The organism is Helicobacter sp. (genome assembly GCF_017502485.1).
Taxonomy (GTDB): domain Bacteria; phylum Campylobacterota; class Campylobacteria; order Campylobacterales; family Helicobacteraceae; genus Helicobacter_B.
On the sequence record NZ_JAFVUX010000011.1, the window covers coordinates 57,672 to 111,626 of the forward strand.

Here is a 53,955-nt window from a genome sequence, read left to right on the forward strand (position 1 = left end):
AATTTTGCCGTTTTTCACACACCATATTTGCCAATCTTGCCCCACTTTTACAGGTAAATAAAAGATATATCCCGTGATTTTACTAGCACTTAAATATGCCTTTTTTAGCCTTTGTATCTTTTGCATATAAGCGTCTTTTTCTATGCTTTGAGATTTACTCACATTCACACTTTTTACTTCAAAAATGTGGATTCTATCTCCCTTGTCTTTAAAGATGAAGTCTGGGTAGCTCACGCGTTTTCTCTCATCGTAATATTCATATTTTATATTTGATTTATCTATGAAGTTTTTGCCAAAAAGATAGATTTTCTCCCCATTTATCTCTATGTGTTTAGCACAAGTTTTAGCAAGATTTTTAAGGATAGCACACCACTCTTTTTCCGCTTTAGAATCAAGTCCAAACTCATCATTATCACTTCCCCATATCCAGCTCTCACTCCCTATGCTAAACTCACTCTCTTCATAGAAGCTATACACATCTTCGCGTATTTCCACGCACTTAGATTCTAAATATTCATCATAGTTTTCTACCGCGCTTTTTACTTTATTTTTAATAGAATCCAAGCTTGCACTAAAGCTATAAAAATCCCTAAACTCCCTCACATATTCTGCGTATTTTTCTCTCACTTTATCATCGCATTTTTGTATCTCTCTATAAGCTTGAAAAATGGACTTTTTAAACTCATATTCTTGCAAGGGGCTAATGCAAGATTCTATATCAATATGCTCTTTTGGCACTTCTTTATACATAGTCGCATAAAAGGGGCGAAACTCTTTTATAATCTCATTTGTTTGCTCTTTATACAAATTATCATAGATTTGCTTCTCCCCTTTTAGCCACACTTTTTTCTTGCCATTTTCTTTAGGCATTATCCCATAGATATATGCCTTGCTAAAGACTTTTTGCGTGTTAGAATCTAGTCTTTCAAACTCTTTTAGCATAGGATTTCTCCTAACTCTCCCAATCACTTGCATATCTAGGCTACTTGACTTAGAATCTCGCACTTGATAAAGCATACAAGCCCTAGGCATATCAAAGCCCTCTGTTATCACCATTTTGAAAATCACCACATCAATAAATGAGCTATTTTCCTTGACATATTTTTGCCATAGGGCTTTGTTTTTTACCTTATCTAGTCTTGTGTTTGTCTCATAGCCTTTTTCTTTCTCCACAAAGCACACCCATCTTAAGCCCATTTCTTCTACGACTTTTTTGATGATTTCTAGCTCATTTTCTGCCTTGCCTTCATTAGATATTTGCACGATAAAGCAAGGATTTATCCCTTGCTTTGCATACACTTCTCTCAATTCTTTAAACTTCTCTAGTGCTTCTGCCAAGTCTTCTTGTAAATCTCTCTCACTATCCCCACACCACTCTACAGATTTTATAAGCCCTGCTTCCACCGCTTCACTCTCTTTTATCTCTACATCAAATGTATCATTTTTTGGCGTAGCAGAAAAATGCAAGATTTGCGTGAAATACTCTTGCAATTCATTTTCTAGCTTATTTGTAGCAATATGTGCTTCATCGCGGATTAAAATAATTTTTTTACCACTTTCTTTTATGTTTTGTAGAAACTTTAGCAATGCCTTTTCTTTATAGATTCTACTGCCTTTTGTAAATTGATTAGTGGGTAAAACATACACATTCGCATTTGTATCAATATCTAGGCTATATTCTGTATTTTTGCTATTTTCCGCACCACTACTTATGTAAAAAGGCTTTAACTTTGGATAAATACACGCATTTGCTAATTCTACAAAGCTTTCATAATTTTGTGTCGCTAGCTTACCCTTTGAAAGTGTGGATACAAGAAACACAACTTTAGAGTTAAAATCTAGCATTGCATTCATAAAAGCTGCCATCATTCTTGTTTTACCACTGCCTGTGGGGGCTTTTAGCGTTATGTCCTTTTGATTTTGCTTTGCTAGATAGAGCAAGCTTTGCACCGCGTTTTCTTGCAGTTCTAAGGCAGCTTGTGTCATTTACTCCCCCTTTTTTGTAGAATCTAGCTTTTTGTCATTGCGAGATTTTGCATTAGCAAAATCGTGGCAATCCATAGAATCCATATCGCTAAAATCTACTTTTTCACTAGATTCTAAATGCTTATTATTTCGCACCCTAAACCCTGCACCCACCCATAAAGGCGTAGATTCTAAACTCTTGCAAGTGGCTTCAAAGTTCTCACACACCCACTTAATCTTTTCTTGTTTGGAGTGTGTAAAGTCCTTGCCATAGAGCTTTTCATCAATCTTATCAAAAATGTTTAAGTCTGTATCGCTTAGAGATTCTATCTCTAGCACTTCTAGCCCATCGCCATAGGGCGTATTTTTCTCAAGCCATTTGAAGTTTGTCCCACCATCATAGCAAGAGCCACTCATTATGCGTTTTAGTCGCTTTGTAGTTACATCTTTTGCTATGCCATTGGGATTTATGCTTGTTTTTTCATTGTTTGTTACTAGGATACATTTTCTATTTCCGCCATCTTCGCGGTTGAGTTCCATTACGGCGTGGGCGGTGGTGCCAGAGCCAGCAAAGAAATCTAAAATAATTTCTTGGCATTCGTCTTTTGGCGATAAATGCGGGAGCGACGAAAAAGTGCGGCGGTCATTACCCTTTAGGTAACTCCCTTGCACTTTTTCTTGCAACCCACATTTCTCATCCAAAATACTAGAATGCCATTTGCTTGTAGATTCTGCTTCTGCCTTTGTCTCTTGCTCCCCTTGCATTGTCAATCCAGAATCTAGATTCTGGATTTCTGCATTTCTCTGCAAAATCTTAGAATCATTATTGCTTGTAATTTCTGCTTTAAAATCTATGTCGGTAGAATCCACCTTTTTAGATTCTAGGCTATGCGGCGAGATTCCCCCCCCCCCCGTCGTTGTGGCGGTGGTATAAGCCCCTTTGTCATTGCGAGATTTTGCATTAGCAAAATCGTGGCAATCCATAGAATCTACTTGTAAATCCACATAATCACTAGGGTTTGTTGTAGCGTGTCTTAGAATCTCTTTTATAAAATGTATAGGTTTGGGATAGGCAAAGTTTTCTACAAATCCTATATCTTTTGCTTCCTTTGTAGCCACTTGATTCATATAAGCATTATCTACAAATTTTAGGCTATCAAAAGTCCTTTGCTCTGTTTGCAAATCTTTCAAATAGCGTTTATAAATAAAGCCCCTTTCATTGTCTTTATGCTCTTTTTTAAAGCAAATTCGCCCTTCATCAATATGCTTTTGCATAGTGCTTTGAGAAAAAAGCCAAAATCGCCCCTCTGGTGGATAATCCTCCTTGCCTGTGTAGGGATTTTTCACGGCAAAATAGCCCGTTTTCATATCGCCACTTTTGGCAGATGGGTCAGCGCTGACCCATCTGCCATTAGGGTCATTATCGGGGTTTTTATATCCGCTCAAATCTTTTTCTCCCCCTAACAAATTTATATTTGCCCTATCCTTTGCATAGCAAAGTAAAAATTCGTGTTGATAGTTTAAGCCTGTTTTTGCATCGTTTGTCGTGCTTTTTGTCTTGCGGATAAAATCCCCTACAAAATTCCCTTCCCCAAAGACTTCATCAAAAAGTCCTTTGACATAGGCTTGATTCCTATCATCTATACTACAAAATATCACGCCATCATCTTGTAAAAGCATTTTAGCAAGGCTTAGGCGTGGGTAAAGCATTGATAAAAGATTATCGCGTGTTATGGCGTTATCATAATTTGTGTGCGCAAACTCCCCTAAATCATCTTTACCATAAGGCGGGTCTATGTAGATGACTTTTACCTTTCTTTTGTAATTTATAAGTAGGTTTAAAAGGGCGGGGTAGTTGTCGCCGATAATGAGTGTATGACTCTTGCCATTTGTAGATTTAAAGCTTAGCTTCTCGTTTTTTTTAAAATACTTTATCGTCCCATCGCTCTTTTCTAATCGCACATCAAAGTGAAAGCCTGTGCGTTTTAGACTCATTCCTAAGGCAGATAGCTTTAGCACTTCTTCTTTAGATTCTGCATTTTCTATGAGTTTAGTGAGAAACTCGGCATTTTCTTTTTCTAAAATCTTATCTTCTTGCCTTTGCTTGATTTTTGCTATTTGCTCTTGTTTTAGCTCATCTAAGTTACTTTGTGGATTTTGCATCCTGCTTCCTTTAGTTTGCTAATAATTATGTCCTGTCATTATGCGCGTATCTTTGTGAAAATACCCTTAAGTCTTCTTAACTCTTTTGCTCCTTAGCAATCTCCTACAACAATATTTGCAAAATTTTGGCGTGGAGAGAAGTTATACATTCTTCAAGTGCAATAAGCTAGCATTGCACATCAAGTATTAGGGCGGTGGACTATGGTGCTATGGGTGTTTGTAGCGATGATGGTGTGTTTATATTGGCGACCTTTTTGCTTGCCTTTGTGGGTGTATAGCACTCTTGGAGCTTTGGCGTGCGTGATGATCTCTGCGCTAGATTCTAGCGATATTATGCATGTGTGGGCTATGGTGTGGGATAGCACGCTAACACTTGTGGGGCTTATTATGCTAGCTGTTATGCTAGAAAAGCTGCTGTTTTTTGAGTATGTGGCGATGCTTTGTATCCGCGTGCTAGGGACTAAGGGAGCTTGTGGCTATGTTTGCCCTCGCGCTAGATTCTATGTGTTTCTCGTGCTTTTTGGTGGAGGTCTGGGCGCGGTGTTTGCCAATGATGGGGCGATTTTGATTCTCACACCATTTATCTTGGCACTTTTTAAAGTGCGCAGAGATAGTGGGCATAATAGCGGGGCTTTCACTCCACTTGTGGTGTGCTTGCTGGCTGTGTGCTTTGTGAGTGATTTTGCTTCAAATACCTTTGTGATCTCAAACCTAACCAATATCATCACTGCGCAGTTTTTCTCCATTGATAGCAGAGACTTTACAAGAGCGATGCTCCTACCACAAGCAAGCATTCTACTAGCGTGCTTGGGGCTTTATGTGCTTGTGAGGCGGTATTTGCCACCGATTTTGCGCTTTTATGACTATGGAGAGAGAAGCCTGATGACAAAGGGTGGCTTTATATTTTGCCTTGGGGTTTTGGGGATACTGCTACTTGGTGTACTGCAGGGCAGAAGCTTTGGCGTGCCTTTGTGCGTGGTGGTGGCAGTGTGCGTGGGAGCACTGCTTCTGTATGGCAGGCTTAGGGTTCTATCTTGTCTTAAGAGCGCACCCTTTGGGATCGTGGTATTCTCTCTGGGGCTTTTTATTGTGGTCTTTAGCGTGCAGAAAGCCTATCCCTTGCAAAATCTACTCTCTAGCGTGCCTTTGGGGATCTTTAGCGTGGGAGTGATTAGCTCGCTGGGATCAAGCCTTATCAACAATCTTCCCGCGGTTATGCTTGGTAATCTTGCTTTGGCGGACTTTATGGGGCTTGGAGCTGTAGATTCTAGTGTGCTAGATTCTGCTCTGCTAGCATCTAAAGAGCTGCTTATTTACGCGCATTTACTAGGCTGTAATGTCGGCTCAAAGCTCACGCCAATTGGCTCTCTTGCTACTTTGCTCTGGCTTTTTAGCCTTAAACGATATGGAATCTACATTAGCTTTTGGCAGTATATGCTAGTGGCATTGCTTGTCGTGCCTTTTGTGCTTTGTGTGGGACTTTTGGGGCTCTATCTCTACACGCTATTGTAGGAGCTAGGAGCTTGGTATTTTTAGCTAGCATTTGCGCGTGCCTGCAAATAGATAGTGGCTTCTAAGATTCTCTATGCTAGAATCTACTTCTTACCAAAATCGTATTAAAAGCTTAGATTCTAGGGGCGTGGAAGTTGGAGTTTCTCTCATATCTCACAGAGGGCAATGTCATTGTGTTTTTGCTACTTTTGCTACGATTTAGCGCGATTTTGACATTTTTCCCATTTTTTGACTCCCAGCTTGTGCCCATCTCGGTACGAGGGGCTATGGCGTTTTTTTTAACCATTGTGTTTCTGCCCTTAGCGCACACAAATGCCAACATTACAACCCTACCTGATTTGCTGCTAGCAGCATTTATGGAGATAGCACTAGGCTTTATGGCTTCGCTTGCGCTACAAATCGTTTTTAACGCGCTTTTTATCGCAGGCGATAGCATAAGCTTTTCTATGGGTATGACTATGGCAAGTGCCTATGACCCATCAAGTGGGAATACAAAGCCTATCATCGTGCAAGTGGTTATGCTAAGTGCGCTTGTTCTAGCACTGCTACTAAACTTTCATCATCTAATCTTCCGCTTTGTAGCTTTCACGCTAGAGATTCTCCCCATAGGGCAAGTGAGTTTCTCACCAAATCTTGCAAACTACCTTGTCCGAGCTTTTGGAAATATGTTCGCATTAGGCTTTGCTATGGCATTTCCCGTACTTGGAGTGATTTTACTTACAGATATTGTCTTTGGTATGATTATGAAGACACATTCGCAGTTTAATCTCTTCTCCTTTGGATTCCCACTCAAAATCGGTATAGCCTTTGTAGTGATGATTTTGATCATACCCGGGATTTTGTATCATTTTAAAACAGATTTGTATGAAGCATTTAAGGCTTTAAATATTGTCTTTTCACATTAGTTGATAAGGAGTCCAAATGACCACGCCTAAAATAACCCTACTCCACCATACACCATTAGAAGTATGCTCGCACGCTATACGCACTTGCTGGAGTAGCTTTGATAAGAGTGATTGTGGTGGGGAGAAAGATAGAGAGCTTATCAATCGCGTGGGTAATATCTATAAGCACCAGAGTGTCCTTGAAAGCTTAGTGTATAGCTTTTTCATACAAGGAATATCTCGTGCGTGCTTACAGGAGCTAGCTAGGCATAGGATAGCTAGCTACTCAGTAAAGTCGAGTAGATATACATTAGCAGAGCTAAAGAGAGCAGATATATCCACACTAGAGCAGGCAAGCAAGTTTATCAAACTCACAGATAATGACAAGGTAAATCAAGCTAGCCACAAGGCATTACAGAATCTAAAGGAATTATTGCTAGATTCTAGCACAACAAATGATATGGCTAAATATGCTATGCCAGAGTGCTACTTGACAGAGCTTACTTGGACTATCAATGCACGAAGCTTACAAAACTTTTTAACACTACGCACAAGCAAGCACGCATTATGGGAGATACAAGAGCTAGCATTAGCGATATATGAAGCATTGCCACAAGAGCATAAGTATTTGTTTGATAAATGTGTGGAGAGTAAGTAAAGGAGAGTTAATGGCTAAGTTTTCTACCATAATCCTAGCAGCAGGCGTGGGAAGCAGAATGAAATCACACAAGCCCAAGGTACTACATAGCATTTGTGGCAAATCGATGATAGCACGCATCACCGAAGCAGCCTTACTAGTAAGTGACGATGTGCATATCGTGCTTTATCATCAAAAAGAGTTCATAGAAGCGCATTTGCGCCAATATTTTGGCGCAAAGCTTGAGTTTATAACCCTGCATACCCAAGACTGCGAGAACTTCCCGGGCACAGGCGGTGCGCTAATGGACTCTGGGCTAGCATCTAGGGGGCAGATGTTTAGGGTAAAGTATCCGCGCACCTTGGTGCTAAATGGCGATATGCCCCTAATTAGCCCAGAATCTATGCGTGCTATTGTCACTACAAATGCCCCCATTGTCCTAAGCACTATCACACTTGAGAACCCAAGTGGCTATGGACGCGTGGTGCTAGAATCCACTTCTTCACACACGCCAAAAGTGCTAAAAATCGTCGAGGAGAAAGACTGCAACGAGCAAGAGAGAGATATAACGCTTGTCAATGCTGGAATTTACGCCTTTGATACAGAGCTACTAGCTAGCACACTGCCTAAGCTTAATAATGATAATGCGCAGCGAGAATACTACCTCACAGATGTTATCGCCCTAGCTAGAGAAGATTTGGCTAAGGAATCTCAAGTGCCTCTTATAACCGCCTTCTATGGCGATGCGCGCGAGTTTATGGGAGTCAATTCTAAGAGCGAGCTAGCGCAAGCAGAAGCGATCCGCCTGCAAACCCTTAGGCAAAGAGCGATGGATCAGGGTGTGATTATGCGCTTACCAGAGAGTATCTACCTAGAAGAGTGGGTGGAGTTTGAAGGAGAGTGCGAGATAGAAAACAATGTCCGCATTTGTGGCATTAGTGCGATTAAACACTCTCATATCAAAGCAGGTAGTGTAGTAGAGCATAGTGTGATAGAGCATAGTGACATCGGTCCTATGGCGCATATCCGCCCACACTCACACATCTCCCACACGCATATTGGCAACTTTGTAGAGACAAAAAGTGTGCATTTAGATGGTGTGAAAGCGGGGCATTTAAGCTATCTTGGGGATTGTGAAATAGGATCTGGAAGCAATGTAGGTGCAGGGGTGATCACTTGCAACTATGATGGCAAACAAAAGCACCGCACCATCATTGGGCAAAATGTCTTCATCGGTAGCGATACCCAGCTAGTCGCCCCTGTGGAAATAGAGTCTAACTCAATCATCGGTGCTGGCTCCACGATTACTACAAATGTAAAAAGTGGCGCGCTGGCATTATCGCGCGCAAAACAGACGCATATCGCAGGCTTTTTTCATCGCTTTTTTGCCAAACCCCAAGACTCCACACACTAAGCCACAACTAAGTCAAAATCAGCTACCCTAGAATCTATCGGGGGGTTGTTATAAAAACCATATTGCTGGCTTGCACATTGCATTAAGGAGAACTAATGCTAAAAACTTTTCGCGCGAAAATGATTTTTGCACTGGTTGTGTTTTTTATCATAGGTGTGGTGGGGCTAATTGCCCTACTGCAAAGCAACTTCAACAAGCTTGCCACCAAGGAATCCACCCATACAGTAAATATGCTTAGTCAGTCCATTTTCTACACAATCCGCGCGGGTATGAATATCGGCTCAAGAGACGCCATTGAAGCAAGCGTGGAAGACTCCAAAAGTATCCCCGGAGTCGAAGATGTGAAGGTCTATCAAGCCCCAAGCGTGGTAGAGCTCTTTGCGATACAAGATCCACTTGTACCCACAGATGCGGTGCGCAAGGTGTTTGAGACAAAAGAGTCTGTGCTTGAACACACAAGTGATTTTGCTCTACTTTATGAACCACTAATCGCGCAAGATAGTTGCCTTATGTGCCACGCAAATGCAACTAAAGACGAGGTGCTAGGCGTTATGGAGCTAAAAATCTCACTCAAAGAGCTACACGAGGGAATCACGCAGAGTATGTATTGGGTCACTGGTATCACTGCTGTGGCTTGTCTTGTGGCTTTGGGGGGGCTTTGGGTGTTTTTTGAGCGAGAGCTAATCCGCCCACTTGGAGTCTTGCGCGCTATGGCACAGGATCTCACTAGCACCAAAGAGGGTGATCTCACCAAACGAATCGCCATAAAGCGGCAAGATGAAGTGGGGATCACTTCGTCATTTTTCAATCGCTTTATAGAGAAAATCCAAAACACCATAAAAATCGCCAAAAATGTCTCCACTGAAAATCTCCAGACTATCATCAATCTCAATGAAATCTCCCTAGAGCTCTCCAAAAACTCCGCCATACAAGTCGCCCATATTGACACCATTGATAGCTTTTCTAAAGACATTGCCAGCCAGACTCAAGGGGTCAAGGACAATATCGCTGCTATGGTAGAAAGTGTCTCAAGCACACAAAATGCTTTAGATGAATTTATCACCAACCTAGAATCTGTCGCAAGCAAAATGGAGCAATCAAACCAAGATCATCGGCAGATTTTTGAGAGTGCAAAGGTCCTTGTACAAAACGCTGACCAAACGCGCCAAACACTCTCATTTATCGCGGACATCGCGGATCAAACAAACCTACTAGCCCTTAATGCCGCCATAGAAGCTGCACGCGCTGGCGAGCACGGGCGGGGCTTTGCAGTCGTAGCAGATGAAGTGCGCAAGCTAGCAGAGCGCACGCAAAAATCGCTCAATGAGATTTCTGCGATGACAAATGCAAGCGTGCAGAGCATACAAGAAGTGGGCGAAGAGATCCAAATCACCGCACAAGAAGCCGAGCAAGTCGCCCAGCAGACAAAAGAGCTTATCAGCAATGCACATCACACAAAGGAGCTTTTACGCCAGAGTTTGCAGGCTTCTAGCGACATTGCCATAAAGAACGAAGAAGTGTTTGCCAAAACTCTTAGTCTAAGCCAGAAGATCGAGCAAATAGTCGAGCTCTCATCGCGCACAAAGGAGCTTGGCAACAAGGTAGAATCTATCGTAAAAAGCACCGAGCAAAAGACAAAAGAGCTAGATAGCGGGATCTCTGCGTTTAAGACTTAGATTCTAGTGTCAAGCTGGAAAATTGTTTAATGGCTTTAATCACTTGTTTTAGATTCTATTTCTTTGCATTTAGAATTATGCTTAAATCTATAAAGCTAGATTCTCTCAATACCTACACCTGCAATCCTTATGAATACCATAGAAATCTTATGCACTAAAAAGCGAAAAACTAGATAAAGAAAAATTGCTAATTAAAAGCTCCTTGCCCTTTTGTGCTTTATCTTGTTTAAAATTATTCATACCATACTGCACGCTAAATTCTTTACAATAAAAATCTTTATAAAGCTCCCTAATGAACTCACTATCATCATAAGTGAGCAGAAATTTATGTGCTGTGTTTTTAAGATTCTCGCAAAGCCTTTTGTGATCAAAGCTCGTGTGCAAATCACCCTTTTTACCATAAAGCTTTGATTTAATCGCACTAAAATAAGGTGGATCAAGGAATATAAACACGCCTTGCCCCTCTTTTTGCAAAAGCACTTCATAATCATCACTGCTAAAATGAAAATTTTGCAAAATTTTAGGCATTGCTTTAAGCCGCTCAATGCTGCTTTGTGTAAAGCGAGATTCATAAGCTTTCTTTGAATATCCTCCACAATCAAGCAATCCTGAAAAGCTAATGCGATTTAAAATAAAAAAATCTACTGCCCTTTGCAGTGGGTTTAAGTCCTGCTTCCTGTGGCTTAGAATCTCTGTGTGTAAAGCTCTGCCATCTCTAAAGCTTTCTTTCATTTCTTGAATCTTTTCAATAAGCTGCATAGAATCCACTTGCAAAACCTGCCAAAAGCAGTATAAATCATAGTTTAAATCATTAGCAAAAAGGCTTATATTTTCACGCGTTTGTGCGAGATAAAGCCCCACACTCCCACCACCAAAAAACGGCTCTCTAAACTCTTTAAAATCTTTAGGAAAAAAGTCTTGTAGAAACTTTATTGCCCTGCTTTTGCCTCCGGGATAGCGAAGTGGGGATTTATGATAATTTTTCATAGAGTTATCCATACTATCACTACACTTTTACTAATAAATTTTTCAAATCACTTATTTTAGATTCTATATCTTTAAATTTAGAATCTAACTCGCTCTTGCGTTTTATACTCAAATTGATAAAATCACTTTCTTTTTCAATACCTATAAACTGCCTATGTAAAAGATTTGCTGCAATACCTGTGGTGCTAGAGCCTGAAAATGGATCGCAAATTATGGAATCTTCATTACTCGCCATTAAAAGCAATCGCACTAAAAGAGCTAAGGGCTTTTGTGTGGGGTGTTTGCCAAAGGTCTTTTCCCAAGGAGCAATCGCTGGGAAGCTCCACACATCACGCATTTGTTTATCATTATTAAGCTTTTTTAGAATCTCATAGTTAAAAATATGCTTATGCTTATGACTTTTCCTAGCCCAGATGATTTGCTCGGTAGAATGCGTAAGATAGCGGCAACTAAAGTTTGGTGGGGGATTAGTTTTCTGCCAAGTAATGATATTTAAGATCTTAAAATCAAGCTTTTGCAACGCCCTGCCAAGTGAAAAAATATTATGATAAGTCCCACTTATCATAATGCTACCTGTGGGCTTTAGGGCTATTTTTGCACTTGCAATCCACTCCATATTAAACCTATCAATTTCATCAATATTTTCTCCCCTGTCCCATTCGCCTTTATTCACACTCACAATCTTGCCACTTTGGATACTTAAGCCATCGTTTGAGAGAAAATAAGGTGGATCGGCAAAAATCACATCAAAACTCTCTTTCATCTGTGGCAAAAGGGCATTACAATCGCCTTGATGAAGGCTAAATGTAGAATCTAAACTTGTAAAAGTAGGGATTAGCGTGTGAAATTTAGCGGTCATTTTGTGCCTTTTTAATAAAATCTTTTACATTATTGAGATTATACATCTCTACGGTTTTATAGGCTTCTTGCAATTTATTTTTACTGCTGTGCCAACCTTGACCATCAGTAATCCATACAAAGTTTTTATCAGCAAACTTATCAAATTTTGGGGCTAATTCTTGATATGCTCTAGCTGTTTCGTTAAGCTTACTCCCACCGCTTGTATAAAAATTGCATTCAACAAAATAGCTCATAGTTTCCCCAAAAATCACAAAGTCAAATCGCTTTTTATCATCTCCAAAGCTTCCCTGTAAATCGCTAAATTCTGCAATATTTACTTGTTCTTTAAAACTTAAATTAGCCTTTGTAAAAAGATCTTTTAAATAAGATTCCATAAAAAGCACCACCACGATTTTTTCTTGCATTGCTATCTAACCCCACCTCAATACCAAAGACAAAGTCATTTAAATCTTTAATCTTACTATTACCAAAGATAGAATCTAGCCCACTCTCACAGATAAATTCATAAATCCCCTTAGGGCTTTGCAAATACGCATTAATGGGCGTTTCACCGCCATTAGAATCTAATGTCAGCTCCCTTACATTGCGAATTGCTAAAATCAAGGGCAAAACATTAAAAGCCTTAGCATACTCATCAAAAAGCAAAGTAATCTTATCTTGCAAACTATCCTTTGGCACACCCAACAAAAGATTTAAATGATTAAGGCTAATGCTTAATTTATCTTTATGTGCTAGACACTTCTGCCAATCCACAAAAAAGCCCAAATCTCTATTTGTCGCTCTAAGAGTGCTTAGAAAAGTCTCAAATGCTAATGTATTTTTCACAATTATTCCTTATGTGTTGTGCGTTTCAACTCACTCCCCAAACACCCTTTTAAAAATAGAATCCACATTTTTTGTGTAGTAGCTAAACTCAAAGCATTCGCGGATTGCTTCTTGCCCGATAAGCCCCACGAGTTCGCTATCTGCTAAAAGATATTGTAAGTAAAGCGACTCGCCCTTGTCATTTACCGCTGCTTTGCCTTCTTGCAAATCACCCCAAACCTTCATCGCATTTCTTTGCACGATTTTATAGGCATCTTCGCGTGATACGCCTTTTTTAGGAAGTTCAAGCAAGATTCGCTGTGAAAACACAAGCCCACCGGTGAGATTGAGATTTTTCATCATATTTTTTGGATACACCACGAGCTTTTCAAGCAGTCCTTTTAAACGCATTAGCATAAAATCTGTGGTGATAAAGCTATCTGGCAAGATAAATCGCTCCACGCTACTATGGCTAATATCCCGCTCGTGCCACAACGCGACATTCTCCATTGCAGGCAGGGCATAAGCGCGTATCATTCTGCAAAGTCCTGTGATGTTTTCACTCAAAATGGGGTTTCTTTTGTGTGGCATAGCAGAGCTTCCCTTTTGCCCAGATTCAAAATACTCTTCTGCTTCATAGACTTCTGTGCGTTGCAGGTGTCGCACTTCCACGGCGATTTTCTCACAGCTACTAGCAAGCAGAGCTAAATCACTCATAAGCCTAGCATATCTATCTCTTTGTATCACTTGATTACTCACAGGGGCAGGTTTTAGCCCTAGCTCTTTGCAGACGAGTTCTTCTAGCTCCATAGGTGTATGGGCGAGATTGCCCATTGCACCGCTTAGTTGCCCCACAGAGATGACTTCTAAAGTAGATTCTAATGCCTTTAAATGCCGTCCTAGCTCATCATACCAAATCGCCAAAACTAGCCCAAAAGTGATAGGCTCTCCGTGGATCCCGTGGCTTCGCCCTACCATTAGCGTGTCTTTGTGTTCATAAGCGCGTTTTTTTATCGCCTCTCGCACTTGAGCTATATCATCTAAAATAATCTTTAAAGAATCTCGCATTTGCAGTGCTACTGCAGTATCTATGCAATCGCTAGAAGTGATCCCATAATGCACCCAGCGGCTCTCTTCGCCTAGGCTTTCTGCCACAGAAGTGGTAAAAGCGATTAAATCGTGCTTGGTAACAGACTCTATTTCATCAATCCTAGCAATGTCAAATTTCGCGTTTTTGCATATCTTTTCACAATCGCCATCAGGGATTAGCCCTAGCGTATTCCAGCCACGCACTAACGCCTTTTCTACTTCTAGCCACGCAGAATACTTTGCATTCATATCCCAAAGTTTTTTCATCTGCTCTCTTGCGTATCGTTCTACCATTTTTGCTCCTTGTTTGATTAGATTTTAGCTTTAATACCCTGCATTTTTTAGCTCTTTATACCACTCACAGCCCTCTTGAACGCCTAAATCACAGGCTTTACCAGCGAGCTCTTTTGCTTTTGCAAAGTCCTGCCTTGCTCCTTGTCCATTGTAATATCGCCCCCCAAGATTAAGACAAGCAGTTCCATTATCAAGCCCACAGCCTTTTTCATACAGCTTCCTTGCTTTGGCATATTGCTGCTTGCTAACATACAAAACCCCTGCATTGTTGCATCCAAGTCCATTGCCTAAATCACAAGCCTTTTCATAGAAATCAAGGGCTTTTATCTCATCTTTTGCCCCTCCCTCTCCATTTGCATACATAACACCAAGAATATGACAAGATTGAGCATGATTTAGCTCACAGGCTTTTGTGTAATAACTTCTTGCTTTGATTAAATCTTTTTTTACCCCAGCCTTGCCAAAGTAATACATATACCCAGCACCAGCACAGCCATATTCCTCTCCGCTCTCGCAAGCTTTCCTATACAACTCAAGAGCTTTTGCTCCATTTTGCTTCACACCTTTTCCTTCTGCATAGAGAATCCCCACATGACCACAAGCCAGCATAATCCCACCATCACAAGCTTTGGCATAAAACATAAGCGCTTGCGCGTAGCTATTTGCTTTCTTATGATAGTCCCCTAGCGCACCACAAGAGTTAGGCTCATTATAATCACAACCCTTTTTGAACCACACCTTTGCCTGTGCTATATCGCTTTGAGAATGAAACTCTAGCCCCACAAACATACATGATAAGCCCACTTTCTCATCACAAAGCTTTTGTAGCCCCTGTATATCCCCTTTATCAAAAAGTGCTCCGCACGCCTTGTTGTCTCCATCTTTGCATTGTACCCTTAAAGCTTGCAGCTCCTTTTCTCTCTGCCTTAGCGCATTATGCCGCTCTATCTCACTAGAGACGCTAGGATCTGCCACTTTAGAGATGATCTCTTCATTATCCCATAGCACCTTGCCCGTTTTTATATCACTTAAAGTGAGCAAAAATATATAATCAACCCTCACAACTTCACCTATCTTTTTGCTCCTTTGGGCAATCTTGCCACTAAGTGATAGCTCTGGGGCTTGGAGCGTGTCTTGCTCGTGGGTGGTGTATTGGTTGTAGTTTGGGTCTTTTGTGAGCTTCCTAGAGTCTTTGATAAATCTATCAGCTTTCGCGCCACTGCCAGAAATAGCATTTGTGAGCGTAAATTTACCGCTTTGTCTCATCGCTCTAGCAAGCTTCCTAGCCATAAGCTCGACATCTATATCTTCGCTTGTCTCATTGGCAATATCCGCGATTGCTAGCAGTCTTTTACCCTGAAGCGTGCGGACATACTGCGAGTCAAGGAGTGAAGCGGCATTGCTCTCTATCACTTTATCAATATCGTGTATATCAATCCCAAAGGAGACATACTCGCTAGAGTCTTGCACATAGCTCGCACTTTTCACCCCAGCCAAGCCACACACCACGCACACACAAAGCCCTAGCCAAATCCCCAGCATCCACTCTTTCATCGCTTAGTCCCTTGCAAGCCCAAATTAAACCACACATTATAATCAACCTAATCTTTAATCCCGCTCACATAATGCCACAACCACAAGCCTAGATTCTACTAGAATCTAGCGCACCTAAAACAAGCACCCTACCACACAGGGCTAAAATCTGCTACACTTTACAAAAATCTTACAACACTAAATCAAGCAAGGATAAACAATGTTTAAGCGTTTTAAATCAGAGATTTATACCTACTACAAAATGGTCATTTTAGCTCTTATTTCTATCGCGGGGATCGTGCTTATGGGGCGTAGCGAAGTCGCGCAACATCTCTTCTCTGGACTAGCGATTTTCTTGCTAGGAATGCTCTTTTTAGAAGATGGATTTAAAGGCTTTAGCGGTGGTATGCTAGAAAAAGTACTCAAAAACTTCTCCAACACCCGCCTAAAAGCAATCATTTTTGGGCTTAGTAGCACAGCTATTATGCAAAGCTCCACACTTGTAACAATCCTTACCCTCTCTTTCCTCTCCGCCTCTTTAGTGAGTCTAGCACAGGCTCTGGGTATTGTCTTTGGCGCAAACATCGGCTCTACCACAAGTGGCTGGATCATCGCTGGCATTGGGGTGAAAATGAATGTCTCCGCCCTTGGACTACCGCTCATCACACTTGGGGTTTTGCTCTTGCTAATGAAAAACAAGAATCTAAAATCCCTAGGCTATATCCTAGCTGGGATAGGATTCTTCTTCCTAGGGATTGCTTACATCAAAACAGGCTTTGAGAGCTACCAAAACTTCGACCTAAACGCGGCGGCGAAATTTGGCGGATTTTGGGCGTTTTTGATATTTTTTGGGATAGGGATTTTAATCACTTCTATTGTGCAATCAAGCTTTGCCACACTTACGATCATTATCTTAGCCCTAAGCTCTGGGAGCATTAGCTACAATGACGCCTTAGCTCTTGTGATAGGCACAAATGTCGGCGGCGTGGTAACCGCACTGATTGCTTCTATCTCTTCTAGTGTTGATGGGCGCAGGCTTGCCATTGGCAACACGCTCTTTAATGTCGTTATAGCCATTGTATGTATGGCGTTTTTACCTGTATTTAAGGAGATTGTCGAGCTTGTAAGCAGTCTCTTTGGCTTTGCGAGTGATGACTACGCGCTAAAAATCGCGCTTTTCCACACGATCTACAATGTCATCGCCGTGCTTTTGATGACACCATTTATCCCTATGTTTGAAGCATTTTTATGCAAATTTATCACCACTTCAAAAGATGATACCGACTATGCAAGATATTTAGACTTTGATCTAATCCCCTACCCAAGCACCGCCAAAGAATGCTTAGAAAAGGAGGTGATACATCTCTTTGAAAACACAATCACAATCTTAAGCGTAGTTATTGGCACAAGTAAGGAGATATTTTTCACACAAAGGCTAGATTCTACCTACTTCACCAATACAAAGCTCCGTATCGATGCTACTAAGCTAGAAAATATTTATGAAAAAGCTATTAAAAACATTTTCAGCTCTATCATTGATTTCTCCACGCACTTGCGCACCACATATAGCCAAGACCCTATACTTTGCGCAGAGATAAGCAATCTCCAAAAAGCCTCGCGCAATCTTGTTGAAGCCACAAAGAATCTAAAAATAATCCAAGCAAGCCTTATTAGAAACGCCAATGCAAGTAACGAAGCCCTGCAAGCCCAATACGCACAAATACGAGCCTTGCTAGCAAACACACTCTATGACCTAAAACATCTCCAAGATGAAAATGCCCCACAAAGCGGGCAAAAGCTCTCTGTAAATGAGCGCAAGCTCGCAAGTAACAATATCCAAGAGGGCATTAAAACAATCAAAAAAGTCTTAAAAAAGACTAATGCCCAATCCATAACCACGATCCAAGACCTAATCAAAGACCGCACAATCACTTCTGCGCAAGCCACTTCACTACTCAATGACATAGCCTTTAGTACTGAAGCATTAAAAGAAATTGTAAGCGCGGCAAACTGCATTGTCAAATACGAAAATGTCCTACTAAAAACGACCCTGAAAAAGCCTAAAGAATCACTAGAATCTACAGAGCTAGAATCTAGCTCCTAAAGCTAGGTGGCTTGTAAGCTAGCATTTAAGCATTCTAGGCTACAATCGAACTTATTTTTACGCAAAGTGTCACTATGGATTCTACTCTCTACCGCCCCAATGTCGCTGCGATTTTACTCTCCCCTAGCTACCCTGATGTGTGCGAATTTTTCTTAGCAGAGCGGATTGATATGCAAGGGGTATGGCAGTTCCCTCAAGGTGGGATTGATGAGAGCGAGAGTCCAGAGTCCGCACTTATGCGTGAGCTTGAAGAAGAAATAGGTACAAGTGAGATAGAGATTCTAGCAGAGTATCCAGAATGGGTGAGCTATGATTTCCCAAGCTCTGTTATCACCGCTATGCGTCCGTATATCGGGCAAAAGCAGCGGTATTATCTCGCTAGACTTTTGCCAACTGCTAAGATCAATCTAACAGCCCACACACCAGAGTTTTCACGCTATGAGTTTGTGAAGTATGAAGAAATTTTTAGGCGCGTTACACACTTTAAGCGCGATGTGTATCACGAAGTGCTTGCGTTTTTTCTCCCTATTATCACACAAGCACAAGGGGGCGTAGAGCTATGCTAATTGTCCAAAAATATGGTGGCACGAGTATGGGAGATTGTGAGCGAATCGAGAATGTCGCAAACCGCGTCATCGATACGCTACACTCCTACAATAATCCACAGCTAGTTGTCGTAGTAAGTGCGATGAGCGGGCAGACAGATATGCTAATTAACTTCACCAAATACTTCACATCCTTGCCTAAACTGCGCGAAGTAGATATGGCTCTAAGCGCAGGAGAGCGTGTGAGTGCAGCACTGCTTGCTATCGCACTAGAATCTAAAGGCTGCAGGGCAATCTCACTAAGTGGGCAAATGGCAGGGATTTTGACAGACTCTACCCACACAAAAGCGCGGATTGAGTCCATTGACTCTACTTACACAAGATCATTGCTAGAGCAAGGCTATATCGTGGTGGTAGCTGGATTCCAAGGGGTGGATAAAAATGGCGAGATCACTACGCTTGGGCGAGGTGGTAGTGATCTCTCTGCTGTGGCACTTGCAGGAGCTATGAAAGCGGATTTATGCGAGATTTATACTGATGTCGATGGCGTTTATACAACCGATCCGCGCATAGAGAAAAATGCTAAGAAAATCGATAAGATTAGCTACGATGAAATGCTAGAGCTTGCCTCAATGGGCGCAAAAGTCCTGCTTAACCGCTCCGTAGAGCTAGCAAAAAAGTGGGGTGTAACACTTGTAACGCGCAGTTCTTTTACCCAAAAGGAAGGCACACTTATCACAACAGAGGAGAACATTATGGAGCAGCCCATTGTAAGCGGTATCGCACTGGATAAAAACCAAGCGCGGGTAAGTATAGCTGATGTGCGCGACCGCCCGGGTATCGCCGCAGAGATTTTTGGCGCGCTAGCTAGCGGGAATATCAATGTCGATATGATTGTCCAAACCATCGGTAGAGATGGCAAAACAGATATAGACTTCACAATCCCCTTAACAGATGTGGAGCAAACTAAAGTCGTGCTACAACCCTTTGAAGTCGATGTAGAATCTATCGACTATGACTGCAATATTGCAAAAGTCTCTATTGTAGGCGTGGGTATGAAGTCCCACTCTGGCGTGGCAAGCGTGGCATTCAAAGCCTTGGCAAATGAGAATATCAACATTATGATGATTAGCACAAGTGAGATCAAAGTTTCTATGGTCATCAATCTAAAAAGCGCGGAAACTGCAGTGCGCGCCTTGCACAATGCCTATGAATTAGATAAGTAGGGGCTATGAAAAACACCGACTTCCGCTCGTGGCTACTAGAAACTATGCGCCTTGAGTATAAAAAATGGGCAAACGATAGAGAATGGTTAGAAATCGACCGCGCGCTATTTGCTGACACTATGCTCGGCGCGATTAAACATATTGTAAGAGGCGGGACACTACTACTTGCTACTGATAAGCACAGGGAGTGGTTTGGCACTTACGCTCTCTCTAGATTCTACTATGGTGGCACTCATCGCCCACTTCTCCCCATATTCTCGCTTAATCGCCTACTAGGTGCGGACTTTTCTGCCCAAAAATCTAGTATGGACAATACCTCGATAGACAATACGATCAATATGCTTGATATTGCCTATGGGGATTATATGTTTTGGTATGTTGGGCAAATCAATAACCGCATCGCTGATTTATGCAGAAGTAAGGAGTATGGGCTGTTTTGGGTAATGGAAGAGGGTATTAGGGGGGCGTTTGCTCTGCGTGCTAATGATGAATTTTTAGACTATAAGCTCATTGAGATGCTACGATTGTTTGAAAAGGCTTTATATGAGAGTATCTTTAATCGCGTAGTGATTGAGTAGTGGGATTTAAAGGCTATGATAGGGGAAATTATTTTAGTCAATGACATACAAGAAGAAGTAGAGCATATTACTAACACACTAAATCCTAGCGATGTGCGCATTTATGAAGAGACAGAAATCCAAATCAAGCACATCCACGACATCATTGCAGAAGCCCATATTGCTACTGACTCGCTAAAGACCTTAATCATCGCGGCACACTCATTCCGCACAGAAGCACAAAACGCGCTACTAAAAACCCTAGAAGAGCCACCAGAAAAGATCAAGTTTATCCTAATCTCGCGCAATAAAACCGCCCTTATTCCTACCATTCGCTCGCGTTGCTTACTGACTGATAAGCGTGTAAGAGAGCTCATTACCCCCTTTACACTCACGCTATCCACCCTTAGCCTAGAATCTATCTACACCTACACAACCACCCTAGCCAAGGATAATGAAGATAACAAGATCCACGGCAGACAGCTCGTGGGCTCTATCTTGCACTCTGTAGCTAAAGAGGGTATTAAGCTTAGTGAAATGGAGCTAGCGATGTTTGATAGTGCGCTAGCCCAGCTAGAAAACTACCGCCCTAAGCACATTGTCTGCTTAAATCTCTTGCTAATGATCTACTACAAAACACATAAGCGAGTGCCTAATGCTCTGCTCTAGGATTGAGCCAAGGTTTTTCCCCGCGGTGCTAGAATCTATTGGGTCTGATCGCACGGGGGAAAAGATTATGCGCAAAAAGGGGGAAATCCTACTCTTTCTCCTTCGTGAGCTGCGACCAGCTGAGCTACATATTTTAAAGCAAGAGTTGCTTAGCGTAGGCGGTGATCTTGCCACGCCAAGAGATGCTCTACTTTGTGAAAAGCCCTCCTACAATGCCCTACTCATTGCCACAAGATCCCAGCTTGAGCGCGTTATCACAAAATGCAAGCACCAACCTTTCGCGCTAAAATCCCTTAGTCAAACTCTACAATCCCACCTAGAATCTAAGGCTTTAGATTCTAGCACCCTAGCAAGCAGTCCCCCTACCCCAGAAATTATGCCAATTATCAACCTAACACCAGATAGCTTCTATGCACCATCGCGCCACACAAGCGCACGCGCCATAGAATCCATACAAGAGCTACTCACCCAAGGTGCTAGGCTCATTGACATTGGCGCAGCAAGCTCTCGCCCGGGATCGCCACTAATTAACGCGCTTGATGAAATCGCACGCTTACAAGAAGTGTGTGATTTCATCAAGCGCGAGAATCTAGGTGCAAAGGCGTGCTTCTCCATTGACACCTACAATGCTAAAACCGCAGCATTTGCGCTAGAATCTGGCTTTCGTATAGTCAATGATGTAAGCGCACTAGGAGATAGGGCTATGCTAGCAGTGGTGAGAGACTTTGGCGCAGATTTTATCCTAATGCACACAAAAGGTACGCCAGAGACTATGGCAAGCCTAGCAAACTACAAACATCTACTAAGTGAGATTGATACATTTTTCACGCGCAAGCTTGAGCTACTAGAATCTAGCGGAGTAGGAGAGGTGATTTTAGACATTGGCTTTGGCTTTGCTAAAGATAGTGCGCAAAATCTAGCACTAATCCAACATTTACGGCATTTTAAGCACTTTGGTAAAAGGGTGCTTGTAGGAGCTAGTCAAAAGCGCACCATTGGAGATCTACTTAATGCACCACATCCAAACGACCGCTTAAGTGGCTCGCTGAGCCTGCATTTGCTTGCCTTGCAAAATGGCGCAGATATTATCCGCGCTCATCATTATAAAGAGCATAGCGATATGCTGAAAGTTTTTCTTAGCTTTAGCTCGGCTTGCTATGTAGAGCATTTATAATCTTATCTTTAAAGGAGTTTGTGTGAAAAAATTGCTACTTTGGCTACTTGGGATTCTTGGTATGCTTGTACTGCTTGTGTATATCTTTGTCTTTAGTCCTATTGGCAATGCGATCATTAAGCCCATAGCACAAACACAGATCAACAAATACTCACCCCTACCGCTCACGCTAGATAGATTCTCACTAGGGCTCACTAGCACGCATATCGTGCTAAAAAATGGGGAAAAGCTCATCATCGATCTAAGTGGTAGATACAATCTCTTCACACTAGGGGTGGATTTTGATTTGTTAGTCGATGCTAATGATATTTCACTCCTTGGAGAAATGGCAGGCATAGAGCTAGCAGGGGCGTTTGAAGTGCGTGCTAAGGCGGTGGGGAAAGTGCTTGATGAGCTAGTAGTTAGTGCTACAAGTAATATCGCACGCTCAACAAGCGCCTTCAATGCAACACTTTATGATCTTATGCCCACAAAAATCACTGCCAAAATCTCTGCTATGCGCATTGATGAGCTACTAGCAATGCTTGGGCAAAAGCCCTATATTAGCGGAGTTTTAGGATTACAAGCTGATATTACTGGCACGCAAGATAAGAGTCCAAACTTCAATGGACAAGCCACGCTAGCCATCACACAAGGAGGCTTCTCTAAAGAGCTTATACAAAAAGACTTTGACATAGAAATCCCACGCACTAGTTGGAGTGCAAACCTTAGCGCAATCTTTGATATGGATACCATTAAGCACAATCTTGCCTTTAATGCCAATGTAGGTAGAATCATCTCAAGTGGTGATACACAGCTCTCACCCCTACTTACTAAAAGCACTTATTCTATCAATCTTAGCGATATTAGTGCTTTCACACCACTTGTTGGGATGAAGATTAGGGGGGCGTTTCGCACTAATGGCGAGGTTATAGGCGGAGCTTCACAAATGAAAATTTCTGGCAAAAGCGATATAGCAGAATCTAATACTACCTACACTGCTTTGCTAGAATCTTTCTCTCCTAAAAAGATCGCCTTTGATAGCAAGAATTTAAAGCTCGAGCAAGTGTTCTTTATGCTCCATTTGCCTAAATACGCCACTGGACTAGAAGATACCAGCGGGGAAATTTGGGATTTAGATAAAGGCATAAGCGCACAAGTCATCTCTAGTCTAAAGGGTATGGTGATAGGTGATACAATCAAGCGCGAGTTTGATCTAGCTATGCCCAATACGCCATTTTCCTATAAAAGCAATGCCCGCTTGCAAAAAGGCGTAGGAGAAGCGGACTTCACACTAGAATCTAGTCTTGCAAATCTTGTGTTAAATCCCATTGCAATCGATCTTAATAGCACCACAATCACCACGCCCTATACCATCACAATCCCCAATCTAAAAGCCTTAAAATTCCTAACGGGGATTGAGCTTTTGGGCAAGATTGAAGCCAATGGTAAAGTCAAGATCGCACAATCCATAGAAGCAGACTTCCACACACAAAGCCTAGGCGGACAGCTTGATGTCAAGCTTAATGGCGATGACTTTAGTGCCAAGCTTAATGATCTTGATACACTCTCTTTGCTAAAAATGGCACAATATCCCCAAATCTTCAGTGCTAAGGCAAATGGCAAGCTCACCTATAATCTAGCAAGGCAGAGTGGGAATTTACGCGCAACGCTATCCCAAGGACACTTTATAAAAAATGACTTAAGTAATCTCTTGCAGCAGCATGTGCAGTTTGATCTAACGGGGCTTATGTTTAATAGTGTAGGCATAGAATCTCAAATCAACAAATTGCATCTAACTTCCACATTTAGCGCAAAAAGCGGGAACTTCTCTATGCAAGGAGACAGTATCCTAACAGATCTTGAAAAAAACTCAATCAAAGCCACGCTAAAGACTGCCATCAAGCAAGATTCTATCGATGTGCATATCAATGGCACACTAAGCGCACCGCAAATAGAAGTAGATTTTAGTGAGTTTGTGCGTAAAAAAGCGGAGCAAGTGATACAAAATGAGTTTGATAAGCATAAAGATAAAGCGATAGACGCGCTTAAAGGCTTATTTCAATGAGTCAAGGCGCGCACTCTAAGCTGCGAAGCATAGAATGCAAGCGACTTGTGATCAAAATCGGTAGCTCGATTTTGACACAACCACTAGACTCTAGTAGTGAAAGCACTTGCGTGCAAGTGGAGCGTATTAATGCCCTTTGTACGCAAATTGCCACGCTAAAAGCTAGCATTAGCGAGATTGTAATCGTCTCTTCAGGTGCAGTGGCAAGTGGCTTTAGCCTACTAGGCTTTCTGCAACGACCAAAGGATATTATTGACAAGCAAGCTTGTGCGGCAGTGGGACAAGCACGCTTACTTTGGCAGTATGAGCAAGCCTTTAGTAAACATTCTTTGCACATCGCTCAAATGCTACTCACTAAAGATGACCTCTCAAATCCTAAACGCTATCTCTACGCAAGTGCTGCGCTTAGGAGACTGCTAGAGCTGGGGACTATCCCTATCATTAATGAAAACGACCCAGTGCTAGTTGATGAGCTAAAATATATCGAAACCTTTGGAGATAATGACAATCTAGCTGCGCTTGTAGCAGGAATGATTGATGCAGATTTGCTACTTATACTCTCTGATGTTGATGGGCTTTATAGCGCAAATCCAGCTACAAACCCAAATGCCAAGCGCATTAGCGAAGTGCTCGAAATAAGTGAGCAAATCACCAACTTAGCGGAGCAGGATACAAATAGCGCGGTAGGCACAGGCGGTATGGCAAGCAAGCTAAAGGCTGCCAAAAAGGCAATGCAAACGGGCTGCAATGTCGCTATCATCAAAGGAGCAAATGCAGAGAATATTGCTAAGTTTTTCAATGGTGAAGATGTCGGTACTTATTTCCATCTCCCAGCAAATGCTATCAAAAAGCGTAAATTTTATATCAGCTATGTAGCAATCCCTAAAGGCAAGCTCTATATCGACTATGGAGCGCAAAAAGCCATAAAAGATGGTAAATCACTTCTACCAAAAGGTGTGTTAGAAGTACAAGGGAGCTTTGAAGCAGGCGATGTGGTGAGCATATATACCCCACAACACCAAGAAATCGCCAGAGGCAAAGCACGCTATAGTGGCTATGAATGCGCACAAATCATCGGCAGGGATTCTAAAGATATCGCTAAGATTCTAGGACAGAGCTATGGAGACTGCCTAATCCACTGTGATGATATGGCAATCTTAGAGTAAAGGATTTCTATGGAGTATGCAAGCACACTACAAGCATTACAGCAAGCAAGCAAGATCCTTGCCCACACCAGCGCGAAAATGCGCAACCACGCGCTAGAATGCCTAGTCAATGAGCTAGAATCTAGCCGCGCTATCTTGCAAGAAGAAAATGCCAAAGATATTGCAAATGCGCGTGAAAACGGGCTATCGCCCGCGATGATTGATCGCTTGCGCATTGATGATAGCGCGATTACGAGTATGATCCAAGCGGTCAAAGAGATCAAATCCCAGCCAGAAGTGCTAGGCGAGGTGGTTAGCGGTGGGGTACGCCCTAGTGGGATTACAATCACGCAAGTTAGGATTCCGCTAGGGGTGGTGTGTATCATCTATGAATCTCGCCCAAATGTAACAATTGACACCGCTGCCTTGTGTATAAAATCTGGCAATGCCATCTTACTAAAAGGAGGCAAAGAAGCCCATCACTCAAACACTGCCCTACTTGCTTGTATCACGCGCGCGCTAGATTCTAGCGCGCTCCCTAAAGAATGCGTGCAATCACTTGGGCTTGTTACTAGGGAAGACTTGGCTAGAATCTTACAAGAGCGGACATATATCGATGTAGTGATCCCGCGTGGTGGAGCGGGGCTTATAGAGTTTGTAACCACTCATAGCAAAATCCCTGTCATCTTTCACGATAAGGGTGTATGCCACGCATATATTGATAGCTCTGCCTCTAAGCAACACGCACTTGATATATGCCTAAATGCCAAAATTTCACGACCAAGCGCGTGTAATGCTATTGAGAGCATTCTAATCCACCGTGATAGTGTAGAGAAGATTTTGCCAGATTTAGTAACCGCACTGCTAGCAAACGGCGTAGAAGTGCGCGCGCAAGCAGAAGTGCTTGACCTGCTTGGGAAGAGAGATGGACTCAACCTAGCTAGTGCAAGCGACTTTGGCGTAGAATTTGGGGATAAAATCATCGCGCTAAAGATAGTAGAATCTATGCAACAAGCCTTAGAGCATATTGATAAATATGGCTCTAAGCATAGTGAGATCATCATCACACAATGCTTAGATTCTGCTAGGAAGTTTTGCGAATATGTCGATGCAAGTGCTGTGTTTGTGAATGCTTCTAGTCGTTTTAATGATGGTGGTGAGCTTGGGCTTGGCGCGGAAATGGGAATCTCTACACAAAAGTTGCATACAAGAGGTCCTATGGGCGCAGTACATTTAACTACGACAAAATACTTAATTTATGGCAATGGTAACATTAGGATCTAGCTCATAGGATTTAGCAGATTCTAAGCCAGTGTGGCTGGGTATTTTAGGATTCTCTTTGTAAAATCACGCTACACTTTGCGGTTTTAGAAGTTATACGCATAGATCTAGGTGCAAAGGATTAAAAGTGAAGAGTGGGTACTTTGGAGAGCACGGCGGGCAATTTGTCCCAGAGATTTTTATGAATGCCATTATCGAGCTAGAGCAAGCCTATACGCGCTATAAACTAGATCCTAGCTTTACACAAGAGCTAAAAGAACTGCTAGATAACTACGCTGGGCGACCATCGCGCCTATACTATGCTAAAAAGATGAGTCAAGATCTAGGAGCTAGAATCTACCTAAAGCGCGAAGACCTAAACCACACCGGCTCACATAAAATCAACAATGTCCTAGGACAGGCACTACTTGCCAAAAAAATGGGTAAATCTCGCATAATCGCCGAAACAGGTGCGGGGCAGCACGGCGTAGCAAGTGCCACAGGTGCGGCACTTTTGGGACTTGAGTGCGAGATATTTATGGGGCAAGAAGATGCCAAAAGACAGGCACTTAATGTTTATAGGATGCGCTTGCTTGGAGCAAAGGTGCATATCGTCTCAAGTGGGACTGCCACGCTAAAAGATGCAGTTTCACAAGCTCTGCGCGAGTGGAGTATGCGCATAGAAGATACACACTACCTACTAGGCTCTGCTGTTGGACCGCACCCTTTCCCTATGATTGTGCGAGACTTCCAAAGTGTCATCTCCCTAGAATCTAGGGCACAGATCTTGCAAGCAGAGGGAAAACTACCAGATATGGTGGTAGCGTGCGTGGGTGGCGGAAGCAATGCCATAGGAAGTTTTCATCACTTTGTCAAAGATTCTAGCGTGCGACTTATAGGCTGTGAAGCAGCGGGCAAGGGCATTGATACCAAAGAAACTGCTGCCACACTTACCACAGGTAAGATGGGGATTTTCCACGGAATGAAGAGCTACTTTTGCCAAGATGAGTGCGGACAAATCGCGCCTGTGTATAGCATATCTGCGGGGCTTGATTACCCCGGGGTAGGACCAGAGCACGCGTATTTGCACGATATAAAGCGTGCAGAGTTTGTCGCAATTACTGATGATGAAGCAGTAGGGGCATTTGAGTATCTATCGAAGATGGAGGGTATTATCCCCGCTATTGAAAGCTCCCACGCCATAGCCTATGTGCGCAAAGTCGCCAAAGATTTACCAAAAGACTCGCTCATCTTACTCACACTCTCTGGTAGAGGCGATAAGGACTGCGCCGCTATGGCTAGATACAAAGGGGAGGAGATTTATGAGTAATATCGCACAAGCCTTTAGCAAAAGGAAGGCATTTATCCCATTTATCACCTGTGGCGATCCTAGCTTAGATTTTAGTGAGAGGGCGATTTATACACTTATAGAAAATGGCGCGGATATTATCGAGCTAGGTATTCCATTTTCTGATCCTGTAGCAGAGGGTGATGTGATACAAAAAGCCACCGCGCGCGCGCTAAATTCTGCCACAAGCGCGACAGATGTCTTTGCGCTTGTGGCAAGAGTGCGTGCCAAAAGCAATATACCCCTTGTATTTATGACTTATGCCAATATTGTGTTTTCTTATGGAAGCAAAGAGTTTTTCACTAAAGCTAGAGAGCTTGGGGTAGATGGCGTGATTATCCCTGATGTGCCGTATGAAGAGAGAGATGAGTTTGCACGCTTCTCTCAAGGGCTAGATCTAATCCCCCTAATCGCGCCTACAAGTGATGAACGCATAGAAATGCTAGCCCAAAGTGCGCAAGGATTTATCTACTGCGTCTCTTCGCTGGGTGTTACGGGTGTGCGCAAGCATATAATAAGTAATGAGTCCATTGTTGCACGCATTAAGCAAGCAAGCCAAACCCCTGTGGCAGTGGGGTTTGGGATCTCCACTCCTACACAAGCAAAGGATATAGCCCGCTATGCTGATGGAGTGATTATAGGTAGTGCAGTGGTTAGTATTTGCGCACTTAGCGAGAGTGAAGAAACAAGGCTACAAAAGCTTGGCGAGTATGCAAGGGAGATTCGAACTGCACTAGATGATATGAGCTAGATTCTAGCATATCGCTTTACACCAAGAAACCCCAAGCGTGGATGCAGCTCTACACTTTTTCTGTCATTGCGAGACTTCCGCAGTGGATTGCCACACGGATAAATCCGCTTGCAATGACAAAATAAGCAGGGCGTAGCTTTTAAAAAAGCCGAGTCCTATCAGCAATTTCACGCATTTTTTGGCAGTCTTTGTGTCTGTTAGATTCTATCCCCTTAGAGAGATCAATCCCATAGGGCTTAAAGCTTATGGCTTTAGAGAGATTGCTAGCATTGATCCCACCCGCTAGGAAAAAATCTCGCTTAAAACCCTGCTCCCTTGCTTGCTGTATATACTCCCAGTCAAACTGCTCCCCACTCCCACCTTTGGCATTATCTAATAGTAGCATATCTGCTAGACTTTGCTCTTGGATAAGTATCGCGCGCACACTTGTAGTGGCGATGGCTTTAAAAATCTGGGCTTTTACGCGCGATCGTAAAAAGTGGATTTTGGCTTCTCTTTGATCAAAAATCTCTTCACTCTCACTCTCGCGCAAATGGCTATCGTGTAGCTGAATCACATCAATCACACCAGACTCCACAAGCTTGATAATCTGCCCCAAATCCATATCGACAAACACTCCTACTGCTTGGATTTGTGGGTGCAAGAGTGATTTTAGGTACTTTGCTTGTTCTTTACTTACTTGGCGTGGGCTTGGCGCAAATACAAAGCCGATATAATCGGGTATAAGTGCATTAGCACATGCTATATCCTCTTCTCTCCATAACCCACACATCTTAAGCTTTGTCATAGCTAGATCATATCATCTTGGGTGGGGGGCGATTTCTCTAAAGCAAAGCACTGCAAAATCCCCTGACACGCTCTCATACCAAAGAGCATAACCAGCCACGAGACATAAATCCATATCATTAAAAACAGCACGATAGACACCGAGCCATAGAGTGTGGAATATGTGGTATTAAGCGTTACATAATAGACAAAGAGATTTTTCATAGCAAACCAAATACTCCCAGAAACAAACGAGGAGACAAGCAGTGTCTTTTTATGCAGGGGCTTATTTGCCGAAATCCTAAAAAGCACTAAAAATAGCACGCAAGTAGCAAGCCAAGAAAAAATCTGTGAATACATCAATGACTTTGAGTGCATATCAAGGAGCTGCTGCGCGCTAAGACTTAGGTAAAATACTGCCACAGAAGCAAAGGGGAAGAGTGTAATCATCGTCCAATACATCATCAAAGAGTCAAAAAACTTACGAGGTTTTGAGTTGAACATCTTTGAAGTGATAAACTCATAGTTGCGGAAAAATAGCAGTGAAGTGATAAAGGCTGAAATCACCCCAACTATGCCCATTTTGCTACCATTTTCTAAAAATGTATTCATAAAGTTCATCACTACTTCCGCGTTTGTAGGGAGAATATTTGAGAGTATAAGTCGCTCAACATCGACAATTTTGTCTTGAAAATGCGAAAACACTGGCAAAACAGAAAAGGTGATAAACAGCATAGGGATAAGCGCGAAAATCATATAAAAACTAAGCGAAGAAGCATAGTAGAACATCTCTTGTCTATAGGTCAAAAACCGATACCAAAGCGCACAGGTATGTCGCAACTTTGCAAAGAGATTACCTAGATTTTCTCTCCACTCCTTATACCATTGTCGCTCTGCTTTCATCTCTCTTCCTATCTTGCAAACTAGTCGCTTATCCTAGCAGAAATTAAGCTTAAAATGCTACAATTACCCCAAGTCCAAGCCCAAAAGGAGTCCAAAATGTTCCACGAATATCGTGATGAAATCCACACGCTAAAAATGAATAACGCCCACTTTGAAAAAATCTTTGATGAGCACAACGAGCTTGATCAAAAGATCAAAAATGCTGAAAATGGTATAGAACATCTTAGTAACATAGAAATAGAAGTCTTAAAAAAACAAAAGCTTCGCCTGAAAGATGAAGTCTATGCAATGATCCTTGAATATCGTAAAACTACCAACAAATAACTCCGTGTGCGCAATACCCCTAGAATGGGCTAGATGAATTCTCCAAAACTTACAGCCACATTTACCGATATTGCGCGCGCTTATGAAAGTAAAGACTATCCCCTTTGCCTACAATTTGCCACACAATCCCTAGCCCAAGATCCAAATAGTGCGCAAGTATGGTTTATTTGCGCGATGAGCTTATATCATCTAGGTGATATTACACGATCCATCGATTATCTCAAAAACGCCCAAAAGCTCGCACCAAATGATGAGAGTATAGCCATAAATCTAGCTGAGCTTTTGCGTAAAGCTGGCTCTCTAAAAGACGCTGCCTTAACGCTCGCGCCATTTCTCCCAAGCACCAACCCAGACATATACTTCAACCTAGCTAGAATCCTAAGCCAAGCGGACGAGAGCCAAAGTGCCATTGCCGCCTACCAAGAAGTGCTAAAGCTATCACCCAATGACACCCAAGCCGCCTACAATCTCGCCAATCTCTATGCCAAAGTAGAAGCCTACCCCCAAGCAATCGCACTGTATAAAACCTGCCAAAGCCTTGAATCTCACTTTAATCTAGCGCATACTTATGTGATGATTGATGATTTAGATTCTGCGCTGGTGCTGTATAAAAATTTAGAGCCATACTTTGCTCCAAGGCTTAAAGAAATCGGTGAGAGTGAAGAGATCTACCACGCTTATAACATCTCGCGCGCGGATTTTTACTTCAACTATGCTAATGCCCTGCGCTATGCGGGTAAAAGTAGAGAAGCGGAGCGACTCTACCAAAAGTGCTATATGATCGTCCCAAAGTTTGAATATGTCATAAACTACGCGCATTTACTGCTTAGTGTAGGGGTGTTTGAGAGAGGTTTTGGCTATTACCAAGAGCGACTAAAGCTTGCCAAGCAGGAGATGGATAATACGCGGTTTTTCCAAAGCTCAAGGCATATTGCCATCTTGCCAGAGCCAGCGGCGATTAGAGAATGTATCAAAAATGCACGCGTGCTTGTCTTCCACGAGCAAGGATTTGGCGATAGTGTGATGTTTGCACGCTTTATTGATAGCCTAGAGTGCAAAGAGAAGTATGTCTTTGTGCAAGCTCCTTTGCGCAGGCTTTTTGCCAAGCGATTTACTATCGTGGAAGAAGATTTTAATGACTTTGATTATTGTATCTCCTTGCCTAGTTTGCCCTATGTGCTGGGGATTTCTCTACTTGAAGATTTTAGACATAATGCCGTGTATTTACGCGATGTATTTGCTAGCCCGCACGCCCAAGCAAGCCATAGCACGCTTGATGAGCTTGCTCTGCTAGATTCTGCTACACAAGCAATGAAAGATTCAAGGCTAGAGAGCATTGTAGAGAACTTCACTAGCCCTACGCCAAAGGACACCACTAAAACCTTGCGCATAGGGATATTCTTCCACTCAAACCCCAACTTCGCCTATGCCAAATACAAGTCAATCCCTCTTGAGAAGTTGCTTACTTGCTTCCAAGCCTGTGCGCAAAAGGGCTTGCGATTCTCCTTGCATTGTATCCAGCCTGAATCACTAGAATCCATTGTAGAAGCCCATACTCTAAACACACTCATCAAAGAGTCCAAAGCTTCCCTAAAAGACTTACACACAAAGGCTACAAACACACAAGATTCTATCTTGCACACCTATGCTTTGCACGATTTTGATGATACTGCACGCTTGATCAAAGCTATGGATTTGGTGATAAGTGTGGATTCTGTGGTAGCGCACTTAACCATAGCACTTGGCGTGCCGTGCGCGACTTTAGCATATAAGCGGTATGATTGGCGATGGGGTGAGATAGGCAAAAGCCGCTTTAGTGGATTTTGCGGTGGGGAAGTCTTTGCGCAAAATGTCTATGGGCAATGGGATCAAGTCCTACAAGAGCTAGAATCTTACTTACTGCGTATGCGCTAGCTAAAGTCTTGCCAGCTAAGCGGCGAGCCTTTCTCTAAATCTCTACTCGCTCTTTTACCCAAAACTTCAGGGAGAAATTTTGGCGATAGTCCGCCACTTGGTCGAATAGATCGAATATTGCTAGGCGTTAGAATCTGCCCCTTTTTTATATCTTCACAGATAAAAAGCGATCGGGCAAAGGCGCGCCCACTGGAGTTGGCATTAGATTCTAGCTTGCTATCTAAATCTTTGCTACCAAGTGCTAGGCGCGCGGATTTTAGCTTGCGTGCTAGAGCTTGAAACTCCCTAGCCTCCATACTAAACTCCGCATCAACGCCTCCCAAAGACCGCCTAATGATAAAGTGCTTTTCTATCATACTAGCCCCTAGCGCGCAAGCCAAAAGTGCGCATATATCGCCTTGCGTGTGATCGCTTAGCCCATATTTCACTCCATAGCGCGCAAGTGATGGCATAGATGCGATTTGAGCAGATTCTAATGGCGCAGGATAGGAGCTTGTGCAAAGCAAAAGCGTAATGTCATCATTGCCTGCATCATAGCAAGCTTGCAAAGCTTCTAGGATCTCTTGGTGTGTAGCAATGCCTGTGGAGATGATGATGGGCTTTTTGGTGCTAGCTATAAGCTTAATCAAGGGTGTGTCTGTGATTTCAAAGCTTGCGATTTTATACATTGGACACTCTAGGCTCTCTAATAGTTCTAAAGCTTTGGCAGAAAATGGCGAGCTAAACACACCCACACCAAGCCCTCTAGCATAGTCAAAAAGCTCCTTATGCCACGCAAAAGGTGTGTAAGCCTTTTGATACAAATCATAGAGACTCTCCCCATCCCAAAGCGTGCCAGAATCTATGCGGAAATGTGACCTAGTGCTATCAATGCTTAGGCACTCTGGCGTGTAGGTTTGTAGCTTGATAAAATCTGCGCCTGCGATTTTGGCAGCTTTTATGGTATGTTTAGCAAGGCGTAGGCTTTGATTGTGATTGGCTGAAATCTCTGCCACAAGTAGCAATTTTGCTAAACTTTGGGCTTTGCTGCTAGAATCCTGCGCAGACTTATTTACAATGGTGGCATTGCTGGAATCTACTTTTGCACTCTCTGTTTGTTTTTCTTTTTCGAGGGTTCTAGGCACTGCAACGAGGCTTTGTGGGGATTTTGGAGTAGGAGTTACTTTGTCGGTAATAACTACCCTAGAATCCAAAAAATCGTGCGAATGCTCACCTAAATCTAAATCCTCTTGCCTAGAATCTGCTTTTGTGAGCATTTTGCCATATATACACACATTGACAAAATCTGTGGTAGATTCTTGGGTTTGTTGCTTTGCTAATGTAAGCGAGTTTGCAGGCATATTAGCGCGGATAAACTCACGTAATCTCCCTTGCAAAATAAAGCCACTGCGCTCATAAAATGCCCTAGCGTGCGCGTTGGATTCTAGCACTTCAAGATAGAGCGCGTGTAGTCCTATCTGCTTGCCTGCTTGCTCTAGGGCTGCTAGTATCATCTCCCCCACACTGCTAAATGTGCTATCCTTACACAGCGCACTCCGCTGCTGCTTGCTCAAAAACGGATTTGTATAAACCCCAACATACGCGTGAGCATTGTGCAAAGAAATCCTACTCAAAGAGCCCACACCTAGCACCACACTCCCACACTTAAAAAGCCAATATTTAGAGCGTGGATTGTCCTTAAGCGAGTCGATAAATTCTCTATGCGCTTCTAGGCTGATAGATTGCACATACATAAAGCTTGCCACGCGTTTATCATTGCGCATAGCAAGCACGCACTGCACATCATCTTCACAAAGTGTGCTAAAGCTAAGTCCAATAATGCCAGCAGACTGGCTAGCTAGCGGATAATAAAGCTGCATAATATCCCCTTAATCAACTCTAGCAGGTGTGACACACAGCTACACATCGCACTTCCCCTTCTAAAAACACTTCCATATCGCCAGAGTAAGCATGAGATTCTAGATCATTAATGTGCTCTAGGGTTGGGATCTCACTCCTAGTAGAATCTACCTTGGGCATTAAACTTTCTTCTTCAAGGATTCTAAGATTTGCGGTGGGGCTTTGCAAGCTTTGAGAATTTTGTGAAAAGTTAGCGACTTTGGTAGTCGTGTCTTTCACACAATTCTCGATCTTGTCAAATTGCTCACCCGAAGCTAAATCCCCTTTTGCAAAAGGCTCACACCATAACTTGAGCCGATCACCACTTGGAGGGATTAAAGTTACACTAGAATCTAATCCATACATCCTATATCCCACAAGCAAAGTTGCAGCCATACCTGTCCCGCACGCAAGCGTAATATTCTCTACCCCTCGCTCATAAGTAGCTAGATAGACCTCATCACTACTTGTAGCATACGCTAGATTAACATTAGCATTAAAGCTCTTGCGTAGCTCTTGCATAAATACCTTTGTAGTCGTACTAGATTCTGTAACAAGAGCTAAATCCTGTACAAAGCACACCAAATGTGGCACACCTGTATCGATGTAAAACCACCTTGTAGCGTCTAGCAAGCTTATAGGCAAACAGGTAGAATCTAGTGTTTGCACTGCATTACTGGGCAGCGCGCGCAGAGCAAAAAAATTGCGATATAGCCCAAGATTGCTAGAAACGACTTTGCCATTTACACTCACTTTAATTACTTGCGCTTGCATACTAGAATGCGTGATGAAGCTATGATCCCTAGGGGCTAGCCCTAGACTATAAGCATAGTGCGCTGCACAACGCGAAGCATTACCACACATATTTGCGCGCGAGCCATCAGCATTGTAGAAGTCCCATTGGTAAGCGATCCCATCACCGCTAAATGGTAGTAAGGCTACAAGCCCATCTGCCCCAATGCCACTATGCCGATCGCACACTGCACGAGCCAGGTCTGCATAGTCCCCTTGCGTAAAGAGCGTGTGGAAGAGCAAAAAGTCATTGCCATTGGCACAATATTTGTAGAGAGTCATTGTTGCCCTTTAGTGTGGATTATCTCAAAAGCCTTTTAAGCAGAATCTAAACAAGACTTACACATAATTGTAGCAAATCCTACAAACGCGTAGATAAGGAGAACTAATGAAAGAAATCGTGCAACTACAAGCTACATACAACCAAGAAGCCAACAAAAAGATGATAAGTGTACTAGAAGAACTTGATGAAAATGTGCTAACCCAAGATATGGGGCTATACTATAAATCAATCCTTGGGACAATGGTGCATTATAGTGCTGGCGATGCGAGTTTTTTCAAGGAGTATTTTTCAGTATTTTGTGCCAAAGCTCCCAGCTCTTCAAAGATTGAAGCAATGCTTGCAGAGCCTTTTGTATTCAAGTCTCAAATCATCAACGATACAAGCAATCTCTTCGCCGCTAGAGAAGTGTTAGATAGCTATATCTTAGATATTGTTGAAAACATCAATGAAAGCGACTTTAAAGCCGTTAAAACTATCCACTTTCCGTGGGGTGCTATACAAAAGCCCGTATTTCAATTTGTCCTAGCTATACTAAACCACGCGACACACCATCGCGGAATGATCGCCTGCGCGCTTGATATACTCAAGGTTGATAATGACTTTAATGGAATGCTTGGGGTTTAGATTCTAGCAGAATCTAGGGGGATTAAGCTCAACAAGCTTTGATTGTGGAGAGTAGAATCTAAGCTCTTGCTACTTGAATAGCTACTAGCCTATAAGCGAAAGCTTAGGATCCTGGTGTATCACACTCCTCACACACACCTTTTACCACGACACTTTTGACCTTACCTTTAATGGGGGGCAGCTCGAAGTCTTTAATCTCCTTGCACACATCGCAGACAAAATGCGCCTTTGCCATATCGGCTAGCTCGTAAAAAAACTTTCCTTGCATTTCGCTCTTGCTTACAATCCCACTTTGCTCAAATAGCTCCATATTGCGATAGAAAGTCGTTTTGTTTGCCTGTATTGCAAAACTTTCAAAGCTTAATGGCTGCTTGGCTTGGAGTAGAATTTCAAGCATTTCTAAGCGCAAATCTGTGATATGGATATGATGTTCTCGCAGTAGTTGCACAGCGTCCATTACTCGCCTCGTGGTTTAAGATAAGGCATTATAGCCTAGAAGTAACAAATAAAATAACACTACGCTTCTTTGCAATGTAGATTCTATAACACAACTATATTTTTAAGATGCAACTAAGTTGTTTTAAGTAAAATTATTTGCAATTATCCATAAGCAAATCATCGATAAAGGATTGTTATGCGTCTATTTCCCTTACTAGCAGCAAGCTCTCTAGCCTACACGCTCCACGCCCAAGCTACACAGGAGCAAGTCCCATCAAAGCCCACAGAGCAAAAGACTCTTGACCCCATCTATGCCCAAGCTATTAGAGAGTCTGCAAGAGATCACGAATATGCTAACACCACCACCATTGATGCAAAAAGCCTGCAATCTCGCCAAGCCACAAGCTTGCGCGATGTGTTCGCGCTAGATTCTAGTATAAGCATAGGGGGGGCTACTACCACAGCACAAAAGGTCTACATAAGGGGATTTGAAGATAGACTTTATAGTGTCAATATCGATAACGCCAGCCAATATGGCAATCTCTTCCACCATCAAGGCAATATCACTATCGATCCTACGATGATCAAAGATATTTCCGTCCAAAAAGGTACACCAGATGCCTATATGGGAGTAGGTGCGCTAGCAGGGTCGATGAGCATCCGCACAAAAGATGCGCACGACTTCTTGCGATATGGACAGAAATATGGTACGCTAGTTGAGCTTGGTGGTTATAGCAACCAAGGCTTTAAGACACATTTGGCTGGGTTTTTTGCGCTAAAAAATACCGATGCGCTTCTATCGGTAAATTGGACAAATATCCTAGGCTTTTCTGCGGGTAATGGGCAGTGGGTGCAAGGCTCTGCCAATAACAACAAGAGCCTGCTTTTTAAGCTCAATCAGCAACTAAGCAAGCGCAATACCCTAACTCTCTCCTATAATGGGTTTAATGAAACCTCCACTGCGCCTTTTGCCACCAATTTAGCAGTAAAAAATGTAACGCTTTTTACCCATACTAACTACAACCACACTGCCACTTTAGGCTTCACACGCCAAGCTGATAGTGCTAAGCCAAGCTCCACGCAAATGCGCACTAATCTCTACTTCAACCAGCGATCTCTTTATCTTAAACCCCTATCTCTACCTCAAACCAGTGGCGAATACGACGAAGTCAGGGAGAAAAACATCGCCTTTAGTAATGTCGGCTACAATCTAGCCTTAAGTAATCAATTTAGCGTGCTTGACTTAGAGTATGGGCTAAACTATCAAGGCGTATTTGTTGCTGATACCGCCGCGCCAAAAGATACCATAAACCGCGCAAGAGAGAGCGGACATATCTATGGAGGTTTTATTAAAACAAGCTATGTGCCAAACGCACATTGGGTGCTAGGTGTGCAAAGTCGCTATGATATATTCAACTATTTTGATAAAAACAACCAAACCCACCTAACACAAGGCTTCTCACCAGCTGCTAGTATCACTTACTTCCCCATAAGCACACTAAGCTTCCGTGCAAGCTATGCCTATCTCACAAGAGGGGCTATGCCCGGTGATGCCACAATTTTAGGAAATAAAGAAGTGCTTATACACAAAGCTCTGCGCAAAGAGTCTATCCAAAATATCGAGCTAAATGTAGATTATAGTGGCAGTATCTTTTGCGCGCGTATGGCTGGGTATTATTCTAGGCTTGGTGATTTTATCAATAGCTATGCGCACGATCACGATCACGACAACCATGTCCATACAGGCCACGGCCACGACCACGGAGGTTTGCGACAGAATATGCAAGCCCCGATTGAAGTCTTTGGCTATGAAGGAGGTGTGGGCGCAGATTACAAAAACTTTAGCTCCTATGCCTCTATCGCACAGAGCTTCCCAACTTATAAGGGCTATTTACTGCAAGATACTTATGAGCTAGGTGCGGTATATGGGATTATTTATAATCTCTCTTTGCAGTATGAGTTTCCGCGGTATCATCTACGCTTTGCTTGGCTTAGTCAATTTACGCAGCGCATACAATACAAAGGTTATGATATTTACAACGACCAAACAGGCTTCATCGACAAAGCCGGATATAGCGTGCATAATCTCTACATAAATTGGGAGCCTTTGGGTGAAAAGAGGCTATCACTGCGTCTAAGTGTCAATAATATTTTTAATACCTTTTACATCGCCCAAACAAGCCCATTTAAAAATGAAGCAATGGAGAGTTTAGATTCTAGAGTGCGGGGTGCTATGCCAAATCCGGGGATTGATGTGCGCTTTGAAGTAGGCTATCAGTTCTAGGAGATAAATTTTAGCTTAAAATGGATATAAAAGTAGTATCGTGGCAGAGAGGAAGGGATTCGAACCCTCGAAGGCTTGCACCTTACACGCGTTCCAGGCGTGCTCCTTCAACCACTCGGACACCTCTCTATACACTAGTCATGTAAAGAAGCACGCATTGTAGCATATTTTGCAAATCTCTACCATAAACTCTGCGTATGTGCAATCCACTTGCCTAATACTAATGTAGTGTTTGTTATAATCTGCAATCCACTATGCCATATTGCCACAAAGGTTGGGAATGTTTCCTAGTTTAGATACCATACGAGCACAGAATCTAGCCAAGCAGGGCTACACGCACATCCCAGTAGCAAAAGAACTCTACGCAGATTTCATCACACCAATCCTTGCCCTGCGTGCGCTCAAAGCTCACTCTAAAGAAGTCTTTCTCTTAGAATCTATGCAAGATCCAAATAATCGTGGGCGATATAGCTTCCTAGGCTTTGAACCAAATGCGCAAGTGCGTGCCAATAGGGGAGAGATCATACTTACTACTAAAGACTTATCCTTACGCACTCTTGCCACAAGCCCTAGCGTGCAAAATGGCGACTCCACTACCTTTAAATGCGACCCTAAAACCATCTTGCGTGCCATCCTAGCGCACTACAAATCCCCAAAGCTCCCGGATATGCCACCCTTCACCGGTGGGCTTGTGGGGTATTTTGCCTATGAGTCTATCCGCTATATGGAGAGCAGTCTTGACTTCCCCGTGCAAAACAAGCCAGAATCTAGCAATGATTGGGGGCTAGATTCTAGTGATGATTTGCATCTTATGCTTTTTTTACACACTATAGTCTTTGACCATCTACGCCAAAAGCTCCTACTCATTACTAACATCAATCTAGCAGAGCTAGAATCTAGCTTCACGCAAGCCAAGCATAAGCTAGATTCTATCGCACACATCTTGTATCAGGCAAACAACGCTAGCAAGGCATTCACACCCTTTAAGTTAGAATCCCCACTTAAACACTACTTTAGCCAAAAGCAATTTAGTCGCAAAATCCACGCCGCCAAGCACTACATCAAGCAAGGAGACATTTTCCAAGTAGTGCTATCAAACCCTATGCAAGCACGAGCTAGTGGCTCACTCTTTGATGTTTATCGCGTGTTGCGCACAAGCAACCCATCTCCTTATATGTTCTATCTCTCTAGTAATGCACTAGAAATTACCGGTGCTTCCCCTGAGACACTTGTGCGCCTAGACTCTAACACGCTTTATACTTATCCGCTTGCAGGCTCGCGCCCACGCGGAGCAAATGAACAAGAAGATGCACACTTGGAGCAAGAGCTTTTAAACGATGAAAAAGAGCTTAGCGAACACAATATGCTAGTAGATCTCTCGCGTAATGATATGGGGCGTGTGGCGCAAATTGGTAGTGTCGAAGTCGCACAATATAAGCAAATTGTCAAATACTCTCACATTATGCATCTCTCTTCTACAATCCGCGCGCGCCTTGCTAGCGATCAAGACGCCCTAAGTGCACTTGAAGCGATTTTGCCAGCTGGCACACTCTCTGGCGCACCTAAAATCCGTGCATGTGAGATTATCTATGAGCTAGAAGAAATCGCTAAAGCTGGGGATCGTGGGATTTATGGTGGAGCGATAGGCTACCTAGATTTCTCTGGCAATATGGACACTTGTATCGCTATCCGCCTTGTATATAAAAGGGATAATAAAATCTTTGTGCGCTCTGGAGCCGGGATCGTCTATGAGAGTAATGAAAATGCCGAGTGGCAAGAGCTACAAAACAAAGCACAAGCTATTATCCAAGCCCTAGAACTAGCAAATGCTGGGCTTGACAAGGGGCTAAAGTGATCCTTTTACTTGATAATTACGATAGCTTCTCTTACAATCTCTACCAACTTCTTTGCTCACAAGGCGCACACATAGAAGTCTATCGCAACGACAAAATCTCCCTGCAAGATATACAAGCAAAATCTCCGCAAGCCATCATCATCTCCCCGGGTCCCAAAGCCCCTAAAGATGCTGGGATCTGCATTGATGCCATCCGCGCCTTTGCTCCGCATATCCCAATACTTGGCGTTTGCCTAGGACATCAGGCGATTTGCGAAGCCTTTGGTGGTAAGGTTGGGAGTGCATCAAAGCTTATGCACGGCAAACAAGACACTATAGAAATTGATACCACAAGCCCGCTTTTTGCCAATCTGCCTAGATATATTGAAGTAGCGCGCTACCACTCTTTATGCGCTTTAGAGCTAGGTAGTGAGCTTATCGCTCTTGGGAAAACGCTTGACACAATGGGTGAAGCGGATTCTATGCTTATGGCTCTGGCACATAAGCACTATCCTACCTATGGCGTGCAGTTCCACCCAGAATCCATCTTAACACCCAAGGGCGCAGTGATTATCCAAAACTTCCTAGCTATCGCACAAAAGGGGATATGATGATTAAAGACTCTATAATCGCTCTAGCCAAGGGGCAAACACTAACCTACACGCAAGCAAAGCAAGCGATGGATGAGATTATGAGCCAAGAGGCTAGTGACATTCAAATCGCTGCATTTCTTACTGCGCTAGCGTTAAAGGGTGAAAGTATCGATGAGATCACCGCTTGCGCAGAATCTTTGCGCGAGCACTGTGTGCGCTTACTGCACAATATGGAAGTGTTAGAGATTGTAGGCACAGGGGGCGATGGCTCAAACTCCTTTAACATCTCTACTGCTAGTGCCATTGTAAGTGCAGCAGGTGGGGCAAAAGTCGCCAAGCACGGCAACCGCTCCGCCTCTTCACAATGTGGCTCTGCTGATGTGCTAGAAGAGCTTGGAGTAAATATTATGCTTGATAAAGAAAGAGCACAAAGGCTTCTAGAAGAAATTGGGATTTGCTTTTTGTTCGCGCAAAATTATCATATCGCTATGCGCTATGTCGCTCCTGTGCGCAAGCAGCTGGGTATTCGCACGATTTTTAATATCCTAGGACCTTTGAGCAATCCAGCTGGAGCTAGCTTGCAACTTATGGGCGTGTATGATGAGAGTTTGTGCGAGCCATTAGCTTGCGTGATGAGAAACCTTGGTGTCAAGCGCGGAATGGTCGTCTATGGGCAAGATAGCCTTGATGAAATCTCTCTAAGCGCACCCACTAGAATCTGTGAAATCAATGAGAATACTATACGATCCTACATTTTTAGTCCTGAAGAGTTTGGGCTAGAGCTCTGCGATAAAATCGCGCTGCAAGGCGGGGATAAAGGCACAAATGCACGCATTATCGAAGAAATTTTTAGCGGGCTAGATAAAGGGGCTAGATACAACGCCACTTGCCTAAATGCCGGTGCAGCACTCTGCATTGCTAACAAAGCAGAATCTATGCGAGATGGATTCTACCTAGCACGCAAGCTAATCGACAAAAAAAGCGCGCAAGAAAAACTTAGCACCTTTATCGCCCACAGCCACAAGCTCACCTAAAGAACTCCAATGCTTTTTATAGCTCCTATCTCTTTATCTTTTGTAACCTTTCAGCAAATTGTGTTTTAGTAGATTACTACCACTTTGCAGCCGCACTCTTATAGAGAATCACTACTCGGCAACCCACTCACCTTAAGGAATTTTTTATCGTGGCATTTTTAGGGAGGAGAATGTATAAGGGATGTTTGTGGAGAGGTGGGGCTACTTAGATTTTGCAAACTTGTGAGAAGATGCACACTTTGAGAGAAAATATTTTTATACGCCATGGCTTTTATAAGCTACTAGTAGCCCCAAAGAAGCAGAATCTAATCACGCTTACAAGAAACAACAAACCCAAACAGATTCTAGCTCTAGGGGTTAAGCTTGCGGGTTAGAATCTAAGCGCATATATCTGCTAGAATCTAGCTACTCTAGCGCGCGTTCCCATATCGTGCCATCACTTGTATCACTAAGCACAATTCCCATAGATTCTAACTCAGTGCGGATTGCATCAGCTTTGGCAAAATCGCGCGCCTTTTTCGCCTGCGCGCGTATAGCGATTTGCTCTTGTATATACACTTTTTGCTCTTTGGTTACACCTTGTTGAAAATACTCCACACAATCCCCCCCGCCAATACCAAGCAGCTCCCATATAAAATCAAGGCTTGCCAAAATCCTTAGCTTTAGCTCCTTGTCCTTTGGGGTAGAATCTAGGCTTGTGTTTGCGCTGTGAATCATATCTTCTAGCACGCTTAGAGCTTTTGAGATATTCAAGTCATCGCGCATACTCTCTAAAATCTCATCGCAAAACTTGCACTCTAGCGTGATATTGCTCCCCTGCATAGCCACTCTAGCTCCACTTAGCCCGCCACCAAATCCACTTACCACACGCTGCTTTAGGCGGTAAATTTTGTCGAGTCGTTTTTTTGCTAGGAGTAGATCTTCTTCATTGAAGTGCAAAATCGCGCGATAATGTATCCCAAGCAGATAATTGCGCACGACTTCGCCACTATATTGCTTGAGCGCGTCTTTGATATAAAAGCTATTACCCAAGCTTTTACTCATCTTTTGCCCATCAATATTGACAAAACCATTGTGCATCCAATACTTTGCAAGCTCCCTACCTGTGGCACAGCGACTCTGGCAGGCTTCGTTTTCGTGGTGAGGGAAAAGCAGGTCTGCACCACCACCGTGAATATCTATGGCAAATTCTTTGTCTTGGTAGGCTAGCACTTCTTCAATCATCGCCGAGCACTCTATATGCCAGCCCGGTCGCCCAAACCCTAGCACACTCTCATAGCCAAAATCTTGCGCACCTTTGTAGCTCTTCCACAACGCAAAGTCTCGCACATCGTGCTTTTGCTCATCGTTATGAATTCTAGCTTGACTCTCATTATCAGCCCCACGCCCTGAAATCTCCCCATATTTCACATCTTTTGGGACATTGAGATAAATATCGCCATTAGGGAGCTTATAGGCTATATCTTTATCCAAAAGCTTAGTGATAAGAGTTGTCATAGCAGAAAGATTTTCCGTAGCTTTTGGCATAATATCTGGGCGACGCACAAGCAGAGCATCCATATCATTAAGGTATGCTTGGATATAAGATTCTGCAACTTCTGCGACACTTACACCAGATTCTTTAGCTTTTTTGATAATTTTGTCATCAATATCGGTGAAGTTTTTTACAAACAACACATCATAGTCGCTTGCCTTAAGTGTCCTACATAGCAAATCAAAGGCAATGGAGCTTCTAGCATGTCCTAAGTGCGCATCATCATACACTGTAGGTCCGCAGACATAGATCCTAACCGTCTTGTCTTTTATTGGAACAAACTCTAGCTTTTTCTTCGCTCTTGTATCATAGATTTTCATCATTATCCTTGCTTAATGTGGAATTTGTATATAATGTAGCCATAGTGCAAGTAGCAAAATCTCGCACACAAGCATAAAGCCGAGCAATAGTGCATAATTTCGCGCACAAATTATAACCCAAAACTCCCCAAACCCAAATGCCCTAATGGTCAAAACAAATAGTACAAACCCACTAAGACTCCCAGCAAGAGCCAATCCAAATGCCCCTAAAAACTGCATAAGCACTAGTGAAAAAACAACCCCCACAAGCAAGGAGATCGCAGAGATTTTCGCTGCTAAAGCTTGCTGGGAGCGCGAGTAGAGATAGAGAGAAAAAATCCTAGCACAGCCAAAAGGCACAAGTCCCACCATATAACCTGCAAATACCATCGCACACTCTAGCGTATCGGTGCGCTCAAACTTTCCGTGCTCATAAAGTAGCCAAACAATCTGCTCCCTAAGCATAATTCCCCCAACCGCGCAAAAAAGCAACATAAAGAGCAAAAACCAAAACGCCTTTTTCATCGCTATAAAGGCTTTTTGATGCTCATTGGCTTTAATCGCCTTTGCCACCATAGGAAACAATGCCGTAGAAATCGCAATGGCAAAAATAGCTAAAGGCAACTGGAAAATGCGATTAGCATAATAGAGGTAAGAAATCGCCCCACTCGCCAAAAATGATGCCAAAATCGTGTCAATAAAGCTAGCAATTTGTGCTGTAGAGCTGCCAAGCATAGCTGGCAAAAACTGCTTGAAAAACCGCCTAAGCTCGCTTCTAATAGTGCTAGCTAGCTTTGTGGCTTTGAGTTTAGAATCCAAGGCTTGCTTATGTAAATTCTGGGCTGTGGTAGAATCTACTTTTTTACCAAACAACACCCTAGTAAGCCCAGCCACATACAACTCCTGCACCCCACAAACAAAAAGCCGCATAAACCCAAATTTATAAAGTGGGTAGATATGCAGAGCGACTTGCGCTATGCCGCCAACTAACACACCATAACTAGCGATATACACGATAGCTAGCTCATCACTCCCCCTAGCAAAAAGTAGTGCGCAAATCATCGCGATATTAAGCAGCCCTGTGTTATACGCACTCACCCAAAAATGCTGCTTATACTGCAGAAGTGTGCTAAAAAATGTAACCAAAAACACCAAAAACAAATACCAAAAGTGAATAGCTACAATCGGGCTTGCTAGCTTGATTAGCTCATCATCAAAGCCTAGAGCCAGCACTTTAGTAAATGCTCCGCTAAAAGCCACCACAAGCAGGCTAAAGCCAACAAGGATGCAAGAAAAGAGCAAGAGCACTAGCACGCTAAATGCCCCCTTTTTACTACTTGCAATGAAACTCGGCAGGAAGCTTTGTGTAAACGCTCCCTCGCCAAAAATCCTGCGAAAAAGATTAGGGAACTTAAATGCGACAAAAAATATATCGCTATACACCCCAGCTCCCAAGATATTTGCCATACTCAAATCCCGCAAAAACCCCAATACCCTAGAGCATAAAATCCCACTACTATTTGTCAAAAACGCCTTTTTAAGCACAACAATCCTTTACAAAATATAGATTCTAGCATAATCCTTGCTGCCACACTTGTGGTGCCACTTGCCAAAGTGGAGATTTAAAATATTGTAGAGCATATCAAGGACACATAGATGGCTACTCAAATAGTTGGGTTCATAACTTTAAGACTGATGAGCGAGTGAAGTTTAAAATACAATGTCTGTTTTTTATCACACAAGTGCTAAATCGCACGATACTAGCAACAATATCCAGCAGCACAAAGCCATTGCTCAAGCCAAAGAGCAGCACCAACGAGAGTTACAGGAAAAGACCGCCAAAAGACTTAGATATGAATTTGCAAATGCGCTGCCAGCACCAAATTCCCACCCCTACCTAGAATCTAAGAAAATTAGTATGAAGCATATCAATGTCAAAGTAGATAGGTTTAATAATCTCCTAATCCCTCTGCGAGATGTCAATGGCAAAATGCAAAGCTTGCAGCGGATAATGCCAAATGGAAGCAAGATATATGGAGTCATCAAAACAGAGCAAGAAAGACAAAATAACGAGGAGTTTCTAGCAAAGAAAAAGGGGCTATTTTTCACACAACGCCCATTAGAAGAGCATAGCGAGTTTTTTGTATGCGAGGGATTTGCTTCAGCTATGAGTATGAGCGAGATTCTAGGTAAGCCTAGCGTTGCGGCTATGGATTGTGGGAATTTGCTCAATGTATGTGATGAGCTAGTATCTAAGTATCCACACAAGCAAATCACCATCTGTGCGGATAATGATGTAAAGAAAGAAGCACAGGGAAAAAGAAATGCTGGAATGGAAGCGGCTATGGCGTGTCAAGAGAAATATCCACAAATCCGTATCATCTATCCGCAGTGTAAATCAAGTGAAATGGGAAGCGTAAGCGATTTTAATGATTTGGTCAATCTGCGCGGCATTGAAGCAGTGAGAGTGGAAGTGGAAAGGCAATTAGGTGAAAGAATAATAGAAAGAATCCATAAATCAAAAAGCAAAGATGATTTTGAGCGGTAATGCTTACAAGGAGATTTTACTCGTTGTTTTCTAGTGTTGCAGTATATGCCATAACACAGAATCCAAGAATAATAGAGCCAAATACAAAAGCTTAAAGATAACATAAAAAAATGTAAAACAATATGTAACAAATACTGCACAATATTGATAAATATTTCTACATATTTCTATATTGCAACATCTTTGCTATACGGAAAAATCACTTATAGATAAGGTATTTCAACCCCGATTTTGCTAGCTCATAAACACGCAAAATTTTGGGAAAACATTGGGAAAACGGAAAAGCACGACAAACATCGTGCTACAGGACATTTGTAGCCTATATTTTGCAACACAATGCATATTTTGCTTAAATTTTTCTTAGGATTCTAAGCTGCTCTAGGCTTGCCTTTTCTCTCTCATAGGCAAATTTGATTTCATTATCTGTCTTGTGAGCTAAGGCAGATTCTATAACTTCATCGCTTATGCCCTTTTGTAGTAGCTCAGCTTTATGTAGTGAGCAAATCGTGCGAAATGTAGCGCGGAATCCGTGTGCAGTTACCCTGCCTTTATATTTGCCATTTGCTAACTTTTGCAATGCGGTGTTGAGTCTATCTCGGCTTAAGTGCCTAAGTGAATTAAACGCTGGGAATACAAATACACTCTGCAATTTAGCTGTGTCTTGCTTTTGGCGTTGTAAAATCACTAGTGCGTAGCTACTTAGTGCTATGGTGTGACTTGCTTGTGTTTTCATCTCTTTGGCTGGGATTATCCACAAAGCAGAATCTAGATCAATATGACTCCATTTAGCCATTGCGGTGTTTATGTAGGGTGAATTTAACTCCTATATTCATCAAAGCTGGTCTGCTCTTTTATTAGATTCTATTAGGCTTATGCAAACTCTGCGGTGTAATCAAAAAGCAACTAAGGCTTAGTGGTATTACTATAACCGATCTCATAGCACTTGTAGAGCTAAATCACTTAAAGAGAAGTTTGCTATACTTGCACGATTACCCTTTTTAAGGATTTGTGTGGAATTTGCACCATTTCTCCTACTAGATACAGATAGCCCCCTAGAATCTTTACAAAGCGAGTGCCACAAGCGCACGATCTCCACTGACGATGTGCAATGTCTCTTGCAAAAGCACCATATCACTCTAAGCGATCCAAATCTACCTAGCCACGCGCTTTTAGACGATACGCTTTACCACACAAACAGCTTCACACTGCGCCAGAGCTGCGATATTCTCGTGCGTCCAAAGCTTATTGATAGCACTTATACACTCACACTCTCACCAAATAAAGACAAGGTATTTATGCGCTGCTTTGATAGCTTTCTCGCACTTGATGAAATGGAGCAAGAACTATGCGCACAAGTGGGCGCGGATCTAGCTATATTAGGAGTAATCTTGCGCGATATACAGAGTCTGCACGCACGCTTGCAAGAGCTTTTGCAAGCCATTAAGCGTGAGCCAAAAATGCGTGAGCGAGAATTTTGTATTATGGAGAGTAGTGTTTATATCCCGCCTAGCCCTATGCGCTTTCGCTTTCTTCCGCAAGAAAGCTATCAAGCCTTGCACCAAACCCAAGCGCGAAGCTTTTTTAGCGATGAGAGTATTCCCCCACCTAGCAAGATTGAAGAAGCATTTTATGGTGTAGATTCTGGTGAGCTTGTGGGGGTGTATGAGTTTGGCGATGGTGGGGTAGCTGGACGCAATCTCTTAGGGGAGTACTGCGCGCCTAGTACCACAAAACCGCGGATAATCCCAAGCGAGCAAGAGCATATCACTCATAAAATCTACGATGATAGGATAGAATACTTCAGTCAAGTCCGGGGCTTCATCGCCTTGCATAATCAACTCACCGCCCCTTTTGCCCAAAAAAGTCGCAACACAAGCGAACAAGCGGATATTTTTTGCTTCTACACACCACCAAGCACTCCAATAAAATCAACCCAAACCCCACCCCTACTAGGAGGGATACAAGCCCACATTACACTAAGTATAGAATCTAGCGATAGTAGCATCGATGCCCTAGGTGATGGCGTGTATATCGAAGCGGAGCATATAGAAATTAACGGCGACCTAGGAAGCAACACCGCCATTAAAGCAAGGCATTTAGTCATCAATGGCTCAACACACAAAAGCTCTAAAATCCTAGCCCAAAATGCCAAAATCCTAACCCACAGGGGGCTTTTAATCGCCCAAGATTGCACGATTAAAAATGTAGATTCTGGTAAGATCTATGCTAAAAGTGCTAGAATCCAAGAAGCTAGAGCTAGTAGCATTTATGCAAAGTCTATCCATATAGATCGCCTGCGCTCTGCTAACTCCTGCCACTTTAGCACACAACTCCAAGTCCAAGAAATCCCCAAAAGCTACGGCGATGATAATGCCCTAATCTTTAGCCTACTAGGTTCTAGCGACTACCGCGACTATCTCTACAATGCTAGAACTTATCACCGCGATAAATCCCAAACCCTAGCGCGCATAGATTCTACCCTAAGTGCCCTGCTCCCTAAGCTTAGTGATGCGCAAGTCTTTTTGCAAAAACTCCAAGGCTTTACTAAAGAGCAGCAGGCAATCGCGCTAAAAGAAGTCAAATTTTCCCAAACTTATGCCAACTCCTTGCTTCTTATCAAGCTCTATAAAGCCACTCTAGCGCGCAAAAACGCCTTGCAAAAATCCTTACACATGCTAACGCACACCACAATCCCAGCCCTACAAACTAGACTCACAAATGCACGATTATGTATCAGCAATGTGCTGGGCTTTGAAAACTACGCACATATACAAAAGCTAGAGTTAGAGCCAAGTGAGATAATGAGCGAATCACTCTTACTTGAGTATAATAAAAGTGCGACAATCACTATCGCTAAAGTCAAAGAAGCTAGCCTAGAATCTAGCACAAGCTTAGATTCTAGCGAGGCAAGCCACGCCCCCCTAATCCACTTAAAGGTAGAGCAATGATCTGTGGTCTAATTGGTAAAATCCACAAGCTAGAGCCTATGCGTGTGGAGCTCAATGTCCAAGGCGTGATTTATGCCATTGCTATAAGTGTGCAAACAAGCGCGCATTTGCGCATCAAGCTAGAATCTAGCCCCGAGCCTAGTGCCATCCACCTGCACACTACGCATATCATTAGAGAAGATATGCAAGCGCTTTTTGGCTTTGTGGATACTTTAGAGCAAGAGACTTTTGAACGGTTGCTTAAAATCAATGGCGTAGGCACAAAAGTAGCCCTTACAATTCTTAGCACCTTTAGCGCGCAAAAATTCCTAGAAATCATCGCTAGCAAGGACATTAAGCTATTACAAAAGGTTCCGGGAGTGGGTGCAAAAAGTGCGGGCAAGATTCTATTAGATTTAGCGGGATTTTGCGAGCAAGTGCTAGAATCTAGCAAGCCTCAAGCACACATAGCAAGCAAGCACGACATCTCTAGTGCGCTAGAAGCCCTAGGCTATAAGGCAAGCGAGATTAAGCAAGTGTTGCCAAGCATCACTGCTACTGACACACAAAGCGCGATCAAAGAAGCCTTGCGCTTACTTGCACGCTAATGTATAATAGCCACCAACTAAACCAAGAAGAGAGTATGCAACACGACACAGCCACAAATACACCGCTCAAATGGAGTTCATTTGATACCCGCTGGATGCTATCACTTTTTGGCACGGCAGTGGGTGCTGGAATCTTGTATCTACCTATTAAAGCTGGAGGCGGGGGCTTTTGGCCTGTGGTGGCAATGTGCTTTGTCATCTTTCCTATGGTGTATTTGAGTCATAGAGCATTAAGTGTCTTTGTCTGCCAGGCAAATGGTGAGAATAGAGACATTACTTACTCGGCAGAAGAGTATTTTGGACGCAATGTGAGTGTGCTTATCTCTATCCTTTATTTCTTTGCGATTTTCCCCATTTGTTTGGCGTATTGTGTAGGGATTACAAACACATTTGAGAGCTTTATTTATAATCAATTTTTGCCCCTGTTAGATTCTAATGGTAGATTAGCTAGCTTCATCCAAAGTATTTATGAGCCTAGTATGCAGGGTAGCGTGGCGCATCTTTTGCCACTTTGGCGGGCGATTTTGGTGTTTTTGGGTGTAAGTGCATTTATGCTTATTATGCTTTTTAGCGAAGAGTTTATCACCAAAGTGTGTGAATGGCTTGTATATCCGCTATGTGCGATACTTTTCATCTTTTCACTCTATCTTATCCCGCATTGGAGTCTAGGCAGTCTAAGTGAAGCGCCTAATATCAAGGAGTTTTTGACAATCGTATGGCTTACTCTGCCTGTGCTTGTCTTTAGCTTTAATCACTCTCCGGCGATTTCTACATTTTCTTTAAGTGTGAAGCGAACTTATAAGGAATATTCCGTAGCAAAGGTAAATCAGATACTATTCCGCACGGCAACTATGCTTTTAATCTTTGTGATGTTTTTTGTCTTTTCTTGTGTGCTAAGTTTAAGCCCAGCAGAGCTTGCGGAAGCTAGGGCGCAAAATATCCCTGTGCTATCTTACTTTGCCAATAAGCTTAATAACCCTTTCATCTCTTATGGCGGTCCTTTGATAGCGTTTTTGGCAATTTCTAGCTCGTTTTTTGGGCATTATTTTGGCGCGCGTGAAGGAGCGTATGGAATCGTGCGTAAGTGCTGCAAAATCGCAGGAAATGAAAATCCAAACCTAAAAATCATAGCTATATCTTGCACAAGCGTGATGTATATAGTAATGCTTCTTGTAGCGTATATCAATCCTAGTGTGCTAGGTTTCATAGAAGACCTAGGCGGTCCAATCATCGCAGCAATCCTTTTCCTTATGCCAATCATCGCTATTTATAGCGTATCAAAGATGAAGCAGTTTAAAAACCTCGCCCTAGACGCCTTTGTGTTTATCACAGGGCTTTTGACAATCTTCACCGTGACTTACAAACTTATAGGGTAGCGCGTGAGCAATCTTAGCATTTGCAAAATTGGCATAGGTCCTTCATCATCGCATACGCTAGGACCACTCATTGCTGGCAATAGGTTTTGTGAGCAAATTGCCAGCAAGCTAGAATCTATCTCCACAATCACCATCACACTCTATGGCTCACTCTCACTCACAGGCAGGGGACATTTGAGTGATAAGGCGATTTTATGGGGACTAGAAAACTTACAGGCAAAGACCCTTACCAAAAATCTTCAAGCCACCACTCTAGCGCGTGTCTATGATACAAAACAGCTCAATCTCTGCGGGGCAAAACTTATAGATTTTGATAGTGAGCGTGACATCATCTTTAGCGATGAGTTCTTACCTCAGCACGAAAATGCCCTGTGTATAGAAGCCTTTGGTGCGCAAGGCGACAAGTTAGAATCTAGCACTTACTTCTCTATCGGCGGGGGCTTTGTCAAAAGTGCGCAAGAGCTAGAATCTATACAGGAGGAAAAGATGGATTCTAGCCTTTGGCAGATAGAAAACGCTACCAAAGCTCTCTATCTTTGCGATGAGAAGTCCTGCGACCTAGCTACACTCTCGCTAGAGTATGAGCTACAATTCCGCGATGAGAGGAGTATTAGAGCTTACTGCCTTGAAGTATGGGAGTGTATGCAAGAAGCCTACAAGCAAGGCACGCATCCAAGTGAAACCTATCTCCCGGGTAAGCTACATTTAAAACGCCGCGCTAAGGGCTTGTTTGAGCGCGTGCATACCACAAGCGACCCGCTAGGGATTATTGACTTTATCTCACTCTATGCCATTGCTATAGCGGAGGAGAATGCCAGTGGCTCGCGTGTGGTAACAGCTCCTACAAATGGTGCTTGTGCGGTGATCCCAGCGGTAATGCTTTATCTAAAAAACCACACTATAGGCTTTAGCGATGACAAAGCAGTAGAGTTTTTGCTAACAGCTATACTCATAGGCTCTTTCATTAAAAAAAATGCCAGCATAAGTGGCGCAGAAGCAGGCTGTCAAGCAGAGATCGGCTCGGCTAGCTCTATGGCAGCAGGAGCTATGGCTACCATACTAGGCGCAGATCCTAGGAAGACTTGCAATGCTGCGGAGATGGCTATGGAACACCACTTGGGGCTTACTTGCGACCCTGTGGGTGGACTTGTACAAATCCCCTGCATAGAGCGCAATGCCTTTGGTGCGATCAAGGCAATCTCCGCAGCCAGAATGGCAATGACGCGCAAAAGCACTCCCATAGTCAGTCTAGATGAAGTGATAAGGACAATGTATCAAACCGGCAAAGATATGAATGCCAAATACCGCGAAACCGCCCTAGGCGGTCTAGCCAAAACACTTTCAAGCGTTTGCTAACCTACCTCACATACAAGGAGATCTAATGAACCAAGAACCTAAAAGTCTAAAATCCCGCCTTAAAGAAAGCATTAAGCACAATCCCATCTACACAAGAGCGATTCGTCCGCTACGCGTGAAGCTAAACGCCCTAATAGAATCCACCCTAGATGATGAAGCTTACTTTATCCGCCGACATAAGAAAATCTTTGGCTACACTCCAGACTTCCGCAACCCACAGACTTTTAATGAGAAGATTATTCATCGCATTTTGTTTGATAGAAATCCTGTTTATACCGCGTTAGCCGATAAGCTAAAGGCTAGGATCTACATCGCTGCCACACTTTACCCACTCTATGAAAACGCGATAAGGGGGGGGGCAGAGTGCAAGGAGAATAGCCCAGAGCTTCAAGCAAGTCTAGATACTAGCGCGCAATCCACCATACAAGCCTTAGCCAAGCTCAATCTTCTAGAGCCTAGCTCCCCACTATTTACCCCCATAGACACACTAGGATCTACTCTATTTGCTACCAATATCTGCCCCTATCTCCCCAAGCTCTATGGGATTTACAAAAGCTTTGATGAGATAAACTTCGCCACTTTACCTTCTTCTTTTGCCATTAAAACTAACCACGATGGGGGTGGTGTAGTGCTTGTGCCAAATAAGCAGGAGTTTTTAAATGATCAAGCGCGCTTTGAAGCTGCTAGGAGTAAAATCCAGCAACACCTAGCCACAAACTTCTACACACTTTTCCGCGAATGGCATTACAAAGACATTGAGCCACGCGTGTTTATCGAGGAGCTTCTAGGAGCTTCTAGCCCCGCAAACGCTGCTCCTAATGCAGAAACCACGGACTCTACCACAAAGACATTTGAAAATAACGATTTTCATAACAAAATTGCCCAAAACCTAGAATCCTATAAAGCCCCAACAGACTATAAATGCCATATGTTTAATGGTACATTGAGTCATATAGAAGTGATTAGAGGGCGGTTTGTCCATCAAGAAGAAATCGC

44 protein-coding genes, 1 tRNA gene and 2 pseudogenes (1 of these 47 cut by a window edge) are annotated in these 53,955 nt (G+C 42.9%); 30 read left to right on the forward strand and 17 right to left on the reverse strand.

Annotated features, from left to right (window positions below):
• Together IKB69_RS02510 and IKB69_RS02515 are read right to left on the reverse strand one after the other, a co-directional pair.
• A protein-coding gene (locus tag IKB69_RS02510; protein WP_290945766.1) for a DEAD/DEAH box helicase family protein crosses the window boundary here: on the reverse strand, positions 1 to 1,986 show its 5' portion. Its footprint begins 57 nt before the window's first position; only the first 1,986 of its 2,043 coding nucleotides appear in the window; its start codon is at positions 1,984 to 1,986; its stop codon lies beyond the left edge, outside the window.
• Entirely contained in the window at positions 1,987 to 4,128 is a 2,142-nt protein-coding gene (locus IKB69_RS02515; protein ID WP_290945768.1) for a site-specific DNA-methyltransferase, read from the reverse strand. It abuts the gene before it with no gap.
• A 201-nt stretch (positions 4,129 to 4,329) separates the two neighbouring features.
• Between IKB69_RS02515 and IKB69_RS02520 the strand changes: the two genes are divergently transcribed.
• The 5 genes from IKB69_RS02520 (at position 4,330) to IKB69_RS02540 (ending at position 10,251) form a co-directional block, all read left to right on the forward strand.
• Complete coding sequence (locus tag IKB69_RS02520; protein WP_290945770.1) at positions 4,330 to 5,640, forward strand: ArsB/NhaD family transporter; 1,311 nt, start codon at positions 4,330 to 4,332, stop codon at positions 5,638 to 5,640.
• Between the two features lie 134 nt (positions 5,641 to 5,774).
• Positions 5,775 to 6,545 carry a flagellar biosynthetic protein FliR gene (gene fliR / locus IKB69_RS02525; protein ID WP_290945772.1) on the forward strand — a complete coding sequence of 257 codons (771 nt, stop codon included), beginning with the start codon at positions 5,775 to 5,777 and terminating at the stop codon, positions 6,543 to 6,545.
• A 16-nt stretch (positions 6,546 to 6,561) separates the two neighbouring features.
• Positions 6,562 to 7,182: an FAD-dependent thymidylate synthase gene (thyX, locus tag IKB69_RS02530; protein ID WP_290945774.1), complete on the forward strand. Its 621-nt coding sequence runs from the start codon at positions 6,562 to 6,564 to the stop codon at positions 7,180 to 7,182.
• Positions 7,183 to 7,192: 10 nt separating this feature from the next.
• Positions 7,193 to 8,575 (forward strand): bifunctional UDP-N-acetylglucosamine diphosphorylase/glucosamine-1-phosphate N-acetyltransferase GlmU, encoded by a 1,383-nt coding sequence (gene glmU, locus IKB69_RS02535; protein ID WP_290945776.1) that lies wholly within the window; start codon positions 7,193 to 7,195, stop codon positions 8,573 to 8,575.
• A 95-nt stretch (positions 8,576 to 8,670) separates the two neighbouring features.
• Positions 8,671 to 10,251 (forward strand): methyl-accepting chemotaxis protein, encoded by a 1,581-nt coding sequence (locus tag IKB69_RS02540; RefSeq protein ID WP_290945778.1) that lies wholly within the window; start codon positions 8,671 to 8,673, stop codon positions 10,249 to 10,251.
• A gap of 147 nt (positions 10,252 to 10,398) precedes the next feature.
• Here IKB69_RS02540 and IKB69_RS02545 read toward each other — a convergent pair whose 3' ends face one another.
• From IKB69_RS02545 to IKB69_RS02565, 5 genes and pseudogenes are all read right to left on the reverse strand, one after another.
• Entirely contained in the window at positions 10,399 to 11,238 is an 840-nt protein-coding gene (locus tag IKB69_RS02545; protein WP_290945780.1) for a DNA adenine methylase, read from the reverse strand.
• A 19-nt stretch (positions 11,239 to 11,257) separates the two neighbouring features.
• Complete coding sequence (locus tag IKB69_RS02550; protein WP_290945782.1) at positions 11,258 to 12,097, reverse strand: site-specific DNA-methyltransferase; 840 nt, start codon at positions 12,095 to 12,097, stop codon at positions 11,258 to 11,260.
• Positions 12,087 to 12,924: pseudogene (locus IKB69_RS02555) on the reverse strand (type II restriction endonuclease). Before IKB69_RS02555 ends, IKB69_RS02550 begins: the two are co-directional and overlap by 11 nt.
• 30 nt (positions 12,925 to 12,954) lie before the next feature.
• The gene (purB, locus tag IKB69_RS02560; RefSeq protein WP_290945784.1) at positions 12,955 to 14,286 is read right to left on the reverse strand and encodes an adenylosuccinate lyase; all 1,332 of its coding nucleotides are present in this window, start codon (positions 14,284 to 14,286) and stop codon (positions 12,955 to 12,957) included.
• A 30-nt stretch (positions 14,287 to 14,316) separates the two neighbouring features.
• The gene (locus tag IKB69_RS02565; RefSeq protein WP_290945786.1) at positions 14,317 to 15,840 is read right to left on the reverse strand and encodes a hypothetical protein; all 1,524 of its coding nucleotides are present in this window, start codon (positions 15,838 to 15,840) and stop codon (positions 14,317 to 14,319) included.
• Between the two features lie 199 nt (positions 15,841 to 16,039).
• On the opposite strand from IKB69_RS02565, the gene IKB69_RS02570 reads away from it, so the two are divergent.
• From IKB69_RS02570 to trpA, 11 genes are all read left to right on the forward strand, one after another.
• Positions 16,040 to 17,923, forward strand: a complete 1,884-nt coding sequence (locus IKB69_RS02570; RefSeq protein ID WP_290945788.1) for a Na/Pi symporter — start codon at positions 16,040 to 16,042, stop codon at positions 17,921 to 17,923.
• A 74-nt stretch (positions 17,924 to 17,997) separates the two neighbouring features.
• Complete coding sequence (locus IKB69_RS02575; protein ID WP_290945790.1) at positions 17,998 to 18,489, forward strand: RNA pyrophosphohydrolase; 492 nt, start codon at positions 17,998 to 18,000, stop codon at positions 18,487 to 18,489.
• Positions 18,483 to 19,694 carry an aspartate kinase gene (locus tag IKB69_RS02580; RefSeq protein WP_290945792.1) on the forward strand — a complete coding sequence of 404 codons (1,212 nt, stop codon included), beginning with the start codon at positions 18,483 to 18,485 and terminating at the stop codon, positions 19,692 to 19,694. The genes IKB69_RS02575 and IKB69_RS02580 overlap by 7 nt, the downstream gene beginning before the upstream one ends.
• Positions 19,695 to 19,699: 5 nt before the next feature.
• A complete protein-coding gene (locus IKB69_RS02585) occupies positions 19,700 to 20,272 on the forward strand; it encodes a HobA family DNA replication regulator (RefSeq protein WP_290945794.1) in 573 nt (190 codons plus the stop codon).
• Between the two features lie 15 nt (positions 20,273 to 20,287).
• Positions 20,288 to 20,920, forward strand: a complete 633-nt coding sequence (locus IKB69_RS02590; RefSeq protein WP_290945796.1) for a DNA polymerase III subunit delta' — start codon at positions 20,288 to 20,290, stop codon at positions 20,918 to 20,920.
• Positions 20,907 to 22,094: a dihydropteroate synthase gene (folP, locus tag IKB69_RS02595; protein ID WP_290945798.1), complete on the forward strand. Its 1,188-nt coding sequence runs from the start codon at positions 20,907 to 20,909 to the stop codon at positions 22,092 to 22,094. The genes IKB69_RS02590 and folP overlap by 14 nt, the downstream gene beginning before the upstream one ends.
• Before the next feature lie 22 nt (positions 22,095 to 22,116).
• Positions 22,117 to 24,141, forward strand: a complete 2,025-nt coding sequence (locus IKB69_RS02600; protein WP_290945800.1) for a hypothetical protein — start codon at positions 22,117 to 22,119, stop codon at positions 24,139 to 24,141.
• Positions 24,138 to 25,307 (forward strand): glutamate 5-kinase, encoded by a 1,170-nt coding sequence (gene proB / locus IKB69_RS02605; protein WP_290945802.1) that lies wholly within the window; start codon positions 24,138 to 24,140, stop codon positions 25,305 to 25,307. Before IKB69_RS02600 ends, proB begins: the two co-directional genes overlap by 4 nt.
• Before the next feature lie 9 nt (positions 25,308 to 25,316).
• Positions 25,317 to 26,570, forward strand: coding sequence for a glutamate-5-semialdehyde dehydrogenase (locus IKB69_RS02610; protein WP_290945804.1), 1,254 nt, complete (start codon positions 25,317 to 25,319; stop codon positions 26,568 to 26,570).
• A 124-nt stretch (positions 26,571 to 26,694) separates the two neighbouring features.
• A complete protein-coding gene (gene trpB / locus IKB69_RS02615) occupies positions 26,695 to 27,876 on the forward strand; it encodes a tryptophan synthase subunit beta (protein WP_290945806.1) in 1,182 nt (393 codons plus the stop codon).
• Complete coding sequence (gene trpA / locus IKB69_RS02620; RefSeq protein ID WP_290945808.1) at positions 27,869 to 28,645, forward strand: tryptophan synthase subunit alpha; 777 nt, start codon at positions 27,869 to 27,871, stop codon at positions 28,643 to 28,645. Before trpB ends, trpA begins: the two co-directional genes overlap by 8 nt.
• 139 nt (positions 28,646 to 28,784) lie before the next feature.
• On the opposite strand, the gene IKB69_RS02625 is transcribed toward trpA, so the two are convergent.
• Positions 28,785 to 29,432 (reverse strand): phosphoribosylanthranilate isomerase, encoded by a 648-nt coding sequence (locus tag IKB69_RS02625; protein ID WP_290945810.1) that lies wholly within the window; start codon positions 29,430 to 29,432, stop codon positions 28,785 to 28,787.
• A gap of 2 nt (positions 29,433 to 29,434) precedes the next feature.
• A complete protein-coding gene (locus IKB69_RS02630; protein ID WP_290945813.1) occupies positions 29,435 to 30,313 on the reverse strand; it encodes a YihY family inner membrane protein in 879 nt (292 codons plus the stop codon).
• 96 nt (positions 30,314 to 30,409) lie between these two features.
• Between IKB69_RS02630 and IKB69_RS02635 the strand changes: the two genes are divergently transcribed.
• Positions 30,410 to 30,637, forward strand: a complete 228-nt coding sequence (locus tag IKB69_RS02635) for a YdcH family protein (RefSeq protein ID WP_290945816.1) — start codon at positions 30,410 to 30,412, stop codon at positions 30,635 to 30,637.
• Between the two features lie 33 nt (positions 30,638 to 30,670).
• Complete coding sequence (locus IKB69_RS02640; RefSeq protein WP_290945818.1) at positions 30,671 to 32,551, forward strand: tetratricopeptide repeat protein; 1,881 nt, start codon at positions 30,671 to 30,673, stop codon at positions 32,549 to 32,551.
• On the opposite strand, the gene pseI is transcribed toward IKB69_RS02640, so the two are convergent.
• From pseI to dapF, 3 genes and pseudogenes are all read right to left on the reverse strand, one after another.
• Positions 32,548 to 33,555, reverse strand: a complete 1,008-nt coding sequence (pseI, locus tag IKB69_RS02645) for a pseudaminic acid synthase (RefSeq protein WP_290945862.1) — start codon at positions 33,553 to 33,555, stop codon at positions 32,548 to 32,550. The two genes, IKB69_RS02640 and pseI, sit on opposite strands and share 4 nt — an antisense overlap.
• 348 nt (positions 33,556 to 33,903) lie before the next feature.
• Positions 33,904 to 34,410, reverse strand: a pseudogene (gene pseH / locus IKB69_RS02650) (UDP-4-amino-4,6-dideoxy-N-acetyl-beta-L-altrosamine N-acetyltransferase); the annotation flags it as partial.
• A 19-nt stretch (positions 34,411 to 34,429) separates the two neighbouring features.
• The gene (gene dapF / locus IKB69_RS02655; RefSeq protein ID WP_290945820.1) at positions 34,430 to 35,503 is read right to left on the reverse strand and encodes a diaminopimelate epimerase; all 1,074 of its coding nucleotides are present in this window, start codon (positions 35,501 to 35,503) and stop codon (positions 34,430 to 34,432) included.
• Between the two features lie 106 nt (positions 35,504 to 35,609).
• Between dapF and IKB69_RS02660 the strand changes: the two genes are divergently transcribed.
• Positions 35,610 to 36,128, forward strand: coding sequence for a DinB family protein (locus IKB69_RS02660; protein WP_290945822.1), 519 nt, complete (start codon positions 35,610 to 35,612; stop codon positions 36,126 to 36,128).
• 103 nt (positions 36,129 to 36,231) lie between these two features.
• On the opposite strand, the gene IKB69_RS02665 is transcribed toward IKB69_RS02660, so the two are convergent.
• Positions 36,232 to 36,585: a transcriptional repressor gene (locus tag IKB69_RS02665; protein ID WP_290945824.1), complete on the reverse strand. Its 354-nt coding sequence runs from the start codon at positions 36,583 to 36,585 to the stop codon at positions 36,232 to 36,234.
• A 177-nt stretch (positions 36,586 to 36,762) separates the two neighbouring features.
• Between IKB69_RS02665 and IKB69_RS02670 the strand changes: the two genes are divergently transcribed.
• Positions 36,763 to 38,850: a TonB-dependent receptor gene (locus IKB69_RS02670; protein WP_290945826.1), complete on the forward strand. Its 2,088-nt coding sequence runs from the start codon at positions 36,763 to 36,765 to the stop codon at positions 38,848 to 38,850.
• Positions 38,851 to 38,891: 41 nt separating this feature from the next.
• On the opposite strand, the gene IKB69_RS02675 is transcribed toward IKB69_RS02670, so the two are convergent.
• Positions 38,892 to 38,979: transfer RNA gene (locus IKB69_RS02675), tRNA-Ser, on the reverse strand.
• 151 nt (positions 38,980 to 39,130) lie between these two features.
• On the opposite strand from IKB69_RS02675, the gene IKB69_RS02680 reads away from it, so the two are divergent.
• The 4 genes from IKB69_RS02680 (at position 39,131) to IKB69_RS02695 (ending at position 42,685) form a co-directional block, all read left to right on the forward strand.
• Positions 39,131 to 40,705, forward strand: a complete 1,575-nt coding sequence (locus tag IKB69_RS02680) for a chorismate-binding protein (protein WP_290945828.1) — start codon at positions 39,131 to 39,133, stop codon at positions 40,703 to 40,705.
• Positions 40,702 to 41,295 carry an aminodeoxychorismate/anthranilate synthase component II gene (locus IKB69_RS02685; RefSeq protein ID WP_290945830.1) on the forward strand — a complete coding sequence of 198 codons (594 nt, stop codon included), beginning with the start codon at positions 40,702 to 40,704 and terminating at the stop codon, positions 41,293 to 41,295. The genes IKB69_RS02680 and IKB69_RS02685 overlap by 4 nt, the downstream gene beginning before the upstream one ends.
• Complete coding sequence (gene trpD / locus IKB69_RS02690) at positions 41,292 to 42,311, forward strand: anthranilate phosphoribosyltransferase (protein WP_290945832.1); 1,020 nt, start codon at positions 41,292 to 41,294, stop codon at positions 42,309 to 42,311. The genes IKB69_RS02685 and trpD overlap by 4 nt, the downstream gene beginning before the upstream one ends.
• Before the next feature lie 239 nt (positions 42,312 to 42,550).
• A complete protein-coding gene (locus tag IKB69_RS02695; RefSeq protein ID WP_290945834.1) occupies positions 42,551 to 42,685 on the forward strand; it encodes a hypothetical protein in 135 nt (44 codons plus the stop codon).
• 31 nt (positions 42,686 to 42,716) lie between these two features.
• Here the strand turns inward: IKB69_RS02695 and cysS are convergent, their stop codons facing one another.
• Positions 42,717 to 44,165 carry a cysteine--tRNA ligase gene (gene cysS, locus IKB69_RS02700; RefSeq protein WP_290945864.1) on the reverse strand — a complete coding sequence of 483 codons (1,449 nt, stop codon included), beginning with the start codon at positions 44,163 to 44,165 and terminating at the stop codon, positions 42,717 to 42,719.
• Between the two features lie 12 nt (positions 44,166 to 44,177).
• Complete coding sequence (murJ, locus tag IKB69_RS02705; RefSeq protein WP_290945837.1) at positions 44,178 to 45,689, reverse strand: murein biosynthesis integral membrane protein MurJ; 1,512 nt, start codon at positions 45,687 to 45,689, stop codon at positions 44,178 to 44,180.
• Between the two features lie 175 nt (positions 45,690 to 45,864).
• Here murJ and IKB69_RS02710 point away from each other — a divergent pair, with 175 nt between their 5' ends.
• On the forward strand, positions 45,865 to 46,692 hold the full coding sequence (locus IKB69_RS02710; protein ID WP_290945839.1) for a toprim domain-containing protein: 828 nt from the start codon (positions 45,865 to 45,867) through the stop codon (positions 46,690 to 46,692).
• Positions 46,693 to 47,041: 349 nt separating this feature from the next.
• Here the strand turns inward: IKB69_RS02710 and IKB69_RS02715 are convergent, their stop codons facing one another.
• A complete protein-coding gene (locus IKB69_RS02715) occupies positions 47,042 to 47,485 on the reverse strand; it encodes a tyrosine-type recombinase/integrase (protein WP_290945841.1) in 444 nt (147 codons plus the stop codon).
• 217 nt (positions 47,486 to 47,702) lie between these two features.
• Here IKB69_RS02715 and IKB69_RS02720 point away from each other — a divergent pair, with 217 nt between their 5' ends.
• The 5 genes from IKB69_RS02720 to IKB69_RS02740 all read left to right on the forward strand — a co-directional run.
• The gene (locus tag IKB69_RS02720) at positions 47,703 to 49,640 is read left to right on the forward strand and encodes a hypothetical protein (protein ID WP_290945843.1); all 1,938 of its coding nucleotides are present in this window, start codon (positions 47,703 to 47,705) and stop codon (positions 49,638 to 49,640) included.
• Positions 49,637 to 50,227, forward strand: a complete 591-nt coding sequence (gene ruvA, locus IKB69_RS02725; protein WP_290945845.1) for a Holliday junction branch migration protein RuvA — start codon at positions 49,637 to 49,639, stop codon at positions 50,225 to 50,227. Before IKB69_RS02720 ends, ruvA begins: the two co-directional genes overlap by 4 nt.
• A 35-nt stretch (positions 50,228 to 50,262) precedes the next feature.
• A complete protein-coding gene (locus IKB69_RS02730) occupies positions 50,263 to 51,603 on the forward strand; it encodes an aromatic amino acid transport family protein (protein ID WP_290945848.1) in 1,341 nt (446 codons plus the stop codon).
• A gap of 3 nt (positions 51,604 to 51,606) precedes the next feature.
• Positions 51,607 to 52,959 carry an L-serine ammonia-lyase gene (locus tag IKB69_RS02735; protein WP_290945850.1) on the forward strand — a complete coding sequence of 451 codons (1,353 nt, stop codon included), beginning with the start codon at positions 51,607 to 51,609 and terminating at the stop codon, positions 52,957 to 52,959.
• A gap of 25 nt (positions 52,960 to 52,984) precedes the next feature.
• On the forward strand, positions 52,985 to 53,955 hold a 971-nt coding region (locus tag IKB69_RS02740; protein ID WP_290945852.1), incomplete at its 3' end, for an ATP-grasp fold amidoligase family protein.

Coding starts and splice junctions, on each gene's coding strand:
- IKB69_RS02545 (WP_290945780.1), bottom strand. CDS start 11,238: ATGAAAAATTATCATAAATCCCCACTTCGCTATCCCGGAGGCAAAAGC.
- IKB69_RS02640 (WP_290945818.1), top strand. CDS start 30,671: ATGAATTCTCCAAAACTTACAGCCACATTTACCGATATTGCGCGCGCT.
- IKB69_RS02540 (WP_290945778.1), top strand. CDS start 8,671: ATGCTAAAAACTTTTCGCGCGAAAATGATTTTTGCACTGGTTGTGTTT.
- IKB69_RS02515 (WP_290945768.1), bottom strand. CDS start 4,128: ATGCAAAATCCACAAAGTAACTTAGATGAGCTAAAACAAGAGCAAATA.
- IKB69_RS02670 (WP_290945826.1), top strand. CDS start 36,763: ATGCGTCTATTTCCCTTACTAGCAGCAAGCTCTCTAGCCTACACGCTC.
- IKB69_RS02680 (WP_290945828.1), top strand. CDS start 39,131: ATGTTTCCTAGTTTAGATACCATACGAGCACAGAATCTAGCCAAGCAG.
- IKB69_RS02610 (WP_290945804.1), top strand. CDS start 25,317: ATGGAGTATGCAAGCACACTACAAGCATTACAGCAAGCAAGCAAGATC.
- proB (WP_290945802.1), top strand. CDS start 24,138: ATGAGTCAAGGCGCGCACTCTAAGCTGCGAAGCATAGAATGCAAGCGA.
- IKB69_RS02580 (WP_290945792.1), top strand. CDS start 18,483: ATGCTAATTGTCCAAAAATATGGTGGCACGAGTATGGGAGATTGTGAG.
- trpA (WP_290945808.1), top strand. CDS start 27,869: ATGAGTAATATCGCACAAGCCTTTAGCAAAAGGAAGGCATTTATCCCA.
- cysS (WP_290945864.1), bottom strand. CDS start 44,165: ATGAAAATCTATGATACAAGAGCGAAGAAAAAGCTAGAGTTTGTTCCA.
- IKB69_RS02565 (WP_290945786.1), bottom strand. CDS start 15,840: ATGAAAGAGTGGATGCTGGGGATTTGGCTAGGGCTTTGTGTGTGCGTG.
- IKB69_RS02575 (WP_290945790.1), top strand. CDS start 17,998: ATGGATTCTACTCTCTACCGCCCCAATGTCGCTGCGATTTTACTCTCC.
- IKB69_RS02630 (WP_290945813.1), bottom strand. CDS start 30,313: ATGAAAGCAGAGCGACAATGGTATAAGGAGTGGAGAGAAAATCTAGGT.
- trpD (WP_290945832.1), top strand. CDS start 41,292: ATGATGATTAAAGACTCTATAATCGCTCTAGCCAAGGGGCAAACACTA.
- IKB69_RS02625 (WP_290945810.1), bottom strand. CDS start 29,432: ATGACAAAGCTTAAGATGTGTGGGTTATGGAGAGAAGAGGATATAGCA.
- IKB69_RS02710 (WP_290945839.1), top strand. CDS start 45,865: ATGTCTGTTTTTTATCACACAAGTGCTAAATCGCACGATACTAGCAAC.
- IKB69_RS02585 (WP_290945794.1), top strand. CDS start 19,700: ATGAAAAACACCGACTTCCGCTCGTGGCTACTAGAAACTATGCGCCTT.
- IKB69_RS02660 (WP_290945822.1), top strand. CDS start 35,610: ATGAAAGAAATCGTGCAACTACAAGCTACATACAACCAAGAAGCCAAC.
- IKB69_RS02520 (WP_290945770.1), top strand. CDS start 4,330: ATGGTGCTATGGGTGTTTGTAGCGATGATGGTGTGTTTATATTGGCGA.
- IKB69_RS02715 (WP_290945841.1), bottom strand. CDS start 47,485: ATGGCTAAATGGAGTCATATTGATCTAGATTCTGCTTTGTGGATAATC.
- purB (WP_290945784.1), bottom strand. CDS start 14,286: ATGGTAGAACGATACGCAAGAGAGCAGATGAAAAAACTTTGGGATATG.
- IKB69_RS02665 (WP_290945824.1), bottom strand. CDS start 36,585: ATGGACGCTGTGCAACTACTGCGAGAACATCATATCCATATCACAGAT.
- glmU (WP_290945776.1), top strand. CDS start 7,193: ATGGCTAAGTTTTCTACCATAATCCTAGCAGCAGGCGTGGGAAGCAGA.
- IKB69_RS02730 (WP_290945848.1), top strand. CDS start 50,263: ATGCAACACGACACAGCCACAAATACACCGCTCAAATGGAGTTCATTT.
- IKB69_RS02635 (WP_290945816.1), top strand. CDS start 30,410: ATGTTCCACGAATATCGTGATGAAATCCACACGCTAAAAATGAATAAC.
- folP (WP_290945798.1), top strand. CDS start 20,907: ATGCTCTGCTCTAGGATTGAGCCAAGGTTTTTCCCCGCGGTGCTAGAA.
- IKB69_RS02590 (WP_290945796.1), top strand. CDS start 20,288: ATGATAGGGGAAATTATTTTAGTCAATGACATACAAGAAGAAGTAGAG.
- dapF (WP_290945820.1), bottom strand. CDS start 35,503: ATGACTCTCTACAAATATTGTGCCAATGGCAATGACTTTTTGCTCTTC.
- IKB69_RS02550 (WP_290945782.1), bottom strand. CDS start 12,097: ATGACCGCTAAATTTCACACGCTAATCCCTACTTTTACAAGTTTAGAT.
- IKB69_RS02570 (WP_290945788.1), top strand. CDS start 16,040: ATGTTTAAGCGTTTTAAATCAGAGATTTATACCTACTACAAAATGGTC.
- thyX (WP_290945774.1), top strand. CDS start 6,562: ATGACCACGCCTAAAATAACCCTACTCCACCATACACCATTAGAAGTA.
- ruvA (WP_290945845.1), top strand. CDS start 49,637: ATGATCTGTGGTCTAATTGGTAAAATCCACAAGCTAGAGCCTATGCGT.